Raw genomic sequence first — 45,210 nt, 5'->3', positions numbered from 1 at the left:
TCGGCGGTGTCTCGCCCCCCGGCGCCTACAGCCCCCCCTAGGGGGGCGACCACTGCTGTTGGGGTCCCCCGCTTCCGTCTGTTCCGGCTCTCCGTCTGTCACCAGGTCCGCAGGATCGCGATCCGATCTCGCAACTGCTCGACATTGGCCATCGCCGTCGGCGGACCTCCGCACTGCCGGCGCAAATCCCCGTGGATCACCCCGTGCGGCTTACCGGTCCGGTGGTGTACCACCGCGACGAGCGAATTGAGCTCACGACGCAACTGCGCCAGCGAATCGGCGGTCGCGACCCGCTCCGTGACCTGAGGGGGAGGTTCGTGCGCGGGAACCGCTTTCGGCTTCTCGAGTTGCTGTTCCTGACGTTGCCGCAGCAGGGCTCGCATCTGGTCCGCGTCGAGCAGGCCGGGCAACCCCAGATAGTCGGCTTCCTCGTCGCTCCCGGAGAACGTGGCGGTGCCGAACGAGGAACCGTCGTAGATCACCTGATCGAGTTCGGCGTCGGCACCGAGCGACTGGAACGCCTTCTCGTCCTCCCCCGGCTCGTCCTTGCGGCGATTGGCGTCGGCGAGCAACTCGTCGTCGAACCCCTCCTTCACCCGGTGGGGTTTGCCGAGAATGTGGTCGCGCTGAGCCTCGAGCTGGCTGGCGAGGTCGAGGAGGACCGGAACGGACGGTAAGAAGACGCTGGCGGTCTCGCCTTTGCGGCGTGCACGCACGAACCGTCCGATCGCCTGCGCGAAGTACAGCGGGGTGGACGCGCTCGTCGCGTACACCCCCACCGCGAGACGGGGCACGTCGACGCCTTCCGACACCATTCGCACCGCGACCATCCAGCGCTGGGTGCTGGCGCTGAACTCCGAGATCCGCTTCGAGGCGGTGGGATCGTCGGACAGGACGACGGCGGGCGCCTCCCCGGTGATGACCTCGAGCGCTCGGGCGTACGCGCGGGCGACTGTCTGATCCGTCGCGATGACGAGCCCACCGGCGTCGGGCATCCCCCCGGCACGCAACTGTTCGAGGCGGGTGTTCGCCGCCCGCAGAACGGCCGGGATCCAGTCGCCCTCGGGATCGAGAGCGGTACGCCACGCTCGCGCCGTCTGTTCGGCGCTCAGCGGCTCGCCGAGGCGTGCGGTGAACTCCTCCCCCGCATTGGTACGCCACCGCGCCTCGCCCGAATAGGCGAGGAACACCACGGGCCGCACCACGCCGTCGGCGAGGGCGTCGGCGTACCCGTAGGAGTGGTCGGCTTTGGACTGCATCAGTCCGTCACCGTTCGGCTCGTACGTGACGAACGGAATGGCGCTGTCGTCACTGCGGAACGGGGTACCGGTCAGCGCGAGACGCCGGGTGGCGTCACCGAATGCCTCACGGATGCCCTCACCCCAGCTCTTGGCGTCACCACCGTGGTGGATCTCGTCGAGGATGACGAGGGTGCGGCGCGCTTCGGTGCGTACCCGGTGTTTGAAGGGGTGCGAGGCCACCTGTGCATACGTGACGACCACACCCTGGAAATCACTCGAGGTCTGGCCCGTCGAGTTCGAGAAATTCGAGTCGAGGGCGATACCGACGCGCGCGCCACCCGCCGCCCACTGATGCTTGAGGTGCTCGGTGGGCGCGACCACCGTGATCTGATCGACGGTGCGGTCGCGCAGCAGTTCCGACGCGACACGCAGCGCGAAGGTGGTCTTGCCGGCGCCCGGGGTCGCCACCGCCAGGAAATCACGAGGCTTGGTCGCCAGGTACTTGGTCAGGGCGCGACGCTGCCAGGCGCGCAGCTGTCCCGCCGGGGCGGAGGTCGTAGCTTGTCCGACGGTTTCGATGCTCACCGGTTTCTCGTGCTCCTTGTCCGCATAGCTCTGATCGACCTCCGCCGGTGCCGCGACGCAGTGCGCCTCGACCGGACGTCGACCGTCATGAAGCCTAACGTCTCCGCGCGCCGATCCCGGTCACGAACCGCGCCGACGATCACCTCCGGCGGGATCGTGGCAGACTTTCCCTGCACCTACCGGCCCGGCTCCGCGCATGACGGCACGTCGTCGGGAATGCTGGAAGCAGATGAACGACACACCCCGATCCCCCACCTCTCAGCCCCGCGGCCGCCTGCGGCACGCGGTACGCCGGACTGGGCAGGTCATCGGCCACACCTTGGCGATGTCCTGGAATCACTCGATCTTCAGCAAGGCGGCAACCGCGGCCTTCTGGCAGACACTGTCGTTGCCGCCACTGCTGCTCGGGCTGCTCGGCAGCCTCGGTTACGTGGGCGGATGGTTCGGACCCGACACGGTGGACATCATCACCTCCAAGATCGTCACGTTCACCCGTACGGCGTTCAGCGACAGCGTGGTGGACCAGATCATCCAGCCCACGGTCGAGGATGTCCTCAACCGCGGGCGCGCCGACGTGATGTCCGTCGGGTTCGTGCTGTCGCTGTGGGCGGGGTCGTCGGCGATTGCCACCTTCGTCGATTCGATCGTGGAAGCCCACCATCAGCAGAACCACCGCAACCCGATCTGGCAGCGCATCTTCGGACTGCTGCTCTACGTGATGTTTCTCATCCTGGCGGTGTTCACCCTGCCGCTCGTCGCTCTGGGCCCGACGATGATCGGCCGGTTGCTGCCCGACTCCTGGTACACGCTCGGATCGAGCATCGTCGACACGTTCTACTACCCGGGTGTCGGACTGCTGCTGCTCCTCGGTCTCACCACGCTCTACAAGGTGGCCCTGCCGAAGTCGCTCCCCTGGCACCGGCTGCTCGGAGGTGCGCTGGTTGCCGGCGCGTTCTTCATCGCCGCGAGCGTGGGACTGCGCTGGTACCTGACGATCATCGCGTCGACCGGGTACACCTACGGAGCGCTGGCCGCGCCCATCGCGTTCCTGCTGTTCACGTTCTTCCTGGGATTCGCGATCGTGCTGGGCGCCGAGTTCAACGCGACCGTTCAGGAGTTCTGGCCGGCGCGTGCGACCAGGATGGAACAGTGGAAAGAGTGGCTGTCGGCGCAGGCCGATCAGGTGCCGTCACCCGAACTCGGTCCGGTCACCAACCTCACGCGGCGGCTCACCGCGGCCAGCCCGATCCGGATTTCCGATCTGTTGCGCCCGGGAGACCAGCAACCCGAGGCGTGCCCGATCGACCGGCACGAGCGAGCCGACACCGACGGGGAGTGCATGGAACTCGAGCGGGACGGCACGGAAGCCGACCGGCCCCGTCCGGACAGCACCGCACCCGAACATGCAGAAGCGGCCGGGGAAGAGAGTTCTCCCCCGGCCGACGATGCCGATGTACTACCGCTGGACCCGGGTGCCGGAACCGAGCCCGAGGCTCACTCGCCGCCTCTACGGAGGCCTTCGTAGACCTTCTTGCACTCGGGGCACACCGGCGAACCGGGTTTGGGCGATCGCGTCACAGGGAAAACCTCGCCGCACAACGCAACCACGTGGGTTCCCATGACCGCGCTCTCCGCGATCTTGTCCTTCTTCACGTAGTGGAAGAACTTGGGAGTATCGTCCTCGGTCGTCTCGTCGGGGGTGGTATCCGGCCGTTCCTTGGTATCCGTGCTCACGTATCCATGATGCCGCACGACGGCCGAGGATGCGCGTGTGCATCTCGGGACCTGTCGTGGGAAGGTGGAGGCTATGGCAAGAACTTCAGGTTTCGGTGGATCTCCCGACCACGGATCGCCCGATAACCCGGTTCTGATCACGGAGGCGTCGGCGTCTCTCGAGGACCAGCACCGAGCGCGGGTCCGCAAATACCTCACGTTGATGTCGTTCCGTATCCCCGCGCTCATCCTGGCGGCGATCGCGTACGGCGTCTTCGAAAACCCCTGGATATCGATGGCCATCATCGGCCTGTCGATCCCGCTCCCCTGGGTCGCCGTGCTGATCGCCAACGATCGGCCGCCGCGCAGCAAAGACGAGCCGAGCCGCTGGGACGGCCGTTTCGACACGAACCCCGCCATCGAGGCACCCGACCGCCGGGTCATCGACGGCTGACGCACGACGCCCTGCGAGAATGCCGGGGTGGACCGCGACCTGCTTCTGTCGATCTGCCCTGCCCTGCGCACGGCGCTGAACCGATCCCGCTACGACCTCGACGCCGTGCGGGAACTGCTCGGGCCCGAGGCGCACGCCGCATACGGTCGCGGGGAGCCGGTACCGGCGCGCCGCGCGGCCCGCGGGGCCGGTGATCTGGGCCTGCTCGTGCGCCTGTTCCTTTTGCAGGACACCTGCCCCGAGCACGACGTGGCACGCGCGCTCGCTCCCCTGTCCCCGGCCGACGCGATCCGGGCCGGACTCCTCGAACGCGACGGTGACGGCGTGCGCGCCGCCCTCGACCTCCGCCCGTTCGACGCCGGGACCGGCACGCGGTGGTTGCTCTCGGACCTCGACGGCTCTCTCCGCCCCACCGTCACCCGCCCCGACCATGTCCTCGGCGTCGGGCAGGCCTCCCTGTCGCTGCTCCACGCCACTCCCACCGACCGGGTCGGATCGGTGCTCGATCTGGGCACCGGATGTGGCGTCCAGGCGATCCGCGCCGCCGAGTACGCGGACACGGTGACCGCAACCGACATCACGCCGCGGTGCCTGACCCTCACCGCCGCCGGCGCGGCGCTCAACGAGATCGACCTGGAACTGCTCGAGGGATCGTGGTTCGAGCCGGTCGCGGGCAGGACATTCGATCGCATCGTCGCGAACCCGCCGTTCGTGGTGAGCACCGGCGACGTCGAGCACAGTTACCGGGACTCCGGGATGGATCTCGACGGCGCCAGCAAGCTGATGGTCTCGCAGGCGGTCCGGTATCTGAACCCCGGTGGAACCGCTGCGATGCTCGCGTCGTGGGTGCACGTCGACGGTGAGGACTGGCGGGCCCGCGTCGCCTCCTGGCTCCCTTCGCACGGCGTCGACGCCTGGGTCGTCCAGCGAGACGTCGCGGACCCCGCGCTCTACGTGGGGACGTGGCTGCGCGACGGCGACGCCGACGAGCGCGACCCCGACGGTGCAGCCCTCGCCGAGCAGTGGCTCGACCACTTCGAACGCAACGGCGTCGAGGGCGTCGGGTTCGGATTCGTCTATCTGAGGCGGACCGACGGCCCGTCGGACGTGCTCGCCGAAGACCTGCGGCACGGGTCCACCGATTCCCTCGGGGACGAGGCGGTCGACTACTTCCGGCGTGTCGAGTGGCTCCGGAACCACGATGTGCTCGGCGCGCGGTTCACTCTGCGGCCCGACACCGCTCTCGAGCGGGTCTATCTTCCCGGCGCGGAGGGCTGGAAAGAAGCCGTCGTCCGCGTGCACCGCGGCAACGGACCCGGGTGGCAACACGAGATCGACGACCTCGCCGCCGCGCTGCTCGCAGGATTCCGGGCCGACGGATTGCCGTTGGAGGACCTGGTGACGTTGCTTGCCGCCGCACACGGGGAAGACGAGGACGCGTTGGCGGCACAGGCCGTCTCGCTCGTCCAGGGTCTGGTCCGGCACGGACTGGTCGAACCGGCCTGATTCCGGCGTCTGCGGCGGTGGCGGGTTCCGCCTGGGCGATCTCTCAGCAACTTCTCAGGACGGGCGGCGGGTTTCCGCAGGTCAGTGCGGTGGCGCTCACAGTCTCACGGGAACTATCGGTGGGCTTCCGAGCGTTGAAGCTTGTAAGACACCACCGATGAGGAGGCACGTCATGGCACGCCCCGCAACAACCGCTCGCGTCGATTCGGACATCGACAGCCAGAGCCCCGCCGCTGATCTCGTCCGCGTTTATCTGAACGGGATCGGCAAGACAGCTCTGCTGACGGCAGCCGATGAGGTGGAGCTGGCCAAGCGGATCGAGGCCGGTCTGTATGCCAAGCACGTGCTCGAGACCAAGAAGCGGCTCACTGCTGCGAAGAAGCGCGACCTGTCGATCGTCGTTCGCGAAGGCCAGGCCGCCCGCAGCCATCTGCTCGAGGCGAATCTGCGTCTCGTGGTTTCGCTCGCGAAGCGGTACACCGGACGTGGTATGCCCCTGCTGGACCTGATCCAGGAAGGCAACCTCGGCCTGATCCGCGCGATGGAGAAGTTCGACTACGCGAAGGGCTTCAAGTTCTCGACCTATGCCACGTGGTGGATCCGTCAGGCCATCACCCGCGGCATGGCCGACCAGAGCCGCACGATCCGCCTGCCCGTCCACCTCGTCGAGCAGGTCAACAAGCTCGCCCGGATCAAGCGTGAGTTGCACCAGCAACTCGGCCGGGAAGCTACCGATGCGGAACTGTCGAGCGAGTCGGGCATCGCGGTCGAGAAGATCGCCGATCTGCTCGACCACAGCCGCGACCCGGTGAGCCTCGACATGCCGGTCGGCAACGACGAGGAGGCGCCGCTCGGTGACTTCATCGAAGACGCCGAAGCCACGTCCGCCGAGAACGCCGTCATCGCGGGACTGCTGCACAGCGACGTCCGGACCGTGCTGGGCACGCTCGACGAGCGCGAGCAGCAGGTAATCCGCCTGCGGTACGGCCTCGACGACGGACAGCCCCGCACGCTCGACCAGATCGGCAAGCTGTTCGGGTTGTCGCGCGAGCGGGTCCGGCAGATCGAACGCGAAGTGATGAGCAAGCTTCGCGAGGGCGAACGCGCAGATCGCCTTCGCGCATATGCCAGCTGACCGGGCGCGTCAGCGGTAAAAGATCCCCGAGGACCGGGCTGGGTCCTCGGGGATCGTCTTGTCTGTGGGGCGCCCCCGCGGATCGGCGGTCAGCGCAGGCGCCGGGGCCCCAAATCGAGCGGGTGCGGTTCCGGGCCGACCCGCACGTGGGCGTCGGTCAGTTCCACACCCACAGGGGACGCGAGCAGCGGCTCACAGACGAGATCGCGCACCTCGGGCAGATCGTCGGCGAGAGCCGAGATCCGCTGGACGAAATCCACCAGCGCCGCCTTGTGCACCGGGGCCGCGTTGCGGTAGCCGGAGAGCAGCGGTGCGGCCTTCGGTGCGTCGATCAGTTCGGCCGCTTCGTCCTCGGTCAGGGGCAGCACCCGGTACGCCCGGTCGCCGAGAAGGTCGGAGATGACACCGGCGAGGCCGAACGAGATGAGTGCGCCGAACGACGGATCGTCCTGCACGCGGATCGCACATCCGATGCCTTTGACCGCCATCTTCTGCACGTGCAGCAGCGGCTCGCCCGACATCGCCGCAAGGTCGCGGTACGCGATCCGCACGGATTCCGCGTCGACGAGATCGAGCCGTACCCCACTCAGGTCGGGACGATGGCGCCACTGCGCCCCGGTGGCTTTCACGGCGACCGGAAAACCGATCTCCTTCGCCGCCGCGACCGCTTCGGACTCGGTGGTCACCGCCCGGAAATCCGCGACGTGCACGCCGTAACACGCCAGTAGCAGCGCCGCCTCCGTGTCGGACAGGTACCTGCCCTCGGGAGTGGTCTCGAGCCACCCCTGGACGAGCGCGCGGGCCCGGTCGGGATCGATCCCCGCCGGGCGCACGACCTGCGACGGCGGCCTGCTGCGCCACTTCGCATAACGCCATGCCCGCGCGAGCGCCTTGGCCGCACGCTCGGGCCCCGGGTACGACGGCACCGACCCGCGGGTGGGGTTGCCCGCGGAGTCCCGCACGGCGAGCACGTCGGGGATGCCTTCGGTGGCGAGGAAGGTCGTCACCACGGGCTTGTCGGATCCGGAGACCGCATCGCGCAGTGCCTGGGCGAACGGTTGCACGTCCACCGCGACCGGTGGCACGAACACCGCGATCACCGCATCGATGCTCGCCGAATCCAATGCGTGCGCCACGGCCTCGGCGAACTCGTCCGGGGTCGCTTGCGGCCCGAGGTCCACCGACTCCGGTGCCACGAGTCCTTCACCGCGTGCGGCGTCGACCGCGAGCACACCGAGAGCCGTGGAATTGCCGATGACGGCAACCCGCGGTCCGGCGGGCAGCGGCTGATACCCGAAGAGCAGAGCCGAGTCGAACAGTTGCGCAATGGATTCCACCTGCACGACACCGGCCTGTTCGAACAGACTGCGCACCATGGTGTCGTCCATTTCGCCGGTACGTGCCGCGAGGGCCGGCGGTACGGCATGGCGTCCGCTCTTGACCGCCACGATCGGCTTGCTGCGCGCCACCCGGCGGGCGATCCGCGAGAATTTGCGCGGGTTGCCGAAGCTCTCGAGGTACAGCAGCACCACCTCGGTCGCCGGGTCGGTGTCCCAGTACTGCAGCAGGTCGTTGCCGGACAGGTCGGCGCGGTTGCCGGCGGAGACGAACGACGACAGGCCCACCCCGGTCTTCGCGGCCTCGTCGAGGATGGCGATACCCAGAGCGCCCGATTGGCAGAAGAAGCCGACGTTGCCGAGCGCCGGAAGTACCGGTGCCAGGGTCGCGTTGAGCAGAATCGACGGATCGTTGTTGGCCACGCCGAGCGCGTTCGGGCCGATCAGCCGCATGCCGTGGGAGCGGGCGGCGAGGGCGAGTCGCCGTTCCGCGTCGCGCCCCTCCGGCCCGGTTTCGCCGAATCCGGACGAGACGACGAGCAGCGCCTTGACGCCTTTGGCGAGACAGTCGTCGAGTACGGCGTCGATGGACTCGGCGGGCACCGCGGCGATCGCGAGGTCGACCTCGTCCGGGATGTCGCGAACCGTGGGGTAGGCGCGCACCCCCCGCACCGATCGGTGTTCCGCGTTGACCGGGTACACCGGTCCGGTGAACCCGCTGCGCAGCATGTTCACGAGCACCGCATTACCGACCTTGCGGCTGTCGGTGGACGCACCGATCACCGCGACGCTGCCGGGGCCCAGGATGTTGCGGACGCTGCGCGCCTCGGCGGCGCGTTCGCGGGCGTTCCGCACCGAGACGAGCGCTTCGGTGGGGTCGATGGCGAACTCGAGTCGCACCACCCCGCCCTCGAAACTGCGGCTGACCTGGTATCCCGCTTCGCGGAACACCGTGATCATGTGCCGGTTCTCGGCGAGAACCTCCGCGACGAAGGTGTGCAGGCCGTTCTCGGCTGCCGCACCCGCGAGATGCTCGAGCAGGATCGGCCCCAGACCGCGCCCCTGATGCGCGTCGGCGACGGTGAACGCGACCTCGGCGGACAACCCGTCCCCCTCGTCCGGGAGTCCTTCGTACCGCCCGACCGCGATGATCTCGTCGCCGAGCAGCGCCACGAACGCGACACGGGTGTGGTGATCGACGACGGTGAACCGGAACAGGTCCTTCTTCGAAATCGTGGGATACGGCCCGAAGTACCGCAGGTACCGGGTCCGTTCCGACAGTTTGCTGTGGAACTCCACGATGCGGTCGGCGTCCTCGGGGACGATGGGCCGCAGATGCACGACGCCGCCATCGGAGGCCAGGACGTCGGCGACCCAGTGACGGGGATAGTCCCGGGCGACGCTGAGCGCGCGCTCGCGTGCCGCATCGGCAGCGATCTCCGCCTCGCTTTTCCCGGACTCGAGGCCCGGGTCCGCCGGTACTTGCTGGGATTCAGTCACGCGGGTCCTCCGGATCCAGGCCGAGCAGCGGGAACGCCGATCGGCGTGTGGCGATGATCGCCGAGTCGATACGGGTGAGCGCCCGATCGAGAGACGCCACCCCGGTTTCCGGGGTACCTCCCGGGCCGTCCCAGGGAAGGTAGGACACGTCCGAGTCCTCCCCCATGACGGTCGGCAGATCCACTCCGGGTGCGAGGGCGCCGACCCGTTCGCGCCAGTCTTCCGGAACGGCGGTGGTGGGGTCGATCTCGCGGTCGAGCGCCGCCGCGATGAGGTGGGTCCATGCCCGGGGCACGACGCGAACCAACCCGTAACCGCCGCCGCCGACTGCGAGCCAGCGGCCTTCGCAGTGCCGGTCCGCGAGATCACGCATGGCGAGATAGGAGGCCCGCTGACCGTCGACGGTCAGCGCCAGATCTGCGAGAGGGTCCTCGCGGTGACTGTCGGCGCCGCACTGGCTGATGAGGATCTGCGGGCGGAACGCAGCGAGCGCTCCGGGCACCACCGCGTGAAAAGCCCTCAGCCACAAGGAATCGACAGTGCCGGGCAGAACCGGCATGTTGATCGAGGTCCCCTCGGCCTCACCCGAGCCCACCTCACTCGACCATCCGGTGTTGGGCCACAGCGTCGCGGGGTGCTGGTGGAGAGAGATGGTGAGCACCCGCGGGTCGCCGAGAAAGGCGTGCTGGACTCCGTCACCGTGATGCGCGTCGACGTCCACGTAGGCAATGCGGTCGTAACCGTTGTCGAGAAGCCAGGAGATCGCGATCGCGGCGTCGTTGTAGACGCAGAATCCGGCGGCCCAGTCGGCCATCGCGTGGTGCATTCCCCCGCCGATGCTCACCGCGCGCCGGGTCCGGCCCGAGGCGATCTCCCGGGCGGCGGCGAGTGTGCCGCCGGCGAGGGTGGCACTCGCCTCGTGCATGCGGGGGAAGATCGGATTGTCCTCGGTACCCAGGCCGTGCGGGGCGTCGGCGACGGCAGCGGTACCGGGGGCGACCGCGCCGGCCCGTTTGACGGCATCGAGGTAGGCCGGGGTGTGGATGCGCAGCAGGTCCACATCGTCCGCGGGAGACGGATGGACCGTCTCGACACCCTCGAGCAGACCGATACTCTTCGACAGCGCCATGGTGAGATCGAGCCGCGTGGGGTTCATCGGGTGTGTCGGGCCCCACCGGTAGTCGAGGTATTCGGGGCTCCACACCACCACTCGATCGCCGCCCAATTGTGTCGTACCGCCCTCGGCGGTGGAGCTAGTGGTCATGAACACAGACGCTACTGGTCCGGGATGGGACGCGCGAGCAACCAAGGGCGCCCCCACCGCCCTATTCGCACGGTTAGAATCGGCGCAGACGAAGGGGTGTGAGAGTGAAGGACCTGGTCGATACCACGGAGATGTATCTCCGGACGATCTACGATCTGGAAGAGGAAGGCGTCGTGCCGTTGCGTGCGCGCATCGCCGAACGCCTCGAGCAGAGTGGACCCACCGTCAGCCAGACGGTCGCCCGCATGGAGCGGGACGGCCTGTTGCGCGTCGCCGGCGACCGCCATCTGCAACTGACCGAGAAAGGCCGCGACCTCGCGGTGTCGGTCATGCGCAAGCACCGTCTCGCGGAGCGACTCCTCGTCGACGTGATCGGCCTCGACTGGGAGAACGTGCATGCCGAGGCGTGCCGTTGGGAGCACGTGATGAGCGAGGAGGTCGAGCGGCGACTGGTCGAGGTGCTCAACAACCCGACGACGTCCCCGTACGGAAACCCGATCCCCGGCCTGGCACAGCTGGGCTTGGACAAGGATGCTGCTCCCGACGAGAAGCTGGTTCGGCTGACGGAGATTCCCGCCGGTAAACCGACCGCGGTCGTGGTGCGTCGGCTCGCCGAATACGTGCAGTCCGACCCCGATGTCATCGCGCGCCTGCGTGAGGCCGGAGTCGTCCCGGACGCGCGCGTTACAGTCGAGACGCGCCCGGGCTCGGTGACCATCACCGTGGCCGGGCACAACAGCTTCGAGCTTTCCGACGAGATGGCCCACGCCGTGCAGGTGAAACAGGTTTGATGCAGACCTCTTCACAGGCCCGCGGCGGGCCTGTGAAGAGGGGATCCACAGCGTGAGACTTCTGGTGACCGGCGGTGCCGGGTATGTGGGCAGCGTGTGCAGCACAGTGCTGCTCGAACAAGGCCACGAGGTGATTGTCGTCGACGACCTGTCCACAGGCAACGCCGACGCGGTCCCCACCGGTGCCGAATTCGTCGAAGGCGACATCGCGACGGTCGCGACCGAGGTCCTCGGCTCCGGTGACGACGGCCCCCGCTTCGACGGCGTGCTGCACTTCGGCGCGCAGTCGCTCGTCGGCGAATCCGTCGAACACCCGGAAAAGTATTGGCAGGGCAACGTCGTCACAACCTTGACGCTGCTCGAGGCGATCCGGCGATCGCGCACTCCCCGTCTGGTGTTCTCGTCGACGGCGGCGACTTACGGTGAGCCCGACGAGGTACCGATCGTCGAGGACGCACCGACGAGACCCACCAATCCGTACGGCGCGTCCAAGCTGGCCATCGATCATGCGATTTCGTCGTACTCCCACGCGCACGGTCTGGCGGCGACGAGCCTGCGGTACTTCAACGTCGCCGGGGCGTACGGCGGTGCAGGTGAGAACCGGACGGTGGAGACCCACCTGATTCCCCTGGTGTTGCAGGTGGCGCTCGGGCAGCGAGACCACATCTCCGTGTTCGGCACCGACTGGCCCACCAAGGACGGGACCGCGGTGCGCGACTACATCCATGTCAAGGATCTCGCCGACGCGCATGTCCTGGCGCTCACGCGGTCGGAACCGGGTCGCCACCGCATCTACAACCTCGGCAGCGGTGAAGGTTTCAGTGTCCGAGAAGTGATCGCTGCGTGCGAACGCGTCACGGGACTGCCGATCGCGTCGGTCGACGCCCCCCGCCGGGCCGGCGATCCCGCGGTGCTGATCGCGTCGAGTGCTCGGGCGATGAACGAACTCGGATGGGCTCCGAAACACACCGATATCGACGAGATCGTCTCGGACGCCTGGGAGTTCACCAAGAGCCTCGGCGATCGCTCGCACGCCGCACGTCGCGGCTGAGTCACCGGGCAGGTCCGTCCTGCGGTAGTGCGACACCCAGTCTCGCGGCGATCTCGTATCCGGTCGCTGCGAGGCTCCTGATCGCGTCAGGACGCAACCCTGCCTGCAACGCCTGATCGAGTAGATCGGAAAGCCGGTGTCGCGGATCGGATTCCAGCGCGACCCCGAGAGCGACGCCGGCGAACGGCCCGTCGCCGCGCACGTACGCTCCGAACGCCACCAGTGCGGCCGCATCGGCGCGTTCGGGGTCGGGCAGGGCGCGTACCAGATCCACCCAGAGGCGTTCGGCGGCGCCCGCCCACGGTCCTGTTGCGAGGGCCAGCGCGGCGTCCCGGACGGTCCGGTTCGCAAGGATCACAGCCAGTTCGGCGCATTCCCCCGGCAGCAGATGTTCCCCGTCGCGGCCCGGGAGGACCAGGGCCAGGAGGGTTTCCAGTTCGGCCCGGTCGGCGGCGGCGGATCCTCCGCTCCGTTCGGCACGCTCGTACGCGAGGTCGCGGGCGTCGACGGCCGCGTCGAGCCTGCTCGCGACGTCGGCGCGGAAACTCGCCGGGTAGGGCTCGAGGAGTGTGGTGAGTTCGCTGCGAGTTCGCCGGATGGGGTTGCCGTCGAACACCCGGGTGGCCGCCACGACGGAGGCGTCGGGGTCGGGCACCGTCCCGGAATCGTCGCGACCGGGAACGAACCACGTTGCGCCGGCATCGATGGCGGGGACCGCGAGCGCACCGCCGAGCACGATGTCGGCGGTCGCGAGATAGGCGGCGAACTCCTCGAGGAGGGCGTGAGCACGGCCGGCGGCAGGTCCGTGAGGGTCCTGAAGCCTGTCGTCGACGAGGATCGCGATCACCGAGTCGGCTTCCTCACGTGCGCACACGGCACGGAACCGGCGGAACGCCTCGCGCATCGGGTCCTGCGTCCCGTCTCGGGGTCCGTCGAGTAACAGGTCGTGCCGCATCACCGCTCCGATCGTGGCGGCCCCCGTCTCACCCGGCCGGGTTGTCACGGGCGAGAGGCTGAGAACGACGAGGGAGCGCGCGGGACGGAACCCGAGCAGCGCGGGCACCGCTGCGATCAGGTCTCCGATATCGGTGAGGCGGAGCGGGCGTGAGGACGAGGTGGGTGTGGTCATGCCCGAACGGTCTCCCGGCCCGAGGACAGGTCCGGTGCCTCCGGGGCTCCATCGGTGCGCTCTGGGGATCGACCCGCGCTCTGTGGACAACCGCGCGGCGTGCCGGTGCCGCCGCGGACGCACGTGGCCGGCGCGTGGGTACCCGCGTCTACCGTGGCCGGGCTTCGAGCGCGTACCGCACCGCGTCCGCGTAGACCCGATCGACGTTCTCGGCGTCCGCGGCGCCCGATTCGAACGACATGTACGTCACCAGCACGCGCACGTCCCCGAGTTGGGCGGTATGCGTGAGTATCGACTGAGCGAGAGCGTCCGGGCCTTCCCCCGAGGTGACCGTCCGGGACAACGCCAGTGTCTCCGAGCCCGGGACGAGCACCGGCGGGTCGGGTTCGAGCGCCGTGGTGACGGTCGCGGTGACGCCCCGGTGGGTGGCCTCGACCCGCGCGCACTCGACCAGGTGGCGACGGTAGTCCGCGAGGGGCTCCGCCGGGGTCGTCACTTCGACGCTGAGCGTGGCGCGACCGCCGGTGTCGGTGCCGACGGCCATCGCCGTCCCTCCCGGCCCGTAGTCCTGCGGCGGCGGCAGGCAGCCGCCTGGGTTCACGCGGGCACCCGGTGGGATCCCGGTGAGGTCCGGCGCCGCCTGCGCCACCGCCTGCGGGGGCAGGACCACGGCACTGTACGGCTCCGGGAAGCGGTCGACCGGCAAGAGCAATTCGGCTGGGGTGCTTCCGCTACCGGGAGCGGCGCCGGGTGGCGGCGCCGCGGTGGCCGACGGGCTGCCGGTGTGCGGCGTGGCCTCGGGGCGTGCGACACCGGAAATGCTGGTCGTGCACGCTGCGACCAGGACTGATGCGCCGGTGAGGAGTATCGCTGCCGTGATCGTGCGGCGCGCGGCCGGGCGGGGCGGGCGAGGGTCGTCGGCGGTCCTGCACCGTGGAGCGTCGCACTTCGCCACCTGAACCTCCGTCGTCCAGAGTCCAGCGGGGCCCGGACCCGGGAAATCGCCACCGCCGCTTCAATTAGACTCGGACACCACCATGCCACGCCGGTGCTGCACCGGCGGGAAGGCTACGACGGCGCAGTGTGATCGGAGTGGTTCCCCAATGGACGAGCAGTCCCGGATGTACGAGCTGGAGTTCCCGGCTCCACAACTCATGACCACCGACGGGCAGGGTCCGGTTCTCGTTCACGGCCTCGAAGGGTTCGCGGACGCCGGACATTCGGTCCGGCTCGCCACCACGCATCTGAGGGAGACGCTCGAGACCGAACTCGTGGCGTCGTTCGCGGTCGACGACCTCATCGACTACCGCTCCCGGCGACCGCTGATGACCTTCAAGTCGGACCATTTCTCCGACTATGCGGCCCCCGAGCTGAACCTGTACGCCCTCATCGACAATGCGGGAACACCGTTCCTGCTGCTTGCGGGTAGCGAACCGGATCTCAAATGGGAGCGGTTCATCACCGCGGTGCGCCTGCTCGCCGAGCAGTTCGGCGTGCGGCGCACGATCGGCCTCAACTCCATCCCGATGGCGACACCGCACACCAGGCCGCTCTCGGTTACCGCCCACTCCACGAACAAGGACCTCATCGCCGGCCACCACCGCTGGTCCGGTGAGTTACAGATTCCGGCGGGGGCGTCGTCACTGCTCGAGCTCCGCATGGCGCAGCACGGACACGAGTCGGTGGGATTCTCCGTGCACGTGCCGCACTACCTGGCACAGACCGACTACCCGGCGGCCGCCGAGACGCTTCTCACCCACGTGGCGGAGATCGGCGATCTCGACATTCCGCTGCAGGCACTCGACGAGGCCGCGGCACGGGTCCGTGAGCAGATCGACGAGCACATCGAGGGCAACGAGGAAGTACAGGCGGTGGTGCAGGCCCTCGAACGGCAGTACGACAGCTACGTGGCCGCGCAGGAACAGCAGACCTCTCCCCTGCCGACCGACGAGAATCTGCCGACAGGCGAGGAACTCGGGGCGGAATTCGAGCGCTTCCTCGCGGAATACGACCAGCGCGGCGACGACGATACCGATCAGTCGCTCTGAGCGGAACGGGGCGCGTCACGACGCGGCGGGTCCACAGTGGGACGTTTCATGACCGTTACGATCGTCGCCCATCGCGTCACATACACTCGGTACGCTCTCGCGGCATGCAAGAGTGACTCCGGGCGGCGATTACCGTCAGGTCGAGAAACCGGCCGTACGTAGGTGCCTCCCCACGTCGGCAGGAGACGGTGATGACCACAGCGCGTCCGAGGAAGCTCCGCCCGGTTCCCGACAAGGAACCGCGCATGGTCTTCCGCACGATCCACGGCTACCGGCGCGCGTTCCGGATGGCCGGCAGCGGGCCTGCGCTGCTGCTCATCCACGGTATCGGTGACAACTCGTCGACGTGGACGGACGTAATTCCGCACCTCGCCGAGAAGTACACCGTGATCGCCCCCGATCTGCTCGGCCACGGCCGATCGGACAAGCCGCGAGCCGACTACTCCGTCGCCGCGTATGCCAACGGCATGCGTGACCTGCTGTCGGTGCTCGGGATCGACAAGGTTACGGTCGTCGGCCACTCCCTCGGCGGCGGAGTCGCGATGCAGTTCGCGTACCAGTTCCCGGGCAGGGTCGAGCGACTCGTGCTCGTGTCGTCGGGCGGCGTCACCAAGGACGTCCACCCTGTCCTGCGCATGGTGTCGGTACCCGTCGTCAGCGAGGTGCTCAAGCTCCTGCGCATACCGGGTGCGATGCCCGCGATGAGGCTCGCCGGCTCCGCGCTGGGCCAGCTCAACAAGTCGCCGCTCAAGCCCGGCGCACTCCTGCACGACGCCTCCGACCTGGTACGTATCCTCGGCGAACTTCCGGATCCGACGGCGTGCCAGGCCTATCTGCGGACCCTGCGGGCGGTTGTCGACTGGCGTGGCCAGGTGGTGACCATGCTCGACCGCAGTTACCTCACCGAGGATCTGCCGGTGCAGCTGATCTGGGGCGACCGCGACAGCGTCATTCCGGTGGGGCACGCTTACCTCGCGCATTCCGCGATGCCCGGTTCCCGGCTCGAAGTGTTCCGCGGCGCCGGCCACTTCCCGTTCCGGGACGATCCCCTGCGTTTCCTCCGGGTCGTGGAGAACTTCCTCGACAACACCGCTCCCCTGCAGTTCGACGAGGAGAGCTGGCGGAAGCTCCTGGTCTCCGGGGTGAGCGAATCGCGCATCACCGGCGGCCCGGCCACCCGCATGGCCGTGCTCGACGTGATGGAGTCCGACGAGCGCAGCGCCACGTAGCAGGGCCTCGCGGTCCGCTGCCGCGACGGAACAGCAGCGCGGAAAGGCCCTCGCCACCGGGCGACTAGCCTGGAGCAGTGCTGCTTCCCGATCTGATACCCGACCCCGTCGACGACGACACCCTCTTCGACGCCTTCACCTCCTGGACGACGGATCGGGGACTGTCGCTCTACCCGGCGCAGGAGGAAGCGCTGATGGAACTCGTGGGCGGTTCGCACGTGATCCTCGCGACGCCCACGGGGTCGGGCAAATCGATGGTGGCGATCGGAGCCCATTTCTTCGCCCTCGCGGCCGGCAAGCGCACGTTCTACACCGCACCGATCAAGGCGCTCGTCAGCGAGAAGTTCTTCGCATTGTGCGAGGTCTTCGGAGCCGACCGGGTCGGGATGATGACCGGCGACGCCTCGGTCAACCCGACCGCCCCGATCATCTGCGCGACCGCGGAGATCGTCGCCAACCTCGCACTGCGCGAAGGCCCGGACTCGGACATCGGCCAGGTGGTCATGGACGAGTTCCATTTCTACTCCGACCCCGACCGCGGATGGGCCTGGCAGGTGCCCCTCATCGAACTGCCCCACGCGCAGTTCCTGCTCATGTCCGCGACGCTCGGGGACGTGTCGTTCCTCCAGAAGGACCTCACTCGTCGCACCGGGCGTCCGACCGTCGAGGTCTCGGGGACCGAGCGACCGGTGCCCCTGACCTTCTCGTATTCGCAGGCCCCCATCGGTGAAGCGATCGAAGAGCTGGTCACCACTCACCAGGCACCGGTGTACGTCGTCCACTTCACCCAGGCCGCCGCGCTCGAGCGTGCCCAGGCACTGACCAGTGTCAACATGTGCACGAAAGCCGAGAAGGAGGCGATCGCGGCCGCACTCGGCGAATTCCGGTTCTCGACGGGATTCGGCAAGACCCTGTCCCGGCTCGTGCGGCACGGCATCGGCGTCCACCACGCGGGAATGCTGCCCAAGTACCGGAGATTGATCGAAAAGCTCGCGCAGGACGGTCTTTTGAAGGTGATCTGCGGCACCGACACGCTGGGTGTCGGAATCAACGTTCCGATCCGCACGGTGCTGCTCACCGGACTGACCAAGTACGACGGCACCCGCACGCGGCAGCTCAAGGCGCGTGAATTCCACCAGATCGCGGGCCGCGCCGGCCGGGCCGGGTACGACACCATGGGCACGGTCGTCGTGCAGGCGCCCGAGCACGAGATCGAGAACGTCCGGGCCCTCGCGAAGGCGGGCGAGGACCCGAAGAAGCGCCGCAAGGTGCAGCGGAAGAAGGCGCCGGAGGGGTTCGTCTCCTGGGGTGAGGGCACGTTCGACAAGCTCATCGTCGCGTCGCCGGAACCGATGCAGTCGCGGTTCGCCGTGAGCAACTCGATGCTGCTCAACGTGATCGCGCGGCCCGGCAACTGTTTCGACGCCATGCGGCATCTGCTCGAGGACAATCACGAACCCCGGCCCGCGCAGCGCAAGCACATCCTCAAGGCGATCTCCCTCTACCGGGGTCTGCTCCAGGCCGGTGTGGTCCAGCAACTCGACGAACCCGACGAATACGGCCGCAGGGCCCGGTTGACGGTCGATCTCCAGCGCGATTTCGCGCTGAACCAGCCGTTGTCGCCTTTCGCACTGGCCGCGATCGAACTGCTCGACATCGATGCTCCCGGCTACGCCCTCGATGTCGTCTCGGTGATCGAATCGACGCTCGACGATCCCCGGCAGATCCTCATGGCGCAGCAACACGCGGCACGCGGGGAAGCCGTGGCCCAGATGAAGGCCGACGGTATCGAGTACGACGAGCGCATGGAATTGCTGGAGGAGGTCACCTGGCCGAAGCCGCTCGCCGAGCTGCTCGATCCGGCGTTCGAGACCTATCGCGGGGGCCATCCCTGGGTGTCGGAGACGCCGTTGTCCCCGAAATCGGTGGTACGCGACATGATCGAGCGCGCGATGACCTTCTCCGAATTGGTGAGCCACTACGGTCTCGCGCGATCGGAAGGGCTCGTGCTGCGGTACCTCGCCGACGCCTACCGCGCGCTGCGCCAGACGGTGCCGGACGTGGCGCGCACCGAGGAACTCGAGGACATCATCGAGTGGCTCGGTGAGCTCATCCGGCAGGTCGATTCGTCCCTGCTCGACGAATGGGAATCGCTGACGAACCCGGGTGTCGAATCGGACGACCAGCAGGTCGCGTTCGGGGCCGATGTTCCGCGGCCGCTGTCCGCGAACACGCGTGCCTTCAAGGTCATGGTCCGCAATGCGATGTTCAAGCGCGTGGAACTCGCGGCGCGCCGCCGTTGGTACGACCTCGCCCAGCTCGGTGACGGTCTGGATGCGGAGGACTGGGAAGACCTCCTCGAGTTGTACTTCGAGGAGTACTCCGAGATCGGTACCGGCCCCGACGCTCGTGGGCCGCAACTCTTCTCGGTGGAGATGGACACCGACGTGTGGCGGGTCCGCCAAACGCTGCACGATCCTCAGGGCGACCACGGATGGGCACTGCTCGCCGAGGTCAACCTCGCGGAGTCGGATGCGGCAGGCGAGGTGGTGTTCGACGAGTTCGAGGTGGCAGAGGGCTGACGCGGTTCGGGCACGCGCCGTACCGGTAACCTGACCAGGTGAACGAAGAGTCCGCGCAGGCGTTCCGGCTGGCCTATGTCCCCGGGGTCACCCCCACCAAGTGGGTCCGGGTGTGGATCGAACGTATGCCGGACGTCCCGATCGAACTCGTCCCCGTGGAACCGACGGCGGGCGCAGCCCCCCTGCGGGACGGAACCGCGGACATCGCTCTGCTACGCCTGCCCCTCGAGCGGGACGGACTGTCGGTGATCAACCTCTACACCGAGGCCTCCGTGGTGGTCGTTCCGAAAGAACATGCGATCGCCGCGGTCGACTCCATCTCCGTCGCCGATCTCGCCGACGAAACGGTGCTGCACCCGCTCGACGACGTGCTGGACTGGGCCACCTTCCCCGGCGAAGAGGCGTTCGAGCGACCCGCCGACACGGAGACCGCGATCTCCCACGTGGCCTCCGAGGTCGGTGTGCTCGTCACTCCTCAGTCGCTCGCCCGCCTCCACCATCGCAAGGACCTCACCTACCGGCCCGTCACCGATGCGCCCGCATCGCAGGTCGGGCTCGTGTGGATGACCGAGAACACCACCGATCTCGTCGACACGTTCGTCGGTATCGTCCGCGGCCGCACCGCCAACAGTTCCCGGGGACGGCAACAGGATTCGGAAACCCCCGCGGAGAACACCAAGGACCGCAAGGGTCCTCGGCGCGGGGAACGACAAGGATCCCAGCCGCGGCGCGTCGTCGGCGACAAGAAGCCCAAGGCACGAGGCGGCAAAGCCACCCGGCCCAAGGGTTCGGGCCGGCCCCGCAAGGGACGCGGCTGACGCGCACTCAGGCGATGGGACGGACCTGCGGAGGCAGTTGCATCCTGATGAGATCGGCCAGCGCCCGGTAGTCGGCCGCGCGGGCGGTGGACGACCGGACGACCAGCCCGACGGTGCGGCTCGGCGCGGGAGATGCGAAGTATGCCATCGCAAGATCTCCGCGCGCCGTCTCGACCGGAATCGACGACGCGGGAACGAGCGTGATCCCCAGTCCCCCCGCGACGCACCGCACGACGGTCGCGAGGGATGTCGCGCGGGTGTCGCCGGCCACCGGCCGGGCGTCGACGGACCGGCACAGATCGAGTGTCTGGTCACGCAGACAGTGCCCCTCGTCGAGCAGCAGCAAGGGGGCGTTGTCGAGAGCGGAGAGCGGCACGTCCGTACGACCCGCCAACTCGTGCCCCTTGGGCACGACGAGCACGAAGTCCTCGGAATACAGCGGCATTTCGACCACCCCGGAGATGTCGGAGGGCAGCGCCACCACCGCAGCGTCGAGTGTCCCCGCCCGCAGCGCTCCGAGCAGCCGCGCGGTCTGGTCCTCGACGACGTGGAGCACGAGGTTGGGCATCGTCACACCGAGCGCGGGAAGCAGCTCCGGCAGCACGTAGGGGGCCACCGTGGGTATGAACCCCAGACGGAGCGGGCCGGACAATCCGTCGGAGGCGCCGGCGGCCGCGGCGACGAAACCGTCGGCCGCGTCGAGGATCACCTGCGCCTGCGGCAACAGTCGTGCGCCCGCCGGAGTCACCAGCACGCGACGGGTACTGCGCTCGATCAGGTGGACCCCGAGACCGTTCTCGAGAGCCGCCAACGCCTGAGAAAGAGTGGGCTGGCTCACATTCAATCTCGTAGCCGCAGTACCGAAATGGCGATACTTCGCGACTGCCACGAAGGCACGCAGCTGCGACAGGGTGGGTTGATAACTCTGATCGGACACGCCTATCAGTCTAGTGCCACCCATCACCTTTACCTTTTGAAAGGTTTCCGGCAAGATGGTTTTCATACCGGAGAACGGTCCGACAGGATCGTCCGGTAACGCATGATTCCGTGCCGACCGGCGCGGAAGCGCGTGATCGACTCGCTTGTTCACGACTTATCGAGAGGACCGAGAATGGCACTGCTGACCATTGGCGATCAGTTCCCCGCTTTCAACCTGAAGGCCCTCGTCGGCGGAGACCTGACCCAGGTCGACGCCACCCAGCCCGATGACTACTTCACCACCATCACCAGCGACGACTACGCCGGTAAGTGGAAGATCATCTTCTTCTGGCCCAAGGACTTCACCTTCGTGTGCCCGACCGAGATCGCCGCATTCGGCAAGCTGAACGACGAGTTCGCCGATCGTGACGCACAGGTGCTCGGCGCTTCCGTCGACAACGAGTTCGTCCACTTCCAGTGGCGCGCACAGCACGAGGATCTCAAGACCCTCCCCTTCCCGATGCTGTCGGACCTCAACCGTGAGCTCGTCTCGGCCACCGGTGTTCTGAACAAGGACGGCGTCGCCGACCGCGCGACGTTCATCGTGGACCCGAACAACGAGATCCAGTTCGTCTCCGTCACCGCCGGTTCCGTGGGCCGCAACGTCGACGAGGTCCTCCGTGTCCTCGACGCTCTGCAGTCCGACGAGCTGTGCGCATGCAACTGGAAGAAGAACGACCCGACCCTCAATGCGGGTGAGCTCGTCAAGGCGGCGCTGCAGTGAGTGTCGAGAACCTGAAGAACGCTCTGCCGGAGTACGCCAAGGACCTCAAGCTCAACCTCGGCTCCCTTGCGCGTTCGACGGAACTCAACGAGCAGCAGCTGTGGGGCACGTTCCTCGCCGCCGCGGCCGCGACCAAGTCGCCGACCGTGCTCAAGGAGATCTCCGAAGAAGCTGCCGACGTGCTGTCCGCGGAGGCGTACAACGCCGCCCTCGGTGCCGCGTCCATCATGGGCATGAACAACGTCGCCTACCGAGCCAAGGGTTTCCTCGGTGACGACTACGCCCAGGTGCGGATGGGTCTGCGGATGAACATCATCGGCAACCCCGGCGTCGAGAAGTCCGACTTCGAACTGTGGTCGCTCGCGGTCTCCACGATCAACGGCTGCCACGATTGCACTGCTGCGCACGACAACGTCGTCCGCAAGGAGGGCCTCACCAAGGAACAGGTCTGGGAGGCCGTCAAGATCGCGGCAACCCTCCAGGGTGTCGCCCAGGCGATCACCACCGCCGAGCTTCTCGCCGGCGTCTGATCCGCCCTTCCGTTCGCTGAAAAGGACCCCTCCTCGGAGGGGTCCTTTTTTGCGCCGTCCCCGGTGCCGCGGTCATTCGGGAGGCGCAGCGCTCGCGGTGCCGCCGAGTGCCCGCCCCGTGGCGAGATCCTCGTCGTCGAGCAGAACCTCGATCTCGCCGCCGAAGTCCACGCCGGGCGCGAGGGGAAGCCGGTCCCCACTCCAGAACCGGCCCGGGTCGTACCAGTTGCTGCCGCGCCGCCGCTGCTCGAGCAGCCCCATTTCTTCCATCGTCACCGCCACCACCTCTGCGCAGTAAGCACTTTCGAGACCGCCTCCCCCGGGCACCCGGTCTCGTGCCGTCTTCCGGCTCAGCGGGAGCCGGCCGGCGAACCAGCGGCCCGTCAGCTTGGCGGTGGACGGGAACGGAGTGCCGTCGAGCCGGGCGACCGTTCGGAGCAACTGGTCCTCCTGCTCGGTGCTCACCGGCACGGAGATCTGCCGCAGCCATGCACGCTGCCCGTAGCGGGCGCTCCAGACCTGCACCGCACTGCGCAGGTCGTGCAACTGCACGCCGCGCTGGTGGCGGCCGGTCCACATGTCGGGCAAGGTTTTCCCGAGTTCCGCGTGCCACATCAACGGGGGCAGGTCGTCGAGCACGACCGCCATCCCGACGTGATTGACCGGAGCGTTGGTGAGGGCTTGGATCGCGCGATCCGCACCGCTGCTGCCGCGGAAGATCCAGAGATCGCCGGTGCGGGCGATGGACACCGCGTCGTCGAGGGTGATCTGCGACCGAGCCGGGTACGTGGGCATACCCGACAGCCTTCCACGCCGCGCGTGCGCACGACGCTAGGGTCGGGGGCATGGCACTTCGCGGCAGACAGTGGTGGAAGCTTCTCGGCTTGGCCGGAGTCGTGGGCGTCGCCGCGACCGGAGCGGTGACTCTGCGTGCGGAACGCAAGCGCCGCAGTTACACCCCTGACGAGGTGCGCTCGCGCCTGCACGAACGGTATGCGCGGGCCGTCGCGCAGCAGGACGGCCGCGGCGACCTCCCGCTCACCCAGGTTCCCGCGGGCGCACCGGCCCGGATCCGCCGTGTGCTTCGGCGGATCCGGGATCGCGGCTGAGCGGTCAGCCCAGCGCTGCGGCGAATCCGTCCGCGAGGTCGCGGACCTGCTCGTCGGTCATGACGAACGACGGCGAGATCTGCAACGCGCCCTGTCCTGCCGCCCGCCCCGAGATGCCGTGCGCACGGAGCTGTTTCACGAATTCCGGCGCCTCTGCCGGGTCGGTGAGCTGCACCGCTGCGACCGCTCCCAGTCCGCTGCGGACCTCCGCGACGCGAGGATGGTCGGCGAGCGGAGCCAGGGTCTCGTGCAGCGTCTTCTCGAGGCGCGCCGACTCGGCGAGCAGATTTTCGCGCTCGAGGATGTCGAGGTTCGCCAGAGCGGCCGCGGCGGCGGCGGCGTGGCCGCCGTACGTGTAGCCGTGACGCCACCACACGCCGCCCGCAAAGAAGGGCTCGGCCACCCGGGGAGCGATGAACACCGCACCCATCGGAAGGTAACCGGACGTCAGTCCCTTCGCGGTCGTGACCATGTCCGGCTGCAGATCGAACCGGGAGGAGGCGAACCACGAGCCACCGATCCGGCCGAAGCCGGTGACGACCTCGTCGACGACGAACAGGATGTCGTGCTCACGGCAGATGTCGCGGATCTCGGCGAGGTAGCCGTCCGGCGGCAGGTACACCCCGCCCGCGCCGATGATCGGCTCGCAAAAGAACGCCGCGATCGTGTCGGCACCGACCTTCTCGATCAGCGCGAGCAGTGCTTTCGCGTCGTCCCAGGTCACTGTCGCGGTGTCGTCCCACAGCCGGCCGTATCCGTCGCCGTTGACCGGGATACCCGCCAGCGAGGTGCCGCCGACGTGCATGCCGTGGTAGGCCTTCTCGCGTCCGACGAGCAGCGTCTTCGTGGGTTTGCCGACCTCCTGCCAATAGCGTCGCGCCAGTTTCGCGGCCGTGTCCACCGAATCGGAGCCGCCGGAGGTGAAGAAGATCTTGCTGCCCGGAACCGGAGCGATCGTCGCGAGGCGTTCGGCGAGTGCGACGGTCGGCTCGGAGGTCAGGTCACCGAAGTTCGAGTAGTGGGCCAGCTTCCCGATCTGGTCCGCGACAGCCGTCGCGATCTCGGTGCGCCCGTGCCCGACGTTGGTGAACCACAACCCTGCCGTCGCATCCAGGTAGCGGGTGCCCGCGTCGTCCCAGATGTAGGCGCCCTCACCACGGGCCACGACGAATGCGCCGTCACGCTCGACCACGCCCATATCGGCAAATCCGTGCCACAACGCGCCCACGACCAGCTCCTGTCCACGACCAAGATTGACGCCGGTCATCGTATGCGGCGACCTCGGTCGGGGCGCACACGCCCCGGCCCGGCACCGTGTTCCCTCGAGCCGGTCCCCGGTTTCCGGTTCGACGCAGGCCTCCGCGAGCCCCGGGCCCGGGCGTTTCGCTAGGCTGTGTACTCAGCATGTCCATCTCCCCTGCCCCGAACCGCCGCGACCTGAAGTCGGCGCTCGCCGACGTGTCGCTCCGCGACGAACACCGCCTCCGCCGCCGTCTCGACCGCGCACGTGGCGAGGACGCACTCGCCGGCATCGCCGCCGAGATCGAGCGCGCCCGCGGGCGTCTCGCCGACCGTGCCGCCGCGGTCCCGGCGATCACGTATCCCGAGGACCTGCCGGTTTCCCAGCGCAAGGACGACATCGCCGCGGCGATCCGCGACCACCAGGTCGTGGTGGTCGCGGGTGAGACGGGATCGGGGAAAACCACCCAGATTCCCAAGATCTGTCTCGAGCTCGGTCGCGGGGTCCGCGGTCTCGTCGGCCACACCCAGCCGCGCCGGATCGCAGCCCGCGCGGTGGCCGAGCGGCTCGCCGAGGAACTCGGCTCGGAAGTGGGCGACACCGTCGGCTACACCGTGCGCTTCACCGACGAGGTGTCCGGGTCGACACTGGTCAAACTGATGACCGACGGCATTCTGCTTGCCGAGATCCAGCGCGACCGGATGCTGCGCCAGTACGACACCCTCATCATCGACGAGGCGCACGAACGCAGCCTCAACATCGATTTCCTGCTGGGATATCTCCGGCAGTTGCTGCCGCGACGACCCGACCTGAAGGTGATCATCACCTCGGCCACCATCGATCCCGAACGTTTCGCCCGGCATTTCGCCGATGCGGACGGAACGCCGGCGCCGATCGTCGAGGTGTCCGGGCGGACCTATCCGGTGGAGGTGCGCTACCGGCCGCTCACCGTGGAGATCGGTGACCAGCTCGTCGACCGCGATCCCGTCGACGCGGTGTGCGAGGCGGTCGAGGAACTCCAGTCGGCCGGGGACGGCGACATCCTGGTCTTCCTCTCCGGCGAACGCGAGATCCGGGACACCGCCGACGCGCTGCACGACCGCAAACTCCGCAACACCGAGATCCTCCCGTTGTACGGCAGGCTCTCCGCCGCCGAACAGCACCGCGTGTTCTCCTCCCACACCGGCCGCCGGGTAGTCCTGTCGACCAACGTCGCGGAGACGTCACTGACGGTGCCGGGTATCCGCTACGTCGTCGATCCGGGTACGGCGCGCATCTCCCGTTACTCGGTGCGCACCAAGGTGCAGCGTCTCCCGATCGAGGAAATTTCCCAGGCCTCCGCTCGCCAGCGCGCGGGCCGATGCGGACGTGTCGCCGACGGAATCTGTATCCGGCTCTACTCGGAGGACGACTTCGAGAGTCGTCCCGAGTTCACCGAGCCGGAGATCCTCCGCACGAACCTGGCCTCGGTCGTGTTGCAGATGACCGCACTCGGTCTCGGCGACATCGGTTCGTTCCCCTTCGTCGAACCACCCGATCCGCGTGCGATCCGCGACGGTATCGCGCTGCTCGAAGAACTCGGAGCGCTCGAACCGGCCAAGGCCGGGGAATCTCCGCGGCTGACCGCGACAGGACGTGAAATCGCCCGGCTTCCGGTGGATCCGCGGATGGCTCGGATGATCGTCGAGGGCCATCGCAACGGATGTCTGCGCGAGATCCTCATCATCGTCTCGGCGCTGTCGATCCAGGACGTGCGGGAGCGACCCTCGGAGTTCCAGCAGGCGGCCGACGAGAAGCACGCCCGCTTCGCCGTGGAGGGCTCGGATTTCCTCGCCTTCCTCCGCCTGTGGGATTACCTGAAAGAACAACGGAACGAGCTGTCCTCCAGCCGCTTCCGGAGAATGTGCCGCGACGAGTTCCTGCATTGGCTGCGCATCCGTGAATGGCAGGATCTGCAAGGGCAACTGCGCCAGATCACCGTCTCGCTCGGCTGGGAGACACATCACCGGACCGTGAGCGACGAGGCGATCCACCGCTCGCTCCTTGCGGGCCTGCTCTCGCACGTGGGCCTCCGCGAAGGCGACAAGCGCGATTACCTGGGCGCCCGCGGTGCGCACTTCGCGATCTTCCCCGGCTCGTCCCTGTTCAAGAAACCCCCGCGGTGGGTGATGGCCGCAGAACTGGTGGAAACATCGCGGCTGTGGGCACGGATGGTCGCGCGCGTCGAACCGGAATGGGTCGAAAAACTCGCTCCGCATCTGATCAAGCGGACGTACTCCGAGCCGCACTGGTCCATCAAGCACGAGTCCGCGATGGCGTACGAGCGCGTCACCCTCTACGGCATTCCCCTCGTCGCCCAACGGCCCGTGCAGTACGGACGTATCGATCCCGAGGTCTCGCGCGAGTTGTTCATCCGCCACGCACTCGTCCAGGGTGAGTGGCGGACGCGCCACAAGTTCTTCCACGCCAACCGGGCATTGCTCGAGGACGTCGAAGAACTCGAGCACCGCGCGCGCCGGCGCGACATCGTCGTCGACGACGACACGCTCTTCGAGTTCTACGACGAGCGGGTCGGTCCGGACGTCGTCTCCGCCCGGCACTTCGACACGTGGTGGAAGAAAACCCGGCACTCCCAGCCCGACCTGCTGACGTTCACCCCTGAAACCGTCGTCAACCAGGATGCCGCCGCGGTCCTCGAAGGGGACTACCCCGACGCCTGGCGTCAAGGGGAGATGCAATTCCCGCTCACCTACCAATTCGAGCCGGGCACCGAGAACGACGGTGTGACAGCGCGGATTCCGGTCGCACTGCTCGCCAACGTCCGCCCGGTCGGCTTCGACTGGCTCGTTCCCGGGATGCGGCAGGACCTCGTCACAGCACTGATCAAGACGCTGCCGAAACCTCTTCGGCGGCAGGTTGTTCCCGCACCCGACTATGCGGCCGCGGTGCTCGCGTCGGTGACTCCCCGTTCCGAACCGCTCGTCAATGCGGTCGCGCGTGAATGCTCCCGGCTCGGCAACTGCCGTATCGAACCGGGCGACTTCGACCTTGCGGCTCTCCCCGACCACCTCCGCATGACTTTTGCGGCGGTGGACGAGAAGGGCACGGTTCTGGCGCGCAGCAAGAGCCTGACCGAACTTCGGACTCGATTGTCCACCCGGGTCGATGCAGAGGTGTCCCGTGCCGCGTCGGGCACCGAACGCGCGCCCGCAGTGGTCTGGACCGCGGAGACCCTCGGCACGCTCGAGCCGACCGTCACCCGCAGTGTCGGAGGCCAGCAGGTCACCGGTTACCCGGCGCTCGTGGCGGAGGGTTCGGGCGTGGCGGTCCGAGTCCTGAGCACCGCGTCGGCCCAGGCTGCCGCGACCCGACTCGGACTGCGGACGCTGCTCCTCGCGACCGCACCGACGAAGTCGAAAGCCATCACCTCCGGCCTCACCAACGCCGAGCGCCTCGCCCTCGGCCGCAACCCCGACGGGTCGTTCGACGCGCTGGTCGAGGACTGCCGCGCGTGCGCGGTGGACGAGATGATCGCTGCGCACGGCACGCCGGTACGCACACCGGCCGAGTTCGAGGAACTCGCGAAAACGGTTCGTAGCCGTCTTCCCGGTGCGGTCGCCCGTCTGCTCCGCGCAGTGGTCCCGGTCCTCTCGGGCGCACACGAGGTCAGCGTCGCACTCGAGCGGGTCCGCGGTGAGGCCGCGGACGACGTACGAGAACAGTTGTCCTCACTGGTCTTCCCCGGATTCGTGACCGACCTGGGTTCGCGCCGCCTCGCGGAACTGCCCCGCTATCTGGCGGCAGCGGTGCAGCGCCTCGATGCGCTGCCCGGTGGTTCCCCACGCGACGCGCAGGGCATGGACGTCCTGGACCGCGTGTACTCCGCGTACGACCGGTTGCTGGCACGGCTTCCCGAAGGACGCCGAACGGCGCCCGACGTCGTCGATATCTACTGGATGATCGAAGAGTTGCGCGTGAGCCTGTTCGCACAGGGCCTGGGTACCCGAATCCCGGTGTCCGAGAAGCGGGTCCTCAAAGCGATCGACGCCGTCCGCTGAGCGGAAGCGCAGACCCCGCGCTCAGTCGGCTTCGGGAACGCGCTGGGTCTGGTGCTGACGAAGTTCCGTGATCTCGCGCTCGAAATCCTCTGCCGAACTGAAGGACCGATATACCGACGCGAAACGCAGATAGGCGACCTCGTCGAGATCGCGCAACGGGCCGAGGATCGCCAGTCCGACCTCGTGACTGGGCACCTCGGGCGAGCCCTTGGCACGGATCGTGTCTTCGACCTGCTGAGCCAGTTTGTTGAGCGCATCGTTGTCGACGTCGCGCCCCTGACATGCGCGGGCGACACCTCGGACGACCTTTTCGCGGCTGAAGGGCTCGGTGACCCCGCTGCGCTTGACCACCGACAGAACGGCGGTCTCGACGGTGGTGAAACGGCGGCCGCATTCGGGGCATGCCCGGCGGCGACGGATCGCGGCACCCTCGTCTGCCTCGCGCGAATCGACCACCCGAGAATCGGGATGGCGGCAATACGGGCAGTGCATGTGGGTTCCTTCGTCGCTGCCGTGAGGGCCGCGACGCCGGCGTGGAACCGAAGCCGTCCTGGCGGAATCGCTACCACCCTCGGGTGCAGTGATGCCGACGCGACCACACGGGGTGGTGTGACTGACAGTCCACGACAATACCCGCATGTCCGGTTCGGCCGGGTGAGGCGGGTCGCCGGACGGCGTCGCCACCGGAATCACCCCCGGTCCGGCGCGGGCACCAGGAGTCGATGGCCCGAGGTCAGGTCCCCCGCGTCGAGGTCGTTCATCTCCGCGATCCGAGCGAGCGTGAGATCGACCGGAGCGTCCGGATCGACCCGCACAGCCAGCGCAGCAGGCGTCTCCCCGTCGCGTACCTCCGTCACGACTGCCGAGCCCGCGCCCGCCGTCACCTGGCTCGTCCGAACGTGCGCGACCGTGAGCAGCGCGCCGGTGGCGATCGCGCTGAACAGCACCACGGCGATCATCTGCCGCCACGTGACGCCGTCGGATACCGCTCGCTGCGACGGACGCGCCGCCACGATCCGGGTGCGCCGGAAGAGCGGATCCACCTGCGGCGCACGACCGGACCGGACACGCTCGTCTCCCGCCCACAAGGCACCGGCACCTCCTGGTGTCGCACGGGACATGAGCCGTGACGGCTGTCGCGTGCGGTTCCGTGCCGGTTGTCGCGTGCCGTTCCGTGCAGGTTGACCCGTACGAGGATGTGCCGGCGGCACCACACCCCCCGCTCGACTGTGCGCCGCATTCCGCCGAACCGCTGTTGCACCCATCGGAACCTCCGTGTGCGTTCGCCTTGTCGATCATACGTTCGATACCGTGAGGGTATTCGATCATCCGTTCGAACGAAAGTCTGTTCGAATTTCTATCACAGGGCGCGACGCACGTCACCCGTTCGCCGCATGAATCTCGAACAGGTGTTTGATATACGCGGGCGATGTCGATAGATTCGGTAGGTAACACCAATCGCATCCGACACTCGACCCACGGAGGTCACGACCATGGCGGACGGCAACTCCGCGGCAGGCCGGAGCCGGAAGGCGGCCGACGACACGACACCCGGCCTCACCGAGCGCCAGCGCCGCGTCCTCGAGGTGATCCGGGACTCGCTCACGGTTCGCGGGTATCCCCCCAGCATCCGGGAGATCGGCGACGCCGTCGGACTCAACTCCACCTCCTCGGTGGCGCACCAGTTGCGCACACTCGAGCGCAAGGGATTCCTGCGGCGTGACGCCAACCGTCCGCGGGCCGTCGACATCCGCGGACTCGACGACAACGGCTCGGTGACGGCTCCTGCCGAGACAGGCTCTGCCACGACGATCGTCGCGACCTCCGACCCCGATCTCATGGCCTCGGCCGCGATGGTGCCGGTGGTCGGGCGGATCGCCGCCGGCGGCCCCATCCTCGCAGAGGAGTCGGTGGAAGACATCTTCCCGCTCCCCCGCGAACTCGTCGGGCAGGGTTCGCTGTTCCTGCTCAAGGTCGTGGGTCAGTCCATGGTCGACGCGGCGATCTGCGACGGGGACTGGGTGGTCGTGCGGCAGCAGAACGTCGCCGACAACGGCGACATCGTCGCGGCCATGCTCGACGGCGAAGCCACCGTCAAGACTTTCAAGCGCGTGAAGAACGACGTGTGGCTCATGCCGCACAATCCCATGTTCGAGCCCATTCCGGGCAACGACGCCGTCATTCTCGGCAAGGTCGTCACGGTCATCCGCAAGATCTGAACGTCTGTTCCCGGACATGACGAGGCCGGGGTGCCGTCCGCATAGTGCGGGGCACCCCGGCCTCGTCCGATCCGGTCACCGGCCGAGCCGGTACGAAGGTCAGATCTCGAGTCCGCGCCCGATGACTTCCTTCATGATCTCGTTCGTTCCGCCATAGATCTTCTGCACGCGCGCGTCGAGGTAGGCGCGTGCCACGGGATACTCACGCATGTAGCCGTATCCACCGTGCAACTGCAGGCAGCGGTCGATGAGCTCGACCTGCTTGTCGGTGGTCCAGTACTTCGCCATCGCGGCTTCCTGCACGGTGAGCGTGCCGGCATTGAGTTCCTCGATGCACTTGTCGACGAAGACACGCGCGAGCTTCGTTTCCGTCGCCAGTTCGGCGAGTTCGAAGCGGGTGTTCTGGAACTTGCCGATCGGCTTGCCGAAGGCCTTGCGGTCGCGGCAGTACTGGATCGTGTCCTCGAGGACCTTCTCCATCGCCGCAGCAGCGACGACTGCGATCGACAGACGCTCCTGGGGAAGGTTCTGCATCAGGTAGATGAAGCCCAGTCCCTCTTCGCCGAGGAGGTTGGCCGCCGGCACCCGCACGTCGGTGAAGTGCAGTTCCGCGGTGTCCTGGGCAGCGAGGCCGATCTTGTCGAGGTTGCGTCCCCGCTCGAAGCCGGGCATGCCGCGCTCGACGACGAGCAGCGAGAACCCCTGCGCGCCCTTGTCGGGGTCGGTGCAGGCCACGACGATCACCAGGTCGGCGTTGATGCCGTTCGTGATGAAGGTCTTCGAGCCGTTGAGCACCCAGTCGTCGCCGTCGCGTACCGCGCGGGTCTTGATGCCCTGCAGGTCACTACCGGTGCCCGGCTCGGTCATCGCGATCGCGGTGATGATCTCGCCGGAACAGAAGCCCGGCAGCCAGCGCTTCTTCTGCTCATCGTTGGTGAGCGCGAGGAGGTACGGCGCCACCACGTCGTTGTGCAGCATGAAGCCGACGCCGCTGAAGCCGCCTCGCGTGGTCTCCTCGGTGAGGACGGTGTTGTAGCGGAAGTCGTCCACCCCGCCGCCGCCGAATTCCTCCGGCACGGCCATGCCGAGGAAGCCCTGCTCGCCGGCCTTCTTCCACACCTCACGGTCGACGATCTTGTCCTTCTCCCACTGCTCGTGGAAGGGGGCCACCTCCTGTTCGAGGAACTTCCGGTACGACTCCCGGAAGAGTTCGTGCTCGGGCTCGAAAAGGGTGCGTTGCATCTGCGCTCCTGTGTGTGACGGCTTTCGACACCCCCAACCGTATGCACGGAAATGTGTGGTGACGCTGACAGGAGCGAGCGAGTTTTGTGACCGCGCACGCACCCTCAGCGACGAAGGTCACTCAATCGCCGAAGGATCGGGTACGCGATGAGGATGCCGATCGAGCCCCAGGCGATGCCCCCGAGCTCCACCGAACCGACGGACAGAGTGAGGTCACCGATGCCCGCGACCAGCGCCGCCGCGACGACGGTGAGATTCACCGGGTCGGTGAAGTCGACCTTGGCGTCCATCCAGATCCGCACGCCCAGAAGGCCGATCAGGCCGTACAGGACGAGTGTTGCGCCGCCGAGCACGCCGTCTGGCACGGTGAAGACGAGTGCGCCGAACTTCGGCGAGAAAGCCAGGACCACGGCGGTCACCGCCGCGACCCAGTAGGCCGCGGTCGAGTAGACACGAGTGGCAGCCATGACACCGATGTTCTCGGCATACGTCGTGGTTCCGGATCCGCCGCCGGCGCCGGCGAGCGTGGTGGCGAGTCCGTCGGCCAGCAGCGCATTGCCCGCCACGTCGTCGAGGTTCTTCCCCGTCATGGCGGCTACCGCCTTGACGTGCCCGACGTTTTCGGCGACCAGGACGATGACCACGGGGAGCGTCAGCAGGATCACGGAGAGTTCGAACGTCGGGCCACGGAACTCGGGCAGCCCGAACCACGCTGCCTCGCGCATGGCGTCGACGCGCTCGGATGCGAGCGATCCGGTCAACGCGGCGAAGATCCACCCGACGACGACGCCGACCAGGATGCCCAGTCGCCCGAGCATGCCCGGTCCTACCACGGTGACGAGGAGGATCACGACCAGTGTCACAAGGGCGACCAGCGGCTGCGCCTCGAACGAACCTGCCGCTGTGGGGGCGAGATTGAGGCCGATGAGTGCCACCACCGCGCCGGTGACCACCGGCGGCATGACGGCATCGATGACATGGGCGCCGAGCGCTTTGACGAGCAGGCCGATCAATGCGAGCACGACGCCGGCGACCAGGATGCCGCCGAGTTGAGCGGCGGGACCCGAACCCGCGGATGCGGTGAGCGGCGCGATGAACGCGAACGACGAACCGAGGTAGCTGGGCACCCTCCCACGGGTGAGTATCAGGAACAACGCGGTGCCGATACCGGAGAAGAGCAGCGTCGTGGTGACCGGGAAGCCGGTGATGGTGGGGACGAGCAGCGTCGCTCCGAACATCGCGATCACGTGCTGCATCCCGATGCCGATGGTTCGCGGCCACGACAGCCGCTCGTGCGGTGCGACGACCGCACCCTTATCGATATGGCGTCCGTCGCCGTGCAGCGACCAACCCAGACCGCCGAAGCGTCGGCGCTCGGTGCCGCTCTCGCGGTCTCGCTCGGACCCGTCCACTCGCTCGGACCCGCTCTCTCGCTCGGTCCCGTTCTCTCGCTCGGTCCCGCCCTCTTGTACGTTCACGAAACGCAATGTTAAGGCTCAGCGCTCCCTGCCGCCCGGTCCGCCCCACCCGAGGTCGTCGAAGGTGGCGACGCAGTGCGAATCAATCCCCGGATGAGGTGCCACTCTCCAAGATGCTGACGATGGAATAGAGCGAGAAGCAGACCGCTCCGAGTCCCACCAGCACCCGGGCGGCGACGAACACACTCTCGTCGTCGACGGCTGCCTGAAAGACGAATGCGGCCAGGAAGAGACACGTCAGCGCCGTCACGACCGGCACCAGCGGCACCCTGTTGGCGAGGTCGAACGTTCGGCGCCAGACGAGGGCGAGCAGGCCGACCTTGCTGAGAATGCTGAAGCAGACGAGCCCTAGCCCCACCATCACGAAACCCGGCGTCCGGTAGTAGTCCGGCCCGTTCCACGCGAGCAGAACGATGCCCCAGATGAAAGCGATCGTCCCCGCCGCGATCACGAGCCAGGGCCACATGACCCGGGCCCGAGGGCGGTAGGTGTCCTGGATCTGCCGCACGATGCTCACGACCAGCCCGATCAACGCCGTACAGATCAGGGCCAGTCCTGCCATGACGTGCCCCACGGTGAAACGCGCCGGCGTCGTGCCGAGTACCAGGTTGGTGATCGCGAAGGCCCAGGCCACGATTGCAAGGAACACGGGAATCAGGCACAGCACCAGCGCAGTGGTCTTGGAGAAGGCCGAATTCGGAGGCTCTCTGTCCCCCTCCGGCTTCGGCAGCCGTGAATTCTGCGGGATGAGCGAGAACTTCGTCGACGCGGTCGCAACGGTCGCGACACACCCACTGATCAGTCCGAGTCCGAACACCACGTGACCCGCCACATAGTCCGGGCTCTCCCCCGCACTCGATGCTCCGAGGAAGAGTGAGAAGCCGAACGCCGCGGTTCCGACCGCCACCCCGTAACCGAGTACCGGAAAGAGAACCCGGTCTGCTGGTGTGAACCGGCCGATCAGCTGGCGGATAATGGTTGCCGCAGTGCAGTACAGGCACAGGCAGATCGAAGCAAGGAAGGTGACGATCGGGCCGGCCACCGCATGCGACGCGTCGGCCGTGGTGGTCCAGATATCGATGCCGTAGCCGACGCACACCGCCATCATGGCGAGCGGGATCGCCCTGAAAATGACGCTCACCCAATAATTCACACGAACTACTCCCTTCGAGGCAGTGCAGGGCGTGGGATCACTCGGCTGGGATCAGTACAGCACGCCACGACAGACCACTCCGTCGGATTCAGTCGTTTCGCAAGCGACGTCCCCACTTCCGCGCCTGCACGTGCGGCGCGGGTCACGAGGCCGAGGACAGCCGGCCGTCGAGGATCGGTGAACGCGGCCCGGCTGCGGCGACATCCGGTCGGCGGCCATCGCGTACTGGGCCGGTTCGTCTGTGCCGACGCGGCGATCCGGATACCGCGGACACGAGCGCAGGGACCGGGTGGCGCAACTGACCGGGGCGGGTCGGACGTGGTGAGACGCGCGCACCTTCCGGCGCGCCGAGCGCACGATCAGGAAACTCGTCGATACACCTGCGCACCTACGATTACTTCCCGAAGAGCATTCGACCGGAGTATCGTTGCCCGGACCGGGATTGGAACAAGACCGGGTTGGAAAGAGTGTGATCCCGTCACCCGGTTCACGGTGACGGACCATCCGGAATCCGCGGACAAGTCGGCTGCCTTTGACATTTGGCGTATTAAGCCCGTTGGCGGCATTCCACCGATATACGACCGCAGCGCCCACGTGTCCCCCGCCTACCGACGTAAGCACCGTACGTAGCTTGGCTTCTCGTCAACGCTGATCCGCAAGACATATCCGGAACGCACCGCCCAACCGAACCGACGGAGGACCGATGACTTTCGAGAACCGCCTCGCCTGCGTGATCGCTGCAGACGGCACCATCGCACGCGGCTACCTGATAGCGGATTGTGAGTTGGTCGGGGAGAACGAATACATCCTGACCTGGAAGATCCCACTACAGGGGGAGGCCAAGACCAACTTCGCAGGGACCATCGGCAGCGCACTGACCGAGCCCGTCGAACCGGGCCTCATCACGGTGTCACTGGACGACGATCCGAACCGTATGCGGGTCCACACCTACGATGCGACCGGTAAGCCTGCTGCCCGGCCCTTTCACATCGCCTGCTTCCGCGATCAGTAGGCGGACCGGTCCCTGTACCCAACCGCGCGCTTCGCCTGCGCGGTCGAATTCCACTGCGCTGCCGCAGGATTCTGCTTCGCGGTGACCTTCGATACGAATGTCCGATCCCCCTTCGACGATCGGCTCGCCACACACGACACCGGACCCGGCCGCTTCCGCATCGTCTGCTATGACTGGGTCCTGTACCGGCTAGGGGATACGCAACTCGCCCAGTGTCCCCCCAGCCTGCAGCGATGTTGTCGGGCATGCGGAAGCATATGGCGACTCGACCGAAGGGTTTGGGCGCGTGATCAAGACAATCGCTCATCTGCGCTCATCGGACGTTCCGCTCGGCGTCTGGCTCCTGGGCCTGGGTGGTTTCGTGGACGCGGTCGCCTTCGTAGTGTTGCAGGGCAACTTCGTGGCGTTCATGTCCGGCAATACAACCATCCTCGGCTCGTCGACCGCGACCGGCCACTGGTCCCTTGCGGGCCTGTCCGCCCTGCTGATCTGCCTGTTTTTCTCTGGATGCCTGGCCGGCGCCGCGATCGTGCGGTGGGTCGGGTCAGCCGCCCACTGGGTGCTGATGGCCTCGGTCACGCTCATGACCCTTGCCGGTGCGATCGTGGCGAACACGACATCGACGTGGTCGGGAACCTTGTTGCTCGCGGTCGTCGGTGGGCTGACCAACTCGGCACTGGCAACGAACTCCGACGTGCATGTCGGCCTGACCTACGTGACCGGCACACTCGTCAAGGCCGCGCACCAGCTGGTAGCCGGCATCCGCACCACGCATCCGTGGAGTTGGCTCGCTGACATCGGTTACTGGTTCGCCTTCGCCGTCGGCGCGACCCTCGGCGGCTTCACCTTCCACCGGCTCGGGCCGGCAGCACTCTGGGTCGCGGTCGGCCTGGCTGCGGTTGCCTGCGTCCTACCCTCCCGAGCCGAGATCACCGAAGCGTAGATCCGCGCGAGAGCCCCCGCCGCACCATCGGGCCCGTCGACGAACCCCTACAACGTCCTCGAGACTTCGGGGATCAGACGCACGTCGGGTCCGTCGTCGTGTACGGGATTCAAGACCTTTTCCGGGATCGACGGTAGCTCCCGGGCTCGACGAACGGGACGAACGTCCTATCCGGGACGAGTTTGCATTCTTTCTACAACAATGGTTTCGGCGTACGAAGCTCGGTGCGCTCGCTTCGGCGGAGACACGGAGCCTAAGCCGCCGTCGACACTCAGGGAGCGCGACCTGGACTTCGACATTGCTTGTCCAGCAATGAAGTCCGAAGTAAACCCACGCTGCCGCAGCCCCGACGGTGCATGCGCCTCACCCGAGTCCCTCGCACGTTCTCGTCGACGGCCGAACCCGTCACTCGAGGATGCGGTTCGCCACCGACCGTGCCTCTGCTGCGTCGACGGCACCGAGTACCGCCTCGGCGGCCTCACGGCAGCGGTCCATCGTCACCATCGACAACCGCGCCCCCACGGGTGCGACCGCGGACGCCGCGCACGACAGCGACGTCACGCCCATACCGGCCAGGACGCACGCGAGGAGCGGGTCTGCCCCCGCCTCGCCGCATACACCCACCGGTTTGCCGACGGCCGTTCCGGCTCGGGCCGTGTGCGCCACGAGCATCAGGACTGCCGGTTGCCAGGGTGTCGTGAGCGCGGCGAGCTGCGGGGACATCCGGTCCGCCGCCATCGTGTACTGGGCCAGGTCGTTGGTGCCGATCGAGAGAAAGTCGACGTGTTCGAGCAGCCGGTCGGCAAGTAGAGCGGCAGAAGGGATTTCGACCATGACACCCGGGGAGAGGTTGCGTTCCCGGACCAGTGCTGCGAACTCCGCGGCTTCGTCGATCGTCGCGATCATCGGAGCCATCACCCATGGGGACGCACCGGTCCGGATGGCGGCGTCGGCGACGGCGTCGAGCTGGCGTTCGAGAATGCCCGGTGCGGCCGAAGTGATCCTGATGCCGCGAACACCGAGAGCCGGGTTCGACTCCTCGGGGTGGTTCGCGAAGCGCAACGGTTTGTCGGAGCCGGCGTCGAGGGTGCGGACGACGACCTTGCGTCCGGCATACGCGTCGAACACCTCCGCGTAGATGTCGGCCTGTTCGGTCACCGTGGGCTCGGTTTCCCGGTCGAGGAAACACAATTCCGTGCGGAACAGGCCGATACCCTGCGCGGGAGTCTCGCGTGCGGCTCGTGCACCTGCCCCGTCCTGCACGTTGGCGAGGATTTCGACGGGGTGACCGTCGGCGGTGGCGCCCGGTCCGGTCCATGCAGCGGTGCGCTCGCGCTCGGCGCGGTCGCGGCTCACCGCCTCGTCGGCCTCGTCCCGATTCGGTTCGATCACGATCCGCCCGGTGGCACCGTCTACGAGGACCGGCGTCCCGGGCGGGATGTCGTCGAGGCCGGTAGCCGCAACGACACACGGGATGCCGAGTTGGCGCGCGATGATCGCGGTGTGGCTGGTCGGGCCTCCGAGAGTGGTCGCGATGGCGACCACGAGTGCGGGATCGAGGCCTGCGGTATCGGCCGGGGCCAGGTCGTCGGCGAACAGCACCGAGGGCACGTCCGGGGTTTCGAGGCCGGGCTCGGGGAGGCCCTGCAGTTCGGAAATCACACGGTCGCGCACGTCGAACAGGTCGGTGACACGTTCCGCCTGAAGACCGCCCATCTTCTCGAACACGGCAGCGAACTGTTCGGTGGCCGCGGTGGCAGCGGAGACGGCATCGGACCCGGAACGGATGCGGGTGGCGGCAGCACCCTTCCACGCGCGGTCCTCGGCGAGCATGGCGGTCGCGGCGAGCACCTCGGACGCGGCGCCGGACGCCCGGGACGAACGGACACGGAGACGTTCCGCGACATCGGCGACCGCACTTTCGAACCGGCCCACCTCCGCTTCCCGGGCCGTGTCCGGAATCGACACGGGATCCGGTGACACGATCGGCCGCGGAGCAGGACGGATGACCGGGCCGAAGCCGATGCCCGGAACAACCGGCGTTCCGGACAGGACGCGTGCGGTGTTGCCCATGGATACCTCCTCGCAGGGATCAATGTGATCGAGATTACTCCGAACCCTTGACATGTCAACACAGACGGGCGTAAAACAACATAAAGCAACAGAAAACCTCGAAGGAGTGTGGGTGTACGCGGAGGAACGCCAACAGGCGATAGCGGACCTGATCGGTCACAGAGGACGCATGTCCGTGGCCGCGCTCGCCGATCGGTACGGCGTCACCACCGAAACCGTGCGACGGGACCTCGCACTGCTCGAACGACTCGGCCACGTGCGCCGGGTCCACGGCGGCGCAGTTCCCTTCGCGGCCCTGACTGTCACCGAACCCGCACTGGCGGACCGGGAACACTCGCGGGCCGACCAGAAGAACCGGATCGCCGCCGCAGCGGCCGCATTCCTCCCGTCCTCCGGCGGAAGCGTCGTCTTCGACGCCGGCACCACGACCGGCAGGATGGTCTCGGCCCTGCCCACCGACACCGAACTCACCATCGCGACCAATTCCGTACCCATCGCCGCCCGCCTCGCAGCACTCCCCTCCGTGCAACTTCACCTGATCGGCGGACGCGTGCGGGGCGTCACGCAAGCCGCAGTGGGACCGGACGCCGTGCAGTTCCTCGAGATCCTGCATGTCGACGTGGCGTTCGTCGGAACCAACGCGCTCACCGTCGAACACGGCCTCAGCACGCCCGACGCCGATGAAGCCGCCGTCAAGCGCGCCATCGTCCGCTGCGCGGAACGCGTTGTGGTGGTGGCTGATTCATCCAAGATCGGACGGAGGACTCTTCTGCGATTCGCACCTCTTGCCGCCGTCGACGTTCTCGTCACCGACAGCGACATCGACGAAACGGACCTGAAGCAACTCGCCGAACACGGAATCGAGGTGGTGATCGCGTGATCGTCACATTGACTGCCAATCCCAGCCTGGATCGCACCGTCGGACTCAACGGCGCGCTCGTGCGCGGTGCGGTTCTCCGCACCACCGGAACGACGGTCGACCCGGGAGGGAAGGGCATCAACGTCGCCCGCGTCCTGCGCCGTGCCGGACGCGACGTGGTCGCGGTTCTTCCCGCCGATCCCGGTGATCCGCTGCTGACCGCTCTCGACGAGCGCGCGGTGCCGTACCGGGCTGTCGCCACCTCCGGGCCGGCCCGCAACAACATCACGATCGCCGAACCGGACGGCACCACCACCAAGATCAACGAACCGGGGAACACGTGCACGGGTCGCACCCTCGGCGAACTCCACACGGCTCTGCTCGACTCCGCGCGCGACGCGTCCTGGACGGTCCTGTGCGGTTCGCTGCCACCCGGTATCCCCGACAGCTGGTACGCCGACCTGGTCACGGCACTGCGAAGCCTGGGATGCCGCATCGCGGTAGACACCTCGGAAGCCCCGCTGCTCGCGCTCGCGGAACAGTTTCCCGCAGCGGCGCCGGATCTGATCAAGCCCAACTCCGACGAACTCGCCCAGCTGACCGGCGCCGACGCAGTCACGTTGGAGGCGCGCGCCGCAGCCGGTGATGTCGGCCCGGTCGTCGACGCCGGCCGGGTTCTGGTCGAGCGGGGCGTCGGAGCAGTTCTCGCGACACTCGGGGCGGCAGGCGCAGTCCTCGTCACCTCCGACGGTGCGTGGCACGCATCGACGGCCCCGGCGACGGTGCGCAGCACCGTGGGCGCCGGGGACTCGTCCCTGGCCGGCTACCTCGTCGCAGAGCGTGCCGGGCACGGAAGCGCGGACCGCCTGCGGTACGCGGTCGCGTACGGCAGCGCCGCCGTCGAATTGCCCGGCACCGAACTTCCCGGACCCGAATCCGTCGATCCGAACGCCGTGCGCATCACCGGCCTTCAAGACCGCCCGGAGCCACCCACCCGCGCTCTCCCCTCACACCCGTAAGGACACGTCATGACACACAGCGCATCCGATCCCGGCGACCGCCCGGCGATCATCGACGCTGATCTCATTTCCCTCGACGTCGATCTGGGGTCCGACAAGGCGTCGGTCATCTCGGCACTCGCGGGACGCCTCGGTGCTGCCGGTCGCGCATCCGACGCCGAAGCACTCGCTGCATCGGTCCTCGACCGGGAAGCCAAGTCGGCCACCGGTCTTCCCGGCGGGCTGGCCATTCCCCACGCCCGGGCCGACTCCGTCACCACGCCTTCCCTGGCCTTCGCCCGATTGTCGCCGAAAGTCGATTTCGGGGCTCCCGACGGCCCGGCCGACCTGGTGTTCCTCATCGCCGCCCCCGAGGGCGCCGGTGCCGATCACATGAAGGTGCTCACCGCGCTCGCGCGGGCGCTGGTGCGGCCGGACTTCGTTGCCTCGCTGCGCGACGCGAAGTCCGCCGACGAGGTCATCACTCTGGTCGAGAGCGTCCTTCCGCCCCGGACACCGGGAACAGGAAGTGAACCGCAGCCGGCCGCAGCCGCCGCGGCCCCGCCGGGCGCCACCACGGAGAACCCCACGGGCGCTGTGGCCGGCACCCACGCGCGGGAGGACGCCGAGGCGTCGACCTCTCCCGATTCCCGGACGATCGTCGCGGTGACCGCGTGCCCCACGGGTATTGCCCACACCTACATGGCCGCAGACGCATTGACCGCTGCCGCCGAACGCGCCGGAGTGACCCTGCGCGTCGAGACGCAAGGCTCGAGCGGCAGCACACCGCTTCCCGCCTCCGCGATCGCCGACGCGGACGCGGTGATCTTCGCGACGGACGTCGGAGTCAAGGGACGCGAACGCTTCGGGGGTAAGCCCGTGATCGCCTCCGGAGTCAAACGCGCGATCAACGAACCCGACGTCATGATCGCCGAGGCGCTGCGCGCCGCGTCCGATCCATCGGCCCGCACCGTGGAAACCGACACGTCCGCCGCGACGCCGGAAGGCGGCGACACGGGATCCGATCTGGGCTGGGGCACCCGCCTGCGGCAGATCCTGCTCACCGGCGTGAGCTACATGATCCCGTTCGTCGCGGCCGGCGGCCTGCTCATCGCACTCGGCTTCCTTCTCGCCGGACACGAGATCGGCGACTTCGCCGCCGACATCGTCCTCGACAACAGCCTCACCAATCTCCCCGACGGTGGCCTGACAACCTATCTCGGCGCGGTGCTGTACCAGATCGGGTCGCTGGCATTCTCCTTCCTGGTGCCGGCTCTCGCCGGATACATCGCGTTCGCGATTGCCGACAGACCAGGCCTGGCACCGGGTTTCACGGCCGGCGCCGTCGCCGTCTTCGTCGGAGCCGGGTTCATCGGTGGCCTGATCGGTGGCCTGATCGGCGGCTTCGCCGCGCTGTGGGTGGCCCGTATCCCGCTGCCTGCCTGGGCTCGGGGCCTGATGCCCGTCGTGATCATTCCGCTGCTCGCGAGCCTCATCGTCGGCGGCCTGATGTTCCTCGTGCTCGGACGCCCGCTCGCGGCGATCACCTCGGGATTGACCAACTGGCTCAACGGCCTCTCCGGAGGCTCGGCAGTACTGCTCGGCGTCATCCTCGGCCTGATGATGTGCTTCGACCTCGGAGGGCCGGTCAACAAGGCCGCCTACGCGTTCGCCGTCGCGGGACTGGACGTGAACAACCTCGCGTCGCTGCAGATCATGGCCGCGGTCATGGCTGCCGGTATGGTCCCGCCGCTCGCGATGGCGCTGTCGTCGCAGATCCGGCCGCGTCTCTACAGCGAGGCCGAACGCGAGAACGGTAAGGCCGCATGGCTGCTCGGGGCGTCCTTCATCTCGGAAGGCGCGATCCCGTTCGCAGCGGCGGACCCCTTCCGCGTGATCCCGTCCATGATGCTCGGCGGGGCTCTCACCGGCGGCCTCGTCATGGCCACGGGCGTCACGTTGTCCGCCCCGCACGGAGGACTGTTCGTCCTCTTCGCGATGGATCACGTGGTGTGGTTCCTCGTGGCGCTGGTGGCGGGCACGATCGTGGCAGGAATCGCCGTCACGATCGCCAAGGAAGTCACCCACACCACCGACGCCATCGCCGACAAGTCCGATTCTCAGCCCACCGCAGTCCGTTCCTGAACCCGTCCCGTTCGCGATCGAAGGAGATCCCATGCCCAGTACCACCGTCGCCGTCGGCTCGTCCATCGGCCTGCACGCCCGTCCCGCCGGAATCATCTCCGAGGCCGTGGTCGCCTCGGGTGTTCCCGTGACGCTCTCCGTGGCCGGAGGCGAGCCGGTGGATGCCGGTTCGGCCCTGATGATCATGACGCTCGGCGCCTCTCAGGGCACCGAGGTGACTGTCACGTGCGACGACGACGCCGTTCTCGACCAGGTGGCGAAACTGGTGGCTACCGACCTCGACGCCTGATCGCCACCACCGCTGCGAGCGCGAGCACGACCACCGCCGCAGCCACGGCGCCCACCACGGGCAACACTGCGGTCGACAACTCTTCGTCGCCGGCGTCCTCGGGACTGTCGGCGACGAAGAGGTCTGTGACCCCACGCACGATCCGGACAGGGGGCTGTTCCCCGGTGGCGGAGTCCACCTCCGACGCCGTCAGCAGATCACCGTCCGCGGTGAACGCTACCGCCTCGCCCTGTGGTTCTCCGGGCACGGCGATCCGCAGGTCCGGGCCGGACAACAGCGCCGCGACGATGTCGCGGTCCGGGGCGTGGAAGAGATATACGTCCGTGTAGGTCCGTACCGCCGCGGCCGTCCCGTCCTCGCTGACGGCTCCCCCGGTGATCATCGACGAGGACGCTCCCGGGATCGGTCCGCCCGGGGTCTCGGTGGGGCCGAGGGCGAGAGTGCCGACCCGCTCGAGATCCGTGGGCCCGGGCGACTCGAGTTCGGTCACGGTGCGGGCGCCGGCCGGCCGGTAGATCCCGCTCGGCCCGAACAGCGACTTGGTGACGACGACAGGCTCGCCGTCGGCCGACACGAGAAGAGTTTCCGCGTCCTGGGGACCGTCCGGGTAGCGGAGGCGATACAGGTCGCCTGCGCCGGACTCGGGATCGAGCGAGACGAGCGCCACGGTCTGCCGGTTACGGGAGTTGTCACCGAGATCCGCGAGCCACAACCGGCCGTCGGACCCGGCTGCCATGTCCTCGACGTCGTACGGATCGGCGGGAGCCGGAAACCGTTGCACCACAGCGCACTCGGAATCGAGTTCGACGATTCTCTCGTCGGGGCCCGCGTCGGGTGTCGCGAACACCCGTCCGCCGAGCACCGCCAGACCCGACAGTTCGGCGAGTGCGGGATCGCTCGGGGTGCAGAGCACCTCGGGTACTACCCCGGCCGACGGGACCTGTCCGTCGTCTGCACCCGCCGGCGCCGCGAGCACGACGGCAAGCAGGAGCGGGACCCCCGCAGCCGAGCTGCGCACACCGCGCATCAGGCGGCGTATTCGCCCAATGCCGAGGCGAGCGCCATCGGAACCCTGGCATGCACACGCGTGCCGTCGGATTCGTGTGCCGAGTCCAGGATCTGCCCGTCGGAGTGGATACGGGCGAGCAGGTCTCCGCGGGTGTAGGGAACGAGCACCTTCACCTCCACGTCGGGGTCCTCGAGGACGCCGGCGAGCCGCGTGCGCAATTCGTCCATGCCCTCGCCTGTGCGAGCGGAGACGAACACCGCATCGGTGAGCAGGCTGCGGAGCTGGGTCAGCGTCACCGGATCGGCGGCGTCGACCTTGTTGACCACGATCAGTTCCGGCGGCGGCGGTGTGTCGCTCTCGCGCAACACCTCCGTGACGACCTCGCGCACCGCCTTGATCTGCTCGGTGGGCATCGGATCGGAACCGTCGACGACGTGCAGCAGCAGATCGGCGTCGGCGACCTCCTCGAGCGTCGACCGGAATGCCTCGACCAGCTGGGTCGGGAGGTGCCGGACGAACCCGACCGTGTCGGTCAGGACGAACTCGCGGCCGTCGGGCAGGGCTGCCCGGCGGGTCGTCGGATCGAGTGTCGCGAAGAGAGCGTTCTGCACCAGCACACCCGAGCCGGTCAGCGCGTTGAGCAGGCTGGACTTGCCGGCGTTGGTGTAACCGATGATCGCCACCGACGGAATCCGGTTGCGCAGCCGCCTGGTCCGTTTGGTGTCGCGCGCTGCCTTCATACCCTTGATCTCGCGGCGCAGCTTCGCC

Annotated in this window: 38 protein-coding genes (1 of these 38 running past the window's edge); 21 read left to right on the top strand and 17 right to left on the bottom strand. The window is 67.8% G+C overall.

The window, feature by feature from the left end; all coding sequences use genetic code 11:
• Nucleotides 1-98: 98 nt before the first annotated feature.
• Nucleotides 99-1,826, bottom strand: a complete 1,728-nt coding sequence (locus tag ACLQ3J_RS01770; protein ID WP_425902006.1) for a DEAD/DEAH box helicase — start codon at nucleotides 1,824-1,826, stop codon at nucleotides 99-101.
• A 229-nt stretch (nucleotides 1,827-2,055) separates the two neighbouring features.
• On the opposite strand from ACLQ3J_RS01770, the gene ACLQ3J_RS01765 reads away from it, so the two are divergent.
• Nucleotides 2,056-3,351, top strand: a complete 1,296-nt coding sequence (locus ACLQ3J_RS01765; RefSeq protein WP_425902004.1) for a YihY/virulence factor BrkB family protein — start codon at nucleotides 2,056-2,058, stop codon at nucleotides 3,349-3,351.
• Here ACLQ3J_RS01765 and ACLQ3J_RS01760 read toward each other — a convergent pair.
• Complete coding sequence (locus ACLQ3J_RS01760) at nucleotides 3,321-3,560, bottom strand: DUF3039 domain-containing protein (protein ID WP_169620671.1); 240 nt, start codon at nucleotides 3,558-3,560, stop codon at nucleotides 3,321-3,323. The genes ACLQ3J_RS01765 and ACLQ3J_RS01760 overlap by 31 nt on opposite strands.
• Before the next feature lie 73 nt (nucleotides 3,561-3,633).
• Between ACLQ3J_RS01760 and ACLQ3J_RS01755 the strand changes: the two genes are divergently transcribed.
• From ACLQ3J_RS01755 to ACLQ3J_RS01745, 3 genes are all read left to right on the top strand, one after another.
• The gene (locus ACLQ3J_RS01755; protein WP_169620670.1) at nucleotides 3,634-3,993 is read left to right on the top strand and encodes a DUF3099 domain-containing protein; all 360 of its coding nucleotides are present in this window, start codon (nucleotides 3,634-3,636) and stop codon (nucleotides 3,991-3,993) included.
• 27 nt (nucleotides 3,994-4,020) lie between these two features.
• On the top strand, nucleotides 4,021-5,499 hold the full coding sequence (locus ACLQ3J_RS01750) for a DUF7059 domain-containing protein (protein WP_422424278.1): 1,479 nt from the start codon (nucleotides 4,021-4,023) through the stop codon (nucleotides 5,497-5,499).
• A gap of 172 nt (nucleotides 5,500-5,671) precedes the next feature.
• A complete protein-coding gene (locus ACLQ3J_RS01745; protein WP_169620668.1) occupies nucleotides 5,672-6,634 on the top strand; it encodes a sigma-70 family RNA polymerase sigma factor in 963 nt (320 codons plus the stop codon).
• 89 nt (nucleotides 6,635-6,723) lie between these two features.
• Here ACLQ3J_RS01745 and ACLQ3J_RS01740 read toward each other — a convergent pair whose 3' ends face one another.
• Together ACLQ3J_RS01740 and ACLQ3J_RS01735 are read right to left on the bottom strand one after the other, a co-directional pair.
• Nucleotides 6,724-9,408 (bottom strand): GNAT family N-acetyltransferase, encoded by a 2,685-nt coding sequence (locus ACLQ3J_RS01740; RefSeq protein WP_422424280.1) that lies wholly within the window; start codon nucleotides 9,406-9,408, stop codon nucleotides 6,724-6,726.
• A 55-nt stretch (nucleotides 9,409-9,463) separates the two neighbouring features.
• Nucleotides 9,464-10,735, bottom strand: a complete 1,272-nt coding sequence (locus ACLQ3J_RS01735) for an acetoin utilization protein AcuC (protein WP_422424276.1) — start codon at nucleotides 10,733-10,735, stop codon at nucleotides 9,464-9,466.
• Nucleotides 10,736-10,839: 104 nt separating this feature from the next.
• Here ACLQ3J_RS01735 and ACLQ3J_RS01730 point away from each other — a divergent pair, with 104 nt between their 5' ends.
• Both ACLQ3J_RS01730 and galE read left to right on the top strand, forming a co-directional pair.
• Nucleotides 10,840-11,526: a metal-dependent transcriptional regulator gene (locus ACLQ3J_RS01730; protein ID WP_169620666.1), complete on the top strand. Its 687-nt coding sequence runs from the start codon at nucleotides 10,840-10,842 to the stop codon at nucleotides 11,524-11,526.
• A gap of 52 nt (nucleotides 11,527-11,578) precedes the next feature.
• The gene (gene galE / locus ACLQ3J_RS01725) at nucleotides 11,579-12,577 is read left to right on the top strand and encodes a UDP-glucose 4-epimerase GalE (RefSeq protein WP_425902002.1); all 999 of its coding nucleotides are present in this window, start codon (nucleotides 11,579-11,581) and stop codon (nucleotides 12,575-12,577) included.
• Nucleotide 12,578: 1 nt separating this feature from the next.
• Here galE and ACLQ3J_RS01720 read toward each other — a convergent pair whose 3' ends face one another.
• Nucleotides 12,579-13,706: a DUF4192 domain-containing protein gene (locus ACLQ3J_RS01720; protein ID WP_296551179.1), complete on the bottom strand. Its 1,128-nt coding sequence runs from the start codon at nucleotides 13,704-13,706 to the stop codon at nucleotides 12,579-12,581.
• Nucleotides 13,707-13,854: 148 nt separating this feature from the next.
• Nucleotides 13,855-14,661 carry a sensor domain-containing protein gene (locus ACLQ3J_RS01715; protein ID WP_296551181.1) on the bottom strand — a complete coding sequence of 269 codons (807 nt, stop codon included), beginning with the start codon at nucleotides 14,659-14,661 and terminating at the stop codon, nucleotides 13,855-13,857.
• Nucleotides 14,662-14,809: 148 nt separating this feature from the next.
• Here ACLQ3J_RS01715 and ACLQ3J_RS01710 point away from each other — a divergent pair, with 148 nt between their 5' ends.
• The 4 genes from ACLQ3J_RS01710 (at nucleotide 14,810) to ACLQ3J_RS01695 (ending at nucleotide 20,383) form a co-directional block, all read left to right on the top strand.
• The gene (locus ACLQ3J_RS01710; RefSeq protein WP_296551182.1) at nucleotides 14,810-15,754 is read left to right on the top strand and encodes a proteasome assembly chaperone family protein; all 945 of its coding nucleotides are present in this window, start codon (nucleotides 14,810-14,812) and stop codon (nucleotides 15,752-15,754) included.
• A 191-nt stretch (nucleotides 15,755-15,945) separates the two neighbouring features.
• The gene (locus ACLQ3J_RS01705; RefSeq protein ID WP_169620662.1) at nucleotides 15,946-16,983 is read left to right on the top strand and encodes an alpha/beta fold hydrolase; all 1,038 of its coding nucleotides are present in this window, start codon (nucleotides 15,946-15,948) and stop codon (nucleotides 16,981-16,983) included.
• A gap of 77 nt (nucleotides 16,984-17,060) precedes the next feature.
• On the top strand, nucleotides 17,061-19,565 hold the full coding sequence (locus ACLQ3J_RS01700; protein ID WP_169620661.1) for a DEAD/DEAH box helicase: 2,505 nt from the start codon (nucleotides 17,061-17,063) through the stop codon (nucleotides 19,563-19,565).
• 38 nt (nucleotides 19,566-19,603) lie between these two features.
• Entirely contained in the window at nucleotides 19,604-20,383 is a 780-nt protein-coding gene (locus ACLQ3J_RS01695; protein ID WP_425901999.1) for a LysR family substrate-binding domain-containing protein, read from the top strand.
• A 7-nt stretch (nucleotides 20,384-20,390) separates the two neighbouring features.
• Here the strand turns inward: ACLQ3J_RS01695 and ACLQ3J_RS01690 are convergent, their stop codons facing one another.
• Nucleotides 20,391-21,320, bottom strand: coding sequence for a hydrogen peroxide-inducible genes activator (locus ACLQ3J_RS01690; protein WP_425901998.1), 930 nt, complete (start codon nucleotides 21,318-21,320; stop codon nucleotides 20,391-20,393).
• A 174-nt stretch (nucleotides 21,321-21,494) separates the two neighbouring features.
• On the opposite strand from ACLQ3J_RS01690, the gene ACLQ3J_RS01685 reads away from it, so the two are divergent.
• On the top strand, nucleotides 21,495-22,085 hold the full coding sequence (locus ACLQ3J_RS01685) for a peroxiredoxin (RefSeq protein ID WP_169620658.1): 591 nt from the start codon (nucleotides 21,495-21,497) through the stop codon (nucleotides 22,083-22,085).
• On the top strand, nucleotides 22,082-22,615 hold the full coding sequence (locus ACLQ3J_RS01680; RefSeq protein ID WP_169652381.1) for a carboxymuconolactone decarboxylase family protein: 534 nt from the start codon (nucleotides 22,082-22,084) through the stop codon (nucleotides 22,613-22,615). The genes ACLQ3J_RS01685 and ACLQ3J_RS01680 overlap by 4 nt, the downstream gene beginning before the upstream one ends.
• A gap of 72 nt (nucleotides 22,616-22,687) precedes the next feature.
• Here the strand turns inward: ACLQ3J_RS01680 and ACLQ3J_RS01675 are convergent, their stop codons facing one another.
• A complete protein-coding gene (locus ACLQ3J_RS01675) occupies nucleotides 22,688-23,410 on the bottom strand; it encodes a hypothetical protein (protein WP_169620656.1) in 723 nt (240 codons plus the stop codon).
• 50 nt (nucleotides 23,411-23,460) lie between these two features.
• Between ACLQ3J_RS01675 and ACLQ3J_RS01670 the strand changes: the two genes are divergently transcribed.
• Nucleotides 23,461-23,724, top strand: coding sequence for a hypothetical protein (locus ACLQ3J_RS01670; RefSeq protein WP_169620655.1), 264 nt, complete (start codon nucleotides 23,461-23,463; stop codon nucleotides 23,722-23,724).
• A gap of 4 nt (nucleotides 23,725-23,728) precedes the next feature.
• Here the strand turns inward: ACLQ3J_RS01670 and ACLQ3J_RS01665 are convergent, their stop codons facing one another.
• Entirely contained in the window at nucleotides 23,729-24,991 is a 1,263-nt protein-coding gene (locus tag ACLQ3J_RS01665; protein ID WP_425901995.1) for an aspartate aminotransferase family protein, read from the bottom strand.
• A gap of 137 nt (nucleotides 24,992-25,128) precedes the next feature.
• Between ACLQ3J_RS01665 and hrpA the strand changes: the two genes are divergently transcribed.
• Entirely contained in the window at nucleotides 25,129-29,022 is a 3,894-nt protein-coding gene (gene hrpA / locus ACLQ3J_RS01660) for an ATP-dependent RNA helicase HrpA (RefSeq protein WP_425901994.1), read from the top strand.
• Between the two features lie 21 nt (nucleotides 29,023-29,043).
• Here the strand turns inward: hrpA and nrdR are convergent, their stop codons facing one another.
• Together nrdR and ACLQ3J_RS01650 are read right to left on the bottom strand one after the other, a co-directional pair.
• Nucleotides 29,044-29,514: a transcriptional regulator NrdR gene (gene nrdR, locus ACLQ3J_RS01655; protein WP_296551190.1), complete on the bottom strand. Its 471-nt coding sequence runs from the start codon at nucleotides 29,512-29,514 to the stop codon at nucleotides 29,044-29,046.
• A 197-nt stretch (nucleotides 29,515-29,711) separates the two neighbouring features.
• A complete protein-coding gene (locus tag ACLQ3J_RS01650) occupies nucleotides 29,712-30,110 on the bottom strand; it encodes a hypothetical protein (RefSeq protein ID WP_425901993.1) in 399 nt (132 codons plus the stop codon).
• A 405-nt stretch (nucleotides 30,111-30,515) separates the two neighbouring features.
• Between ACLQ3J_RS01650 and lexA the strand changes: the two genes are divergently transcribed.
• The gene (gene lexA, locus ACLQ3J_RS01645) at nucleotides 30,516-31,241 is read left to right on the top strand and encodes a transcriptional repressor LexA (RefSeq protein WP_296551193.1); all 726 of its coding nucleotides are present in this window, start codon (nucleotides 30,516-30,518) and stop codon (nucleotides 31,239-31,241) included.
• 99 nt (nucleotides 31,242-31,340) lie between these two features.
• Here the strand turns inward: lexA and ACLQ3J_RS01640 are convergent, their stop codons facing one another.
• The 3 genes from ACLQ3J_RS01640 to ACLQ3J_RS01630 all read right to left on the bottom strand — a co-directional run bounded on the left by ACLQ3J_RS01640 (nucleotide 31,341) and on the right by ACLQ3J_RS01630 (nucleotide 35,102).
• Nucleotides 31,341-32,483 (bottom strand): acyl-CoA dehydrogenase family protein, encoded by a 1,143-nt coding sequence (locus tag ACLQ3J_RS01640; RefSeq protein WP_169620650.1) that lies wholly within the window; start codon nucleotides 32,481-32,483, stop codon nucleotides 31,341-31,343.
• Nucleotides 32,484-32,587: 104 nt separating this feature from the next.
• Nucleotides 32,588-33,895: a uracil-xanthine permease family protein gene (locus ACLQ3J_RS01635; RefSeq protein ID WP_425902274.1), complete on the bottom strand. Its 1,308-nt coding sequence runs from the start codon at nucleotides 33,893-33,895 to the stop codon at nucleotides 32,588-32,590.
• Between the two features lie 148 nt (nucleotides 33,896-34,043).
• Nucleotides 34,044-35,102: a DUF2776 family protein gene (locus tag ACLQ3J_RS01630; RefSeq protein WP_296551196.1), complete on the bottom strand. Its 1,059-nt coding sequence runs from the start codon at nucleotides 35,100-35,102 to the stop codon at nucleotides 34,044-34,046.
• Nucleotides 35,103-35,817: 715 nt separating this feature from the next.
• On the opposite strand from ACLQ3J_RS01630, the gene ACLQ3J_RS01625 reads away from it, so the two are divergent.
• Together ACLQ3J_RS01625 and ACLQ3J_RS01620 are read left to right on the top strand one after the other, a co-directional pair.
• Entirely contained in the window at nucleotides 35,818-36,126 is a 309-nt protein-coding gene (locus tag ACLQ3J_RS01625; RefSeq protein WP_296551199.1) for a hypothetical protein, read from the top strand.
• A gap of 286 nt (nucleotides 36,127-36,412) precedes the next feature.
• Nucleotides 36,413-37,069: a YoaK family protein gene (locus tag ACLQ3J_RS01620; RefSeq protein WP_425901991.1), complete on the top strand. Its 657-nt coding sequence runs from the start codon at nucleotides 36,413-36,415 to the stop codon at nucleotides 37,067-37,069.
• 405 nt (nucleotides 37,070-37,474) lie between these two features.
• Here ACLQ3J_RS01620 and ptsP read toward each other — a convergent pair whose 3' ends face one another.
• Complete coding sequence (ptsP, locus tag ACLQ3J_RS01615) at nucleotides 37,475-39,142, bottom strand: phosphoenolpyruvate--protein phosphotransferase (RefSeq protein WP_296551203.1); 1,668 nt, start codon at nucleotides 39,140-39,142, stop codon at nucleotides 37,475-37,477.
• Nucleotides 39,143-39,254: 112 nt separating this feature from the next.
• Here ptsP and ACLQ3J_RS01610 point away from each other — a divergent pair, with 112 nt between their 5' ends.
• Genes ACLQ3J_RS01610 through ACLQ3J_RS01595 form a run of 4 tightly spaced genes read left to right on the top strand, consistent with a single transcriptional unit; the run spans nucleotide 39,255 to nucleotide 43,433 of the window.
• Nucleotides 39,255-40,022 (top strand): DeoR/GlpR family DNA-binding transcription regulator, encoded by a 768-nt coding sequence (locus ACLQ3J_RS01610; protein WP_296551205.1) that lies wholly within the window; start codon nucleotides 39,255-39,257, stop codon nucleotides 40,020-40,022.
• Nucleotides 40,019-41,020: a 1-phosphofructokinase family hexose kinase gene (locus ACLQ3J_RS01605; protein ID WP_378528728.1), complete on the top strand. Its 1,002-nt coding sequence runs from the start codon at nucleotides 40,019-40,021 to the stop codon at nucleotides 41,018-41,020. The genes ACLQ3J_RS01610 and ACLQ3J_RS01605 overlap by 4 nt, the downstream gene beginning before the upstream one ends.
• Nucleotides 41,021-41,029: 9 nt before the next feature.
• On the top strand, nucleotides 41,030-43,144 hold the full coding sequence (locus ACLQ3J_RS01600) for a PTS fructose transporter subunit IIABC (RefSeq protein WP_378528729.1): 2,115 nt from the start codon (nucleotides 41,030-41,032) through the stop codon (nucleotides 43,142-43,144).
• A gap of 31 nt (nucleotides 43,145-43,175) precedes the next feature.
• Complete coding sequence (locus tag ACLQ3J_RS01595) at nucleotides 43,176-43,433, top strand: HPr family phosphocarrier protein (protein ID WP_169620645.1); 258 nt, start codon at nucleotides 43,176-43,178, stop codon at nucleotides 43,431-43,433.
• Here the strand turns inward: ACLQ3J_RS01595 and ACLQ3J_RS01590 are convergent.
• Complete coding sequence (locus ACLQ3J_RS01590) at nucleotides 43,414-44,460, bottom strand: hypothetical protein (RefSeq protein WP_425901988.1); 1,047 nt, start codon at nucleotides 44,458-44,460, stop codon at nucleotides 43,414-43,416. The two genes, ACLQ3J_RS01595 and ACLQ3J_RS01590, sit on opposite strands and share 20 nt — an antisense overlap.
• A protein-coding gene (hflX, locus tag ACLQ3J_RS01585; protein WP_425901987.1) for a GTPase HflX crosses the window boundary here: on the bottom strand, nucleotides 44,460-45,210 show its 3' portion. 716 nt of this gene lie beyond the right edge of the window; the window shows 751 of its 1,467 coding nt (coding positions 717-1,467); its start codon lies beyond the right edge, outside the window; it ends in the stop codon at nucleotides 44,460-44,462. Before hflX ends, ACLQ3J_RS01590 begins: the two co-directional genes overlap by 1 nt.

Origin of the sequence: Rhodococcus sp. DT1, assembly GCF_049844875.1 — a bacterium.
Classification (GTDB): Bacteria; Actinomycetota; Actinomycetes; order Mycobacteriales; family Mycobacteriaceae; genus Rhodococcus.
This window is presented reverse-complemented; position numbering and strand designations above follow the sequence as displayed.

Excerpts from the sequence above, each read along its gene's own strand:
- ACLQ3J_RS01670 (WP_169620655.1), top strand. The coding sequence starts at position 23,461 with ATGGCACTTCGCGGCAGACAGTGGTGGAAGCTTCTCGGCTTGGCCGGA.
- hrpA (WP_425901994.1), top strand. The coding sequence starts at position 25,129 with ATGTCCATCTCCCCTGCCCCGAACCGCCGCGACCTGAAGTCGGCGCTC.
- ACLQ3J_RS01755 (WP_169620670.1), top strand. The coding sequence starts at position 3,634 with ATGGCAAGAACTTCAGGTTTCGGTGGATCTCCCGACCACGGATCGCCC.
- ptsP (WP_296551203.1), bottom strand. The coding sequence starts at position 39,142 with ATGGGCAACACCGCACGCGTCCTGTCCGGAACGCCGGTTGTTCCGGGC.
- ACLQ3J_RS01665 (WP_425901995.1), bottom strand. The coding sequence starts at position 24,991 with ATGACCGGCGTCAATCTTGGTCGTGGACAGGAGCTGGTCGTGGGCGCG.
- ACLQ3J_RS01735 (WP_422424276.1), bottom strand. The coding sequence starts at position 10,735 with ATGACCACTAGCTCCACCGCCGAGGGCGGTACGACACAATTGGGCGGC.
- ACLQ3J_RS01675 (WP_169620656.1), bottom strand. The coding sequence starts at position 23,410 with ATGCCCACGTACCCGGCTCGGTCGCAGATCACCCTCGACGACGCGGTG.
- ACLQ3J_RS01640 (WP_169620650.1), bottom strand. The coding sequence starts at position 32,483 with ATGCAACGCACCCTTTTCGAGCCCGAGCACGAACTCTTCCGGGAGTCG.
- ACLQ3J_RS01745 (WP_169620668.1), top strand. The coding sequence starts at position 5,672 with ATGGCACGCCCCGCAACAACCGCTCGCGTCGATTCGGACATCGACAGC.
- ACLQ3J_RS01685 (WP_169620658.1), top strand. The coding sequence starts at position 21,495 with ATGGCACTGCTGACCATTGGCGATCAGTTCCCCGCTTTCAACCTGAAG.
- ACLQ3J_RS01600 (WP_378528729.1), top strand. The coding sequence starts at position 41,030 with ATGACACACAGCGCATCCGATCCCGGCGACCGCCCGGCGATCATCGAC.
- ACLQ3J_RS01625 (WP_296551199.1), top strand. The coding sequence starts at position 35,818 with ATGACTTTCGAGAACCGCCTCGCCTGCGTGATCGCTGCAGACGGCACC.
- ACLQ3J_RS01710 (WP_296551182.1), top strand. The coding sequence starts at position 14,810 with ATGGACGAGCAGTCCCGGATGTACGAGCTGGAGTTCCCGGCTCCACAA.
- ACLQ3J_RS01765 (WP_425902004.1), top strand. The coding sequence starts at position 2,056 with ATGAACGACACACCCCGATCCCCCACCTCTCAGCCCCGCGGCCGCCTG.
- ACLQ3J_RS01590 (WP_425901988.1), bottom strand. The coding sequence starts at position 44,460 with ATGCGCGGTGTGCGCAGCTCGGCTGCGGGGGTCCCGCTCCTGCTTGCC.
- ACLQ3J_RS01720 (WP_296551179.1), bottom strand. The coding sequence starts at position 13,706 with ATGACCACACCCACCTCGTCCTCACGCCCGCTCCGCCTCACCGATATC.
- lexA (WP_296551193.1), top strand. The coding sequence starts at position 30,516 with ATGGCGGACGGCAACTCCGCGGCAGGCCGGAGCCGGAAGGCGGCCGAC.
- ACLQ3J_RS01595 (WP_169620645.1), top strand. The coding sequence starts at position 43,176 with ATGCCCAGTACCACCGTCGCCGTCGGCTCGTCCATCGGCCTGCACGCC.
- ACLQ3J_RS01705 (WP_169620662.1), top strand. The coding sequence starts at position 15,946 with ATGACCACAGCGCGTCCGAGGAAGCTCCGCCCGGTTCCCGACAAGGAA.
- nrdR (WP_296551190.1), bottom strand. The coding sequence starts at position 29,514 with ATGCACTGCCCGTATTGCCGCCATCCCGATTCTCGGGTGGTCGATTCG.